We start from the raw sequence: 57671 nt of genomic DNA, 5'->3' as shown, positions 1-57671 counted from the left end.
GGCCAGCGGCGTGGCAAGCTCCCTGGATATCTTCTACAAACGGGATTTCTGACGCTTAAACGTCAATCAAATTGTGGGAGCTGGCTTGCCTGCGATAGCAGTGGTTCAGTCACTATTTCTAGTGGCTGACACACCGCAATCGCAGGCAAGCCAGCTCCCACATTTGTTTTGTCGTGGATTCAGAACCTTCCCATGGCTCCAGTCATCGCCTGATTACCAAGCAACCTAACTATTTATTTGACATTCGCTGCCTAGGCAGTAATATTTGGTCACATATTCACTGCCTAGGCAGTAATAAGGTGACTTTCGATGAAACACTTCACCCCGGAAAACTTCCACAACTGCCATCTCGGCCTGTTGCTGGGGCGCGCCGCGATTCTCAAAGACCGCATCATCGACACCCATATGGAACCCCACGGCATCACCGCCGCGCAGTTCAAGGTGTTGATTATCATGGCCCAGTTTGGCGTCGATACCCCGGCGGAGCTGTGCCGCAACCTGTCCCTGGACAGTGGCTCGATGACCCGCATGCTCGACCGCCTGGAGCAAAAACACCTGCTGGCACGCAAGCGTTCCGAGCAGGACCGGCGCCAGGTGCAGCTTGTGTTGACCGCCGACGGCCAGCGCCTGGCGGACATGTTGCCGCAGATCGGCGCCCAGGCCCTGAACCAACTGGCTGGCGTGCTGGAGCCGGGGGAATTGCAGACCCTGGAATACATCCTCAAGAAAATCCTGATCGCTGCGGGTGACCCCATCACCCTGCAACGGGTCGGGACTCAATGAACACGCCAGTCACGCGCGCTGAATAACGCAAGGTATTTGTCATGGCTACTGCCCAAGCAAACAACACCGCACCCTCCCAACCCGACGACAGCAACCCGCGCAAACGCAAGATCATGTTGCTGGGCCTGGCGCTGATCGTCGTGCTCTGCGTCGTCGGCGTCTGGGGCTGGCACGAGCTGTATGGCCGTTGGAGCGAAAGCACCGACGACGCCTACGTGAACGGCAACGTGGTGGAAATCACCCCGCTGGTCACCGGCACCGTGGTCAGCATTGGCGCCGATGATGGCGACCTGGTCCACGAAGGTCAGGTGCTGATCAACTTCGACCCCAACGACGCGGCCGTCGGCTTGCAAAGTGCCCAGGCCAACCTGGCGCGCACCGTACGCCAAGTGCGCGGCCTGTACAGCAATGTGGATGGCATGAAAGCCCAGGTTCAGGCGCAAAAAGCCCAAGTGCAAACGGCCCAGGACAACTTCAACCGCCGCAGGATCCTCGCCCAGGGTGGCGCGATTTCCCTGGAAGAACTGTCCCATGCCCGTGATGCCCTGAGCGCGGCGAGCAACTCACTGGCCAACCTGCAACAGCAACTCAATACCTCCACCGCGCTGGTGGATGACACGGTGATATCGTCCCACCCGGATGTGCAGGCCGCTGCCGCGCAGTTGCGCCAGGCCTACCTGGCCAATGCGCGCAGCACCTTGATCGCCCCGGTCACCGGCTATGTGGCCAAGCGCACCGTACAGCTGGGCCAGCGGGTCGAGCCGGGCACGGCGTTGATGGCGGTGATTCCCCTGGACCAACTGTGGATCGACGCCAACTTCAAGGAAACCCAACTGCGCCAGATGCGCATTGGCCAGCCGGTGGACATCGAGGCCGATATCTACGGCAGTGATGTGAAATACAGCGGCACCGTCGACAGCCTCGGCGCCGGCACCGGCAGTGCGTTTGCCCTGCTGCCGGCACAGAACGCCACGGGTAACTGGATCAAGATCGTGCAACGGGTACCGGTGCGCATCCATATCAATGCCCAGGAGTTGGCCCAGCACCCGTTGCGAGTGGGGTTGTCGACCCAGGTGGAAGTCAACCTGCACGACCAGAGCGGCCCGGTGCTGGCGCAACAACCGCCGCAAAAGGCCTCGTTCAGTACCAATGTGTACGACCGCCAGTTGGCCGAGGCCGACGCGATGATCACCCAGTTGATCCATGACAACAGCGTAGCCGCGCCCAAGGCAGCACAACGCTGATGAGCAATAACGCCTCCTTCACGCCGCCCAGCTTGCTGATGGCCACCATTGGCCTGTCCCTGGCGACCTTTATGCAGGTGCTCGACACCACCATCGCCAACGTGGCGCTGCCGACCATCTCTGGCAACCTGGGGGTGAGTTCGGAGCAGGGCACCTGGGTCATCACCTCATTTGCCGTGAGCAATGCCATTGCGCTGCCTTTGACCGGCTGGTTGAGCCGGCGCTTTGGCGAAGTGAAGCTGTTTTTGTGGGCCACGCTTCTGTTTGTGCTGGCCTCGTTCCTGTGTGGTATCTCCACCTCGATGCCCGAGCTGATCGGCTTCCGGGTGCTGCAAGGCCTGGTGGCGGGGCCGCTGTACCCGATGACCCAGACCTTGCTGATCGCCGTCTATCCACCCGCCAGGCGCGGCATGGCCCTGGCACTGCTGGCGATGGTCACGGTGGTCGCGCCGATTGCAGGTCCCATTCTTGGCGGCTGGATCACCGACAGCTACAGCTGGCCGTGGATCTTCTTCATCAACGTGCCCATCGGGATTTTTGCGGTGATGGTGGTACGTTCGCAGCTCAAGAAGCGGCCGGTGGTCACCAGCCATCAGCCGATGGATTATGTCGGCCTGTTGAGCCTGATCGTCGGGGTTGGTGCCTTGCAGATCATCCTCGACAAGGGCAACGACCTGGACTGGTTCGAATCCAATTTCATCATCATCGGCGCGGCCATCTCGGTGATCGCCCTGGCGGTGTTCGTGATCTGGGAAATGACCGACAAACATCCGGTGGTCAACCTACGCCTGTTTGCCCACCGCAATTTCCGCATCGGCACCATTGTGCTGGTGCTGGGCTATGCCGGGTTCTTCGGGATCAACCTGATCCTGCCGCAATGGCTGCAGACGCAGATGGGCTACACCGCCACCTGGGCCGGTTTGGCCGTGGCGCCGATCGGCATCCTGCCGGTGCTCATGTCGCCCTTTGTCGGCAAGTACGCACACAAGTTCGATTTGCGGCTGCTGGCCGGCCTGGCGTTCCTGGCGATTGGCCTGAGCTGCTTTATGCGCGCCGGTTTCACCAATGAAGTGGACTTCCAGCACATCGCCCTGGTGCAACTGTTCATGGGCATCGGTGTGGCGCTGTTCTTTATGCCGACCTTGAGCATCCTGATGTCCGACCTGCCGCCGCACCAGATCGCCGACGGTGCGGGCCTGGCGACCTTCCTGCGAACCCTGGGCGGCAGCTTTGCGGCATCGTTGACTACCTGGATCTGGATTCGCCGGGCTGACCAGCATCATGCCTACATGAGCGAGAGCATGAGTGTGTACGACTCGGCCACCCGCGAGGCGCTGAACACCCTGGGCGGTGCGGGCCACAAGGCCTATGCGCAACTGGACCAGGTGCTCACCAGCCAGGCATACATGATGTCCACCGTGGACTATTTCACGTTGCTGGGGTGGATGTTCATGGGCTTGATCCTGCTGGTGTGGCTGGCCAAGCCGCCGTTTACCGCGAAGGCAGGGCCGGCGGCGTCGGGTCACTGATCTTGCAGCGCACGCGGTCAAAAATGTGTGGGCTTGCTCGCGAATGCGCTGTGTCAGTCACCTAAGGTGTCGACTGACACAGCGCATTCGCGAGCAAGCCCGCTCCCACATTTGATTCGTGTTGTTTGTAAGTCAGGCGCCAGGCAACGCCAACTGCGGGTTGACGAAGTCAAACGCCGCCAATTGAAACCCTTGCTCATCCACCTGCAACGCCCAGCCTTGCTTGTCCCAATCCCCCAGCACAATGCGCTTGGCCGCCTGCTCGCCAATCTGCAATTTGTGAATGGCCGGGCGGTGGGTGTGGCCGTGGACCAGGGTGCGCACGCCGAACTGCTGCATCACCCGTGGCACTTCCTCGGGCGTCACATCGACAATATCGTTGGCCTTCATGCGCGTCTGCGCACGGCTTTCACTGCGCAGCTTGCGCGCCAGTTTATGGCGAGTGCGCAAGGGCAGGTGGCGCAGGATAAACAACACAATGGGGTTACGCAGGATGCGCCGCAGCTTCATATAGCCGAGGTCGCGGGTACACAGGCTGTCGCCGTGCATCAACAGCACGGGCTCGCCATACATCTGCACGACGCTGGGGTCCTTGAGCAAGGTCGCGCCTGCTGCTTTGCAGAACGCCTTGCCGATCAGGAAATCCCGGTTGCCATGCATCAGGAATACTTGGGTGCCACTGTCGCTCAACTCACGTAGAGCGGTGCAAATCGAACGCTGGAACGGGGTCATGCCATCGTCGCCAATCCAGGCTTCGAAAAAGTCCCCCAGGATGTACAACGCTTGCGCGCCACGGGCGCGGCCGTGGAGTAAATCCAGAAACGCCCGGGTAATATCCGGGCGCTCCTCTTCCAGATGCAAATCTGAAATCAGCAATATCACGCAATGATCTCGGCTTTCTCGATGATCACGTCTTCTGCTGGTACGTCCTGGTGGCCGGACTTCATGGTGGTGGAGACACCCTTGATCTTGTCCACGACGTCGGTGCCTTCGGTGACTTTACCGAATACCGCGTAGCCCCAACCCTGTACGGTCTTGGCGCTGTGGTTCAGGAAGCCGTTGTCGGCCACGTTGATAAAGAACTGCGCGGAGGCCGAATGCGGCTCCATGGTACGGGCCATGGCGACGGTGTACTTGTCGTTGGAAAGACCGTTGTCCGCTTCGTTCTGAATGCTTGGGCGCTTGTCTTTCTTTTCTTTCATGCCAGGCTCGAAACCGCCGCCCTGGACCATGAAGTTGCCGATGACACGGTGGAAAACGGTGTTTTCGTAGTGGCCGGCGTTCACGTACTCGATGAAGTTGGCGACGGTGATCGGTGCTTTCTCGGCGTTCAGCTCGATGACGATGTCACCGTGGTTGGTGCTCAGTTTGACTTGAGTCATGTTCACTACTCTTTCAAGGAATTCGTGGGTTCTGGCGCGTCACACGCCAGCACCTGTCTGGCAAGACATTGCCAAGGCGCGCAGTTTAGCGTGCCCTGCAGGAATTTCGAGGTGGTTTTTTACCGCCCATGCAATAAATGCAGCAGTTTTTGAGCATGCCCTGTCAGGTGCTTGACAGCATCGGCTATGATAAGCCCTTTGTTTGTCTGGCCTGACCCGGCCACGTACCTGTCTGTTCAAGGATCCTATGAGCAAGCCCACTGTCGACCCTACCTCGAATTCCAAGGCCGGACCTGCCGTCCCGGTCAATTTCCTGCGCCCGATCATCCAGGCGGACCTGGATTCGGGCAAGCACACGCAGATCGTCACCCGTTTCCCGCCTGAGCCCAACGGTTACCTGCACATCGGCCACGCCAAGTCGATCTGTGTGAACTTCGGCCTGGCTCAGGAGTTCGGTGGCGTCACGCACCTGCGTTTCGACGACACCAACCCGGCCAAGGAAGACCAGGAATACATCGACGCCATCGAAAGCGACATCAAGTGGCTGGGCTTCGAATGGTCCGGTGAAGTGCGCTATGCCTCCAAGTATTTCGACCAGTTGTTCGACTGGGCCGTGGAACTGATCAAGGCCGGCAAGGCCTACGTTGACGATCTGAGCCCGGAACAGGCCAAGCAATACCGTGGCACCCTGACCGAGCCGGGCAAGAACAGCCCGTTCCGCGACCGTTCGGTAGAAGAGAACCTGGACTGGTTCACCCGCATGCGCGACGGCGAGTTCCCGGACGGCGCCCGCGTACTGCGCGCCAAGATCGACATGGCCTCGCCGAACATGAACCTGCGCGACCCGATCATGTACCGCATCCGCCACGCCCATCACCACCAGACCGGTGACAAGTGGTGCATCTACCCCAACTACGACTTCACCCACGGTCAGTCGGACGCCATCGAAGGCATCACCCACTCCATTTGCACCCTGGAGTTCGAAAGCCACCGTCCACTGTACGAATGGTTCCTCGACAGCCTGCCAGTACCGGCGCATCCGCGTCAGTACGAATTCAGCCGCCTGAACCTCAACTACACCATCACCAGCAAGCGCAAGCTCAAGCAACTGGTCGATGAAAAGCACGTGTTTGGTTGGGATGACCCACGCATGTCGACCCTGTCGGGCTTCCGCCGTCGCGGCTACACCCCGGCGTCGATCCGCAACTTCTGCGAGATGGTCGGCACCAACCGCTCCGACGGCGTGGTCGACTTCGGCATGCTGGAATTCAGCATTCGCCAGGACCTGGACCACAATGCCCCGCGCGCCATGTGCGTGTTGCGTCCGTTGAAAGTCGTGATCACCAACTACCCGGAAGGCCAGGTCGAGAACCTCGAACTGCCGCGTCATCCGCAAAAAGAAGAACTGGGCGTGCGCAAGCTGCCGTTTGCCCGTGAAATCTACATCGACCGCGATGACTTCATGGAAGAGCCGCCAAAAGGCTACAAGCGCCTGGAGCCCAACGGCGAAGTGCGCCTGCGTGGCAGCTACGTGATCCGTGCCCTTGAGGCGATCAAGGACGCCGATGGCAACATCGTCGAACTGCGTTGCTCGTACGATCCCGACACCCTGGGCAAGAACCCTGAAGGCCGTAAGGTCAAGGGCGTGGTCCACTGGGTGCCGGCAGCCGCCAGCGTCGAGTGCGAAGTGCGCCTGTACGATCGTCTGTTCCGTTCGGCCAACCCTGAGAAGGCCGAAGACAGCGCCAGCTTCCTGGACAACATCAACCCTGACTCCCTGCAAGTACTTACGGGTTGTCGTGCCGAGCCATCGCTTGGCGACGCACAGCCGGAAGACCGTTTCCAGTTCGAGCGCGAAGGTTACTTCTGCGCAGATATCAAGGACTCGAAACCAGGCGCTCCGGTATTCAACCGTACCGTGACCTTGCGTGATTCGTGGGGCCAGTGATCAAGTCTTAAGGGAAACATCGTGCTAACGATCTACAACACGCTCAGCAAGACCAAAGAAGTCTTCAAGCCGCTGGATGGCAACAAGGTGCGCATGTACGTGTGCGGCATGACCGTGTACGACTACTGCCACATCGGCCATGGCCGCAGCATGGTCGCCTTCGACCTGGTGACCCGCTGGTTGCGTTTTAGCGGCTACGACTTGACGTACGTGCGCAACATCACCGACATCGACGACAAGATCATCAATCGCGCCAATGAAAACGGCGAGTCGTTCGACGCGCTGACCGAGCGCATGATTGCTGCCATGCACGAGGACGAGGCGCGCCTCAACATCCTCAAGCCGGACATGGAGCCGCGTGCCACGGACCACATCCCTGGCATGCACGCGATGATCCAGACCTTGATCGACAAGGGCTACGCCTACGCCCCGGGCAATGGCGACGTGTACTACCGCGTCGCCAAGTTCATGGGCTACGGCAAGCTGTCGCGCAAGAAAATCGAAGACCTGCGCATCGGTGCACGCATCGAAGTCGACGAAGCCAAGCAGGATCCGCTGGACTTCGTGCTGTGGAAAGGCACCAAGCCGGGCGAGCCGAGCTGGGAGTCGCCGTGGGGCGCCGGGCGTCCGGGCTGGCACATCGAATGCTCGGTGATGTCCACCTGCTGCCTGGGCGAGACCTTCGACATTCATGGCGGCGGCAGCGACCTTGAGTTCCCGCACCACGAAAACGAAATCGCCCAAAGCGAAGCGGCCACCGGCAAGACCTACGCCAACGCGTGGATGCATTGCGGCATGATTCGCATCAATGGCGAGAAGATGTCCAAGTCCTTGAACAACTTCTTCACCATCCGCGACGTGCTGGAAAAGTACCACCCGGAAGTTGTGCGTTACCTGCTGGTGTCCAGCCACTACCGCAGCGCCATCAACTACTCGGAAGACAACCTCAAGGACGCCAAGGGCGCCCTGGAACGTTTCTACCATGCGTTAAAAGGCTTGCCAGTTGTTGCGTCGGCCGGTGGCGAAGCATTTGTTGAACGCTTCACCACCGTGATGAACGACGACTTCGGCACCCCCGAAGCCTGCGCCGTGCTGTTCGAAATGGTCCGCGAGATCAACCGCCTGCGCGAGAGCGATCTGGATGCAGCGGCTGGTTTAGCGGCCCGTTTGAAAGAGCTGGCCAGTGTGCTGGGCGTGCTGCAAATGGAAGCCGACGACTTCCTGCAAGCCGGCGCCGAAGGGCGTGTGGACGCAGCCGAAGTCGACGCACTGATCCAGGCCCGCTTGAATGCCCGTGCCAACAAGGACTGGGCAGAATCCGACCGCATCCGCGACCAACTCACCACCATGGGCGTGGTGTTGGAAGACGGGAAGGGCGGGACGACCTGGCGCTTGGCTGACTGACGGCTGATTGCTTCAAGCTGAATAAAAACGCCCCGACTGGTTCGGGGCGTTTTTGTGTGTGGCGATTTTGCGAGTCAACGCTGCTCGATCGCATACCGGCTTTGGACAAACCCATTGTCCGAGGCCCAGGTATCGATGTGGCGAAGCTCACATTCGTGCCCGATTTGACCGAACAACGGAATCCCCTGACCTAGCAGAATCGGAATACGGGTGATGATCAACTCATTGAGCAGGCCGGCTTCAAGAAATGCCTGGATGGTCTGGCCGCCGTCGATATAAAGATGTTTCATGCCGCGCTCGGCCAGTTGCTCGACAAGTGTGCTCACGTCGGCTGCCAAGACCTCCACCTTGCCCTGTAGATGCGCAGGAATCTGCAAGGTCTGGTGAGACAGCGCTATGACCGGTGTGCCCTCATAGGGCCACTCTGGAAAGGACAGTACTTTTTCCAGGGTCTTACGCCCCATGACCAACCCGTCAACCGTTGCGATGAAACTTTCATACGTGATGCCGTTCAAGCCCGAACTCTCATATTCCGGTCGATGCAGCCACTCGATATCCCCATCTGGCCGGGCAATAAAACCGTCAATGCTGGCTGCGATAAAGACGGAACATTTGATCCTCATCGGCGGTAAAACTCCTTTTTTATCAAGTGGGATCGAGAAGGTATCACTTTAGCGCCTGCACGTTGGCGGCGAATGGGAACGACGTGGCGGTTGAGCCGACGCAAGATCCTCCGAAGCGTTGATCAACAACGTCTTTGCATCTGTTCCTTTGCGCACGATGAAGATGCCATGGTCTTCAGCAGACCACTTTGTTTCAGTAGGAGGGTTCAGCGGTGAGCAGTTGCGTGAAGCGAGGTTGAGTCTAATGGCGGGTTTGGACTGTGTTTGATCATGGCAAAGCTCCTAGAGTTATGGAGCTACTACCCATCGCTGCGAAACGATACCGGGTGGCAGCTGTACGCAGGTTCGCAGACCGGGACTCTAGGAACCCGGCATACCCGAAGGTATCCCGCGCACAGCCGCCATAACATCAGGCATAAAAAAGCGCCCGCTATCTTGTGGGGGACGCTGTGCGTCTAGAGTTTAACCGGGCTGCGAAACCCGGTCGCTGAATTTGCAGCGACTGCCGAAGATTATTGGGGCGTCTTCCGAGTGGTAACCCTAAAACGCTGTCGGAAATATCTGAGAGGGGATTGATGTATAAACCTTCCAGTAGTTGGTTAAAGGAACGGATCTATTTAGCACCCTGCGCGAGCAATGGCCGCAAGTGTTTGCCGCCGCTCAACGCGTTTTTGGTGTTGATTCATAGTGGGCAATAGTGGGCCTATTACTAAATTTACTTGCGATTAAATAGGTTCGTTCCTTTTGTTCCGATTTTTTTATCAAGGTTTCTGGAAAAATAAGTTGGAAATTGAACCCTGAATTTTCTTTGCTTTTCCTTTTTCTACGTACTCGCTGAACTCTCGCTCGATCGTCGTCTTGTTAGTGTATTTTTTGTATTTTTTTTGAACTTCGCATGCGTAAATGTAAAGTCTCCACGAGTCGAAGCCATCAATTCGACCGTCGGGGCCGTAATCGAAGTCAATACATTTCTCGGATATATAAACCCTGCAGCCGATTCCATGTAGTTCGTACGTTGCGTCATCGCTGAGCTTTCCGCGCTGCGGGATTTGTTTTGAACGCCACAGTCCTAAGATATTTTTTGTACCAAACGATAATTCAAGTAAGTTGGTTGCCTTTTCAACTTCCTCTAAGTATTCGCTGATTAGATCTTCTAGCGTCTGAGTTTTCATTTTCTTGACCTTTCTAGCCTATCTGGTCCAGCGGTTTTTGAAGAGCTCACTACGTCTTTGATGCTGCTAAATGAGGTATGGTGGTTTTCTATATTGTCAATCAGTCTTATGGTGACAAGTGTATGTGTTCGCCTTGCTGCAGACGCCCGATGGTGCCCATCAATAATATAACGCTGCTCGTTATATTCGATTACGTCAATAGGGGTGTTTTTGTTGTACCCATTGCTTCGCATGTTACTAGAAATCTCCTCAACTCGTTTGGTTGACCGTTTTCCCTCAATACTGTGCGTACGATTCAGAGTTCGGGCATCAACTTCGTGAATTAGAGGCAGTGAGGGTAAACCCTCATCTATTGCTGCATTGTGGGGGGAGTCGGCGCTACTTCCCTTCGGCTTGCACCCATCCCCACCCGGACACGCATTCAACCCCAACGGATCCACCCATCCCGTAGGGTTGGGCACATACAAATACCCGTTCACCCCACCCGCCAACTTCACCGGGTCGGGGGTCAGGTAGCGTCCGTTGTCCGGATTGTAGTAGCGATGCCGGTTGTAATGCAGCGCGCTTTCCCGGTCGTAATACTGCCCCTGAAAACGCAGTGGATTAGCGACCTCGCCTACATCCAGCCGAGTGATTTTCCCGTAGGCCTGGTAATGGGCAGACCAGACGATTTTGCCGTCTGCGCTGGTCAGTTCCTGCGGCGTGCCCAGGTGGTCAAGTTGGTAGTGGAATGCTTGTGTATTGGCTGGACCAAATCCCTCCAGCAAGGCCAGTGGCCTGAAGCTGTCAGGCTCGTAGAGGTAGCTGCGGTGCTGGCCATGGGTGTGTTCGGCGATGACCTTGTCGCCTTGCCAGAAAAACTCGGTGGTCTTGCCCGCCACGGTTTTGCTGATGCGCCGGCCAAACGGGTCGTAGCGATAGCTGGCCTGGCTGCCGTCCGGTTGGGTCACGCCGATCAGGCGGTGCTGGCAGTCGTAGCGGTATTCGGTGACCAGTTGCTGCGCGCGGCCGCGGCGTTCGCGTATGAGGTTTCCGAAGGCGTCGTAGTCGTAATGCCGGTCGCCTTGTAGCAAGAGGCGGTTGCCGACGACGATGCCGGGGCCTGGGCGGTCTTGCATCAGCAGGTTGCCCGCCGGGTCGTGGGCGAAGCGTTCTTGCACGTCTTGCGAGTGGTCGGCGCGGGTCAGGCGGTCGAGGGGGTCGTAGTGGTAGTCGTGCTGGCCCTTGCGGGTGTCGAGCAGGCGGGTGAGGTTGCCGCCTGGGTCGTAGGTGTAGCGGCGAAGGCCGTGGCGGTGTTCGTGTTGGGCCAGGCGGCCCTGGTCGTCGTAGTGGTAGTGGCTCAGCAGGTGGCCCTGCTGGCGCTGCTGTTCGCGGCCGACCTTGAACAGGTGCGAGGTGAGTGTGCGGCCATTGAGCTCAACGGTGGCGAGGTGGCCGCCCTTGTCGTGGTTGAAGGTCAGGTGGTTGTTGTCGGGCAGGCGCAGGTGGTCGAGCTGGCCGCAGTTGTCGTAGCCGTAACGCAAGGTGCCCCAGCCCTGGTGTTCGGCGGTCAGGCGATTCTGGCTGTCGTATTCGTAGTGCAGCGGCCAGTGGCCGTCGTCGACGCTTAGGAGATTGCCGAGGCGGTCGTAGGTGTAATCCACCGTGCTGCCATCGGGCAGGGTTTTTCGGATGAGGCGGCTGGCGTTATCGCGCTGGTAGGCGGTAATCAGCTGACGGTCATCGTCGCCGAACTCGGTTTTTTCCTGCAGGTGGCCGTTGAGGTCGTAGACGTAGGCGGTGCGTTTGCCGTCGAAACCGGTTTCCTGCCGGATCAGGCCGTTGGGGTGGTACGCCAGTTGATAGTGTTCGCCTGACTCGTTTTCGATTTCGGTCAGCAGCAGGCGGGTGTTGTCGTAGCGGTACTTGAGTTGAGAACCGTCGGGGTTGATCCGGCGACTGATCAGGTGCAGTCCGTCGGCATATTCATACCGGGTCACACGCCCCAGTTCATCGCGCTCGGCGGTGACTTTTCCGTAGGGGTTGTAGCTCAATTCGCGGGTGGCGCCGCCCGGCAATACCACCTTGAGCAGTCGGCCTACCGCGTCCCAGTGATAGTGGGTCAGCGCGCCGTGTTCATCTTCACGGGCAATTTGCCGGCCCAAAGCGTCGTAGCGATAACGCCGCACGCCGCCATTGGGTAACTGTTCCTGAGTCAACTGCCCAAGATCGTTCCACTTCAGGCGCTGACAGCTGTGATCCGGATACCAAACCGCTAAAAGCTGCCCGCGCTTGTCATAGCTGTACTCAGTAACGTTGCCATCAGGATCAGTCTGGCGGGTGATATCGCCCTGATCATTACGCTGGTACTTCCAGACCGCCGCACCCCGGCGCATGACCCGTACGAAGCCATGCTCATACTCGTAGGCGGTAGGCTCGTCATCCCCCGGAAACAGCGCCACCAAGCGCCCAGCCTCGTCGTACTGATAGGCCGTAATCGCCCCGAGGGGATCCTGCTCAACCGTCAGCCGACCCTGGGCGTCGTAGGACTTGAAGTGCTCGCCGCCGTCCGGATCAACCCGCTGCACCAGCCGTGCGCGCGGGTCATGCACATACACTTCCTGGCTGCCATCGGCGTTGAGCAGGGTGACGCGGCCGTCGTCATCCCAGACATAGCGCGTATCCATCTGCGCAAAACTGGCCCAATGCCGCACACAGCGCGCCGCCTTACCAGACCGTTCCCACGCCCAGAAGAAACTCGCCCCACCGGCCAACTGCCGCTCAGTGATCACCGCAAGGCTGTCGTACTGATAGCGCTCGCTTTCGCCTACAGCGTTGGTCGCCTCAACCAGTCGCCACTGTTCGTCGTAGCGGTAGGAAACGACGTTCTGCTCAGTCACCCAAGCGTCATCCGCTTCGCTTTCCACGCGAAACACCTGGTAGTCCACCGCCACGATGTGCCCGCGCTCGTAGCGCAACAGCAGCGCCCGCCCGGCATCGTTATCCAGGCGCAGAATCCGCCCCAACCCATCGCGGGAAATGCGCAGGCGGTTGTCATACCGATCGCTGATCGCCGTCAGCACACCGCCCTGGAAGTGGTAGAACGTTGCCCCTTGAGCCAGCACCAACTCATCCGACGCTGCCCCCAGATAAATCGCCGCTTCAGCCAGGCTATTGCTGATGGCTGGTCGGGCAGCCGTGGGCAGGGGAAAGGTGGTGCTGCGGTTCTCGTGATCGGTCCACACCACTGACTCGCCGGCCACTTCCAACCGCTGCGCCAGGGAATGGCTCCAGCCAAAGCCCAACCCGCTATCCACCTCCACGGCGCTGGTGCGATACAGCCGCGTCCAGGCAAATGGCAGTACGCCCTGCAACTCGCCATCGGTCAGGGTCAGCAGTTCTTCGCCAGTGACCATGGACACCGGGCAGCCATGGGTCGCGGTTTTATCGGCGCTGGCGCTGGCTGCGCCGTTGGGGTTTTTCGCGGAGGAGGGTGCGTCGTCCACCGCCTCAAGTTGCTTGAGCGTGGTATTGCGCCGCGCCCCCCAGTGCATCTGCAGGCCACCTTTTTGTAAGCCGCCGACGACGCCGCGCACGGCCACCGCCTTGTAGCGATCCACCGCCGCCGTAAAACGCTTGAGGATGTCGAACACGCCTTTGACGAAACCCACCGCAAGCTCAACCACCTGCGCTCCATACTTCGCCAGCCGCAGCCCCAGATATGCGATCCCGGCGCCTTGCAGGGCAATGGTCAGCACCAGCGCAATCAGCAAATCAATGAGCAGCGACACGGCAAACCCGGCAATCACCTCGGCGGTTTTCCCCGCCACCTGGCTGGGCGGCAACGCCGACAGCCAGATCATCGCTGTGCGCAGCATCAGGTACAGCGCCGCCTCGTCGCTGGCCAGCAACATCGCCTGTTCCATCACCTGGGGCGCCTCACGCGCCAGGGCCGCCAACTCGGCGGCCTGGGTGCCGAGGCGTTCGATGTGCTTGGCCGGGTCCTTGAGGATGTCCTGCACCAACGACACGCTGTCCCACACCCCGGAAATGGCTGACCAGGTCCCGGCCAATATCCCACTGCCAATGGCGCTCGCGCTGGAGGCCTGCCAGTGCGGTTTGAACCCACTCCACTCCTTGCGCAGCCAGGCTTCCAGCTCAGCGGTCAAACCGTCGTAGGACGCAAACAGCGCCTCGACCTGCGCCGCCGACACCCCGCCCTGCACACGCACCTGATAGCGCCCGCCGGCCACGCAGTGATGGGAGGTCTGACCCTGTTCATCCAGTTGGATAAACGTGGAACTGCCGTCATCCAGGCCAATCACCTGCACCTGGAGATTGCCCAGCGGCACGTCATACACCGACTCGAACTTGCTCTCGATCTTCAGCTCACCGCCTGCCGGGCACACGGCAACACTGGAAGCAAAATCGCTGTCGGTCATGCTCACCGACATTTGGGAATCCCCCACCCGCAGCACCCGCTCCATGCCCAGTAACGCCGGTAAGTCCGCGGCATGGCTGGCTTTGTCCAGGGCCTGCGCGTACCAGCTGGTGACTTGCTGGCGATATACCGCCAGGCTCTGGTGAAAGCCATTCAGCTCGTATTCGATCAGGTCGATGGGCGATGAATCAGGGGCAGGAGCTGGCATCCATGACGTCTCTGCAAAAGAAGGCGTCGGAGAATGCCGCAGGAAAAGGGCGGTTGGAGGTGTGGTCTGTTAAATCAGAATGGGCTTACGTGCAGGGAGAATTTACTGGGTGGAATCGCCGCTTGAGCTCACATCAACTAACGATCAGTCTTAAAGAAAGACGCAGGATTTACGGCTATGGCGCGTCGCGTAATCGCTTGTACAAGGTATTGCGGCTGACCCCCAACTCGCGCGCCAAGTGGGAGATATTGCCGCCGACCGCTGCCAGTCGCTGCTGAAGGTTTTGGCTATCGTCCAGATCGCCCATAACCGGCGGTGTGCTGGGCGAGGCTTGGCCCAGGTCGACAAAAAAATCATCGGGCAGATGCTCCGGGCGGATCGGTTGGTCTTCGGCCATGGCCAGCGCCACCTGCATCACGCTGCTGACCTGGCGCAAGTTGCCTGGCCAAGGGTGTCGCTCGAATAACGCCAGCACTTCAGTACTGAGTCCGGCCCACTGTGTGGGTTCGCGGTGCTGTTGCCACAGTTGCTTGAACAGCGCCTGCTTGTCACTGCGTTCGCGCAGGGGCGGCAGTTCCAGGGTCAGGCCGCCGATGCGGTAGTACAAATCCTCACGAAACCTGCCGATTTGCACCTGCTCGCGCAGTGAACGGTTGGTGGCCGAGATGATGCGCAGGTCCACTGGGAACAATTCGCTGCTGCCCACCGGTTGCACGCAGCGTTCCTGCAATACCCGCAGCAGCCGGGCCTGGGTCGGGAGGGGCATGTCACCGATCTCATCGAGAAACAGCGTGCCTTTGTCAGCCTTGCGGATCAGGCCGATGCTGCCCTTTTGATTGGCGCCGGTGAACGCGCCTTTTTCGTAGCCAAACAGCTCCGATTCCACTAACTCGGCCGGAATTGCCGCACAGTTGACCGCGATAAAAGCCTGCTGGCTGCGGGAGCTGGCCTGGTGCAGGGCTTTGACGAAGACTTCCTTGCCCACGCCGGTTTCGCCATGGATCAGCAACGGGATGTCTTTTTCCAGCAGGCGTTCGGCCTGGCGCACGGCTTTTTCCACGCGGCTGTCGCCAAAGTGCAGGGTCTTGAGACCGATGGGCACGGCGGCCGGCTCGCTGAAGACCCTGGCCTGCACCGGCGCCTGCTTGGGGCGTTTGAGCAGGCACTGGAAACGGTTGCTTCCTGCCGCTTGCAGGGCGAAGGGCAGGCCTTCAGGTTGGTTGAGCAGCTCCAGCAGCGAGACCTTGAACAGGCTGTCGATCATCACCCGCGACAGGCTGATGCCCAGCAGGTTGTCGGCGCGGCGATTGGCTGACAGCACCTGGCCACTTTCATCAAAGATCAGCAGGCCGGCCCATTGGCTGTCGAGGTTGTTCAGGCCGGTGTTGAAGGTCAGTTGGAAGTGCTCGCCGCCAAACAGGTTGAGGATCAGCCGGTTTTCCACGGTCTGGCTCATCATCTTGACCATGCCCAGGGTGTGGGAGGGCGGCAGGTAACTGTCGCTGGACACATCCAGCACCGCGATGATTTCGCGGTTGGCGTCAAAGATCGGCGCAGCCGAACCGGTCATGAAACGGTTGGCCTTGAGGAAGTGTTCGTCATGCTCGATGTGCACCGCCTGGGCGCAGGCCAGTGCGGTACCGATGGCGTTGGTGCCGGTAGAGCGCTCCCGCCAACTGGCCCCTGCGCTGAAACCACGGGCCAGCTTGGGTTCGATAAAGCGCTGGGTGCCCCAGGAGGTCAGCACCTGGCCCTGGTTGTCGGCAAGCATGATCAGGCAGTTGGAATTGCTGAGGATGTTCTCGTAGTAGGGCAGCACTTCCTGATGGGTGGTCTGGACCAGTGCGTGCTGGCTCTCCAACAGCTGGCTGATGCCCTCGGCGGGCAGTTGGTCGAAGCTGGGTGCGCTTTGGTGATCCAGGCCAAAGGCACGGCAGCGGCGCCAGGAGTCCTGGATGATGGTGTCGTGGGGCAAAAGCGGGGCAGGTGCGGCCATGGCGGTGACCTTCTTTTTATTGTTGTTATGAACCGTGCACCGCTCACCTTGTGGGAGCTGGCTTGCTTGCTATGGCGATTTCACAGACGCCATCGCAGCATAGGTATCTACACAACTTTGCCGCAACGCCTAGATCCAGGCAGATAGCGCAGTTGTGGCGAGCGGGCTTGCCCCGCGCTGGGCTGCGAAGCAGCCCCAATAAGCCGAATGCGTTGTACCAGATACACCGCAGCGGCTGGTTTTGGGGCTGCTTCGCAGCCCAGCGCGGGGCAAGCCCGCTCGCCACAGGGGAGTTCGTCAGTTTCTGAAAGTTGTGTAAATACTTATGGCCATCGCAGGCAAGCCAGCTCCCCCAGGTTGAACGGTTTTGCTGAGCTTATTCAGTGTTGTTCAGAACTGTTCATTGTCAACCCGGCGGTTGTTCAATTGTTCAGTTGTGAATGTTCATTTCTGTTCAGTACTGAGCAACAGTTCTGCCTAAGTCCCTATTAAATAAATACTTTTTGTTATTGGCACGAAACTCGCTCTGACCTTGGAAGAACAATTCCAATAAGAAAAAGGGCGTGTCATGTCATTGACCCTGGAACATGTGACCCGCGTTGTCGAAGGCCAGACCTGGATCGACGACGCCAACCTGCGCTTTGAAGCCGGCTCCTTCAATGTGTTGCTGGGCCGTACGCTGTCTGGCAAAACCAGCCTGATGCGCCTGATGGCCGGCCTGGACAAGCCTGACAACGGGCGCATCCTGATGAACGGCGTCGATGTCACCCACAAGCCGGTGCGCTTGCGCAATGTTTCAATGGTGTACCAGCAGTTCATCAACTACCCGACCATGACCGTGTTCGAGAACATCGCCTCGCCCTTGCGCCAGGCCGGGGTGTCCAACGAACTGATCCGCAGCAAGGTGCTGGAAACCGCGAAGATGCTGCGCATCGACAAGTTCCTGCAACGTCATCCCCTGGAGCTGTCCGGTGGCCAGCAGCAACGCACGGCCATGGCCCGGGCGCTGGTGAAGGACGCCGAATTGATTCTGTTCGACGAGCCGCTGGTGAACCTGGACTACAAACTGCGCGAAGAGCTGCGTCAGGAAATGCGCGAGCTGTTCAAGGCCCGCAACACCATTGCCATTTATGCCACCACTGAACCGAACGAAGCCTTGGCGCTGGGCGGCACCACGACCATCCTCCACGAAGGTCGGGTGATCCAGAGCGGCAAGGCCGCCGAGGTCTATCACCAACCGCAGACGGTATTGGCGGCCGAGCTGTTTTCCGAACCGCCCATCAACCTGATGCCGGGGCGTATCAGCGGTAATGAAGTGAGTTTCGCCAACGATGTGCACTTTCCGTTGAACGTGGACCTGCGCCCGATTGGTGAGGGCGAGTTCCGGTTCGGCGTGCGCCCCAGCCATATCAGCCTGGTGCCCAGCAACGACGATGACCTGGAACTGGCGGTAACCGTGGAAGTGGCGGAGATCAGCGGCTCGGAAACCTTCCTGCATGTGCGCAGCGAGCATTTCTTGCTGGTGCTGCATTTGCCGGGAGTCCACGAGTACGACGTGGATGCGCCGATCCGGATCTATATTCCGACCCATAAACTGTTTGTGTTCGATGGCCAGGGCCGGTTGGTCCAAGCCCCCGGGCGTCGTGTCGCGAGGGTTGCCTGATGGCCGAGATCCATTTGCAGAACCTGGCGCATAGCTACAGCCCCACACCCGCAGGGCCTGAAGACTACGCCATTCGCGAAATGAACCACATCTGGGAGCAGGGCGGTGCCTACGCCCTGCTCGGTCCTTCGGGCTGTGGCAAGTCAACCTTGCTCAACATCATCTCCGGCTTGCTCAGTCCTTCGGAAGGCCAGGTGCTGTTCGACAGCAAGGTGGTGAATGACCTTACCCCGGAAAAGCGCAATATCGCCCAGGTGTTCCAGTTCCCGGTGGTGTACGACACCATGACGGTGTTCGATAACCTGGCATTCCCCCTGCGTAACCAGGGGATGGCCGAGGCGAAAGTGCACAGCAAGGTGCAAGAAATTGCCGAAGTGCTCGACCTGCAGAACCTGCTGGGCAAAAAAGCCCGCAACCTCAGTGCCGATGAAAAGCAAAAGGTCTCAATGGGCCGTGGCCTGGTGCGCGATGACGTCTCCGCGATTCTGTTCGACGAGCCGCTGACGGTGATCGATCCGCACCTGAAGTGGAAGCTGCGGCGCAAGCTCAAGCAGATCCACGAGCAGTTCAACATCACCATGGTCTACGTCACCCACGACCAGTTGGAGGCCTCGACCTTTGCCGACAAGATTGCGGTGATGTACGGCGGGCAGATTGTGCAGTTCGGCACACCGCGGGAGTTGTTCGAGCGTCCCAGTCATACCTTTGTCGGCTATTTCATCGGTAGCCCGGGGATGAATCTGATTGAGGTGCAGGCCGATGCAGGTGGGGTACGGTTTGGCGGAACACATCTGGCGTTGTCCGAGGTGCAGCAGCGGCAACTCGCGGAAAAGGACTACAAAAAACTCCAGGTCGGTATTCGTCCCGAGTTTATCCATGTCTGGGATGAGCCCAATACCGACGCGTTGCAAGCCGACGTCATACATGTCGAAGACCTGGGCACCTACAAGATCCTGACCCTCAACCTCGACGGCGCGCCGTTGAAAGTGCGTCTGGCCGAAGACAAACCGGTGCCCGAGGGCCGGGCCTCGATCAGTTTTCCGGCGCAATGGCTGATGGTGTATGCCGACGATTACCTGCTGGAGGCGCGGCCATGAACAAGGTGCAGAACAACAAGGCCTGGTGGCTGGTGTTGCCGGTGTTCCTGCTGGTGGCGTTCAGTGCGGTGATCCCGATGATGACCGTGGTCAACTACTCGGTGCAGGACATTTTCGATCAGTCCAGCCGCTATTTCGTCGGGGCCGACTGGTACAAACAAGTGCTGCTGGACCCACGTCTGCATGACTCGCTGCTGCGCCAGTTCATCTATTCGGCATGTGTGTTGCTGATCGAGATCCCCCTGGGCATTGCCATTGCCCTGACCATGCCCACCAAAGGCCGCTGGTCGTCCCTGGTGCTGATTGTGATGGCCATCCCGCTACTGATCCCGTGGAACGTCGTCGGCACCATCTGGCAGATCTTCGGCCGTGCCGATATCGGCCTGCTGGGCTCGAGCCTGAATGCCATGGGCATCAACTACAACTACGCCGCCAACACCATGGATGCCTGGGTCACAGTACTGGTGATGGATGTATGGCACTGGACATCCCTGGTGGCGCTGCTCTGTTACTCGGGGCTGCGGGCTATACCGGATGTGTACTACCAGGCGGCGCGGATTGATCGGGCATCGGCCTGGGCCGTATTCCGACATATCCAACTGCCGAAGATGAAGAGCGTGCTGCTGATCGCGGTGATGCTGCGTTTTATGGACAGTTTCATGATCTATACCGAGCCTTTTGTACTGACCGGCGGTGGGCCGGGAAATGCGACGACCTTTCTCAGTCAGACCCTGACCCAGATGGCTGTCGGTCAATTCGACCTGGGCCCGGCTGCCGCGTTTTCCCTGGTGTATTTCCTGATCATCCTGTTGGTGTCCTGGCTGTTCTACACCGCCATGACCCACTCCGACGCCAACCGCTGAGGCCGCCAACATGAGCAAGCGCAAGGTCATTCCGCTGCTGATCTACATCCTGTTCCTGCTGGTGCCGATCTACTGGCTGCTGAACATGTCCTTCAAGAGCAACACCGAAATCCTCGGCGGCCTGACGCTGTTTCCGCAGGATTTCACCTTGGCCAACTACAAGGTGATCTTCACCGACCCCAGTTGGTACACCGGGTATCTGAACTCGCTGTACTACGTGAGCCTGAACACGGTTATTTCCCTGACCGTGGCGCTACCGGCGGCCTACGCGTTTTCGCGCTATCGCTTCCTTGGCGACAAGCACCTGTTCTTCTGGCTGCTGACCAATCGCATGGCGCCGCCGGCGGTGTTCCTGTTGCCGTTTTTCCAGCTGTATTCGTCCATTGGCCTGTTCGATACCCATATCGCCGTGGCCCTGGCCCACTGCCTGTTCAACGTACCGCTGGCGGTGTGGATCCTGGAAGGCTTTATGTCAGGGGTGCCCAAGGAGATCGACGAAACGGCCTACATTGATGGTTATAGCTTTCCGAAGTTTTTCGTGAAGATCTTTATCCCGCTGATTGGCTCGGGAATCGGTGTCACGGCGTTTTTCTGCTTTATGTTTTCCTGGGTCGAACTGCTGCTGGCGCGCACCCTGACGTCCGTCAATGCCAAGCCGATTGCCGCCGTGATGACCCGCACCGTGTCCGCGTCGGGCATTGACTGGGGCGTGCTGGCGGCTGCCGGAGTGCTGACCATCCTGCCGGGCATGCTGGTGATCTGGTTTGTTCGCAACCATGTGGCCAAGGGCTTTGCCCTGGGCCGGGTCTGAGGAAACGATGATGGAATGGATGGCCTGGACCACCCCGACTGCGCTGTTTTTTGCGGCAATTGCCTTGTTGCTGGCAGGCATGACCACGTGGGAACTGCGCTCGCCGAGCATTCCCCGGCGCGGTTTGTTACCGATCAGCACGACACGTGGTGATCGCTTGTTTATCGGTCTTCTCGGGAGCGCCTACCTGCATCTGCTGGTGATCGGCGTTACCGGCTGGAGCATCTGGGTGGCGTCCGCGCTGTCTGTGGTGTGGCTGTTGTCTGTGATGCGTTGGGGCTGAGGTGGTCCCCATACCCCTGTAGGAGCGAGCTTGCTCGCGAAAGTCGTCAACGATAACGCAGGTTGTCTGGATTAACGCGGTGTCTTGGGGTTTTTCGCGAGCAAGCTCGCTCCTACACGGGGCGGGGCTTCTGTCGGACCCGTCTGAAATCAACCAGGAGGTCTCTATGTTCGATAAAAACAATAAGCTGCGACATAGCATTTCATTGGCCGCCGTCTTGGCCCTCAGCGGTTTGAGTGCTGCGGCCTGGGCCGATACGTACGAAGATGCCGCTAAGAAGTGGATCGGCAGCGAGTTCAAACCGTCCACCCTGACGGAGGCCCAGCAGCTTGAAGAACTGAAGTGGTTTATCAAGGCCGCCGAGCCGTTTCGTGGGATGAAGATCAATGTGGTGTCGGAAACCCTCACCACCCACGAGTACGAATCCAAGGTGCTGGCCAAGGCCTTCAGTGAAATCACCGGGATCAAGCTGACCCACGACCTGCTGCAGGAAGGCGACGTGGTGGAGAAACTGCAAACCCAGATGCAGTCGGACAAGAATATCTATGACGGTTGGGTCAACGATTCCGACCTGATTGGCACGCACTTTCGCTATGGCAAGACCGAGTCCATCACCGACCTGATGGCCAACGAAGGCAAGGACTTCACCTCGCCGACCCTGGACCTCAAGGACTTTATCGGCATCTCGTTTACCACCGCGCCGGACGGCAAGATCTATCAGTTGCCCGACCAGCAGTTCGCTAACCTCTACTGGTTCCGTGCCGACTGGTTCGAGCGCGCCGACCTCAAGGCCAAGTTCAAGGAAAAGTACGGCTATGAACTAGGCGTGCCAGTGAACTGGTCGGCCTATGAGGACATCGCCAAGTTCTTCAGTGAAGACGTCAAGGAAATCGACGGCAAGCGCGTGTATGGCCATATGGACTACGGCAAGAAAGATCCTTCCCTGGGTTGGCGCTTTACCGATGCCTGGTTCTCCATGGCCGGTGGTGGCGACAAGGGCCTGCCCAACGGCTTGCCGGTGGACGAGTGGGGGATCCGGGTCGAGGATTGCCACCCGGTGGGGTCTAGCGTGACCCGTGGCGGCGACACCAACGGCCCGGCTGCGGTATTTGCCACGCAGAAGTATGTCGACTGGATGCGCGCCTATGCGCCACCGGAAGCGGCAGGCATGACCTTCTCCGAGTCCGGGCCGGTACCGTCCCAGGGCAACATCGCGCAGCAGATCTTCTGGTATACCGCCTTTACCGCTGACATGACCAAGCCCGGCTTGCCGGTGATGAACGCCGACGGCACGCCGAAGTGGCGCATGGCACCGTCGCCACGCGGGCCGTATTGGGAGGAGGGGATGAAGCTGGGGTATCAGGACGTGGGTTCCTGGACGTTCCTCAAGTCCACGCCTGAGAAACAAAAACTCGCGGCTTGGCTCTACGCGCAGTTCGTGACATCGAAAACCGTTTCCCTGAAAAAAACCATCGTCGGCCTGACGCCCATCCGCGAATCCGACATCAACTCCCAGGCCATGACTGACCTGGCCCCCAAACTCGGCGGCCTGGTGGAGTTCTACCGCAGCCCGGCGCGGGTGCAGTGGACACCGACGGGCACCAACGTGCCGGATTATCCGCGCCTGGCCCAACTGTGGTGGAGCCACATTTCGGAAGCCGCCAGCGGCGAGAAAACCCCGCAACAGGCGCTGGATGGCCTGGCCAAGGACCAGGACGCGATCATGACACGCCTGGAGCGCTCCAAGGTGCAGCCGATCTGCGGACCGAAAATGAACCCCGAGCGCGATGCCCAGTACTGGTTCGACCAGCCGGGCGCTCCGAAGCCGAAACTGGCGAACGAGAAACCCAAGGGTGAAACCGTGAACTATGCCGATTTGCTCAAGTCGTGGGAGGCGGCGCGCAAGTGAGGTAGGGCGGATAGCAAAACGGCACCGTGAGGTGCCGTTTTTGCTGATGTGGGAAAGATCGCTTCACCTACGATCAGCTAAGCAACGCCAGGCGCTCCACCGTATCCGGGAATTTTGATACCAGACGAATCAACGTGGCTGCCTGGGCATTGGGGCGTGCGCGACCTTGCTCCCAGTTTTCCAGGGTGCGTGTATTGGTGCGTAGGTACATGGCAAATACAGCACGGGAAAGATTGAGTTGTTGTCGCACTGCAATCACGTCTTCAGCGGTAAGAGGGGCCAGTTTGTTTTGCTGCACGGTATGAGTACGTAGGGTGACCTTGCCTTGGCGCTCGTTGGCCAAGGCATCGAAGCCTTCGACCAGTTCGGAATAAATGTCACGTTTCATGTGAATCCTCTCGCGTTGATTTCCCTGTCCAGCAGTTGCTTGAGGGCTTTTTTGTGTTGTGGGCTCAAGTCGCTTTGCTCGTGCTTGCCGTACAGCGTGAACAACCAAAATTGAGTGCCGCCTGACCACCAGTAGTAGATGACGCGTAATCCACCCCGTTTGCCTTTGTTTCGTCGTTCATCGACGAAGCGCAGCTTGCGTAACCCTCCGGTGCCTTCCATCACGGCTCCCGCTTCGGGGTTCTTCATTAGCTCTTGTTGAAAGCCGTGAAACAGTTCGTCAGTCAGGTAGTCCTTGCGGTACCGCTCAAAGGGCGGCAGTTCGATAAATAGAGCATCCATGTTCTGTACGTAGCCTGCGTATAGTTTGGTGGCCCATCTGCCAGGGGTCAAGTGAGCCTGGCGTGGGATTCTTCCTAAAGCGCATACACCATACGAGCGGCTCTGGCAGGTATATGCCAGACACGGAGGCGTTTCAGTAAGGAATATTCCTTGAGCTGGGCAGGGAGCTTGAATCTTTCCCAGAAACGCAAAACGGCACCCTAAGGTGCCGTTCTGTTTACTGCTTGAGCTTAAGCGATCAACCCGCCATCACCGCATGCTGCACCAGGGTGAGCAACGGTTGTGGGTACACGCCCAGGAAGAATGCCAGCAGGGCGATAGCCAGCAGCATCACGCCGCCTGCTTTCTGTTCCCAGTGCAACTCGGCATCCACACGGCGCAGGTTTGGCTCGATCAGGTACAGGGTGACCATCACGCGCAGGTAGTAGAACACGCCGATGGCACTGCCCAGCACCAAGGAGGCAACCAGCCACCATTCGTGGGCTTCGACACCGGTCGCGACGATGTAGAACTTGCCGATGAAGCCTGCGGTCAGCGGGATGCCGGCCAGGGACAGCATCATCACGGTCAGCACGGCGGTCAGGTACGGACGACGCCAGAACAGGCCGCGGTATTCGTACAGGGCGTCGGCGTCACGGCCTTTGTAAGGCGAGGACATCAGGGTAATCACGCCAAACGCGCCGAGGCTGGTGATCACGTAGGTGACCAGGTACACGCCGATGGCTTCCACGGCCAGGCCTTTGCTCGCCACCAGGGCGATCAGCAGGTAGCCGAAGTGGGCGATGGACGAGTAACCCAGCAGACGCTTGAGGTTGTTCTGGGTCAGGGCCAGCAGGTTACCGAACAGGATCGACGCAATGGCGATCACGGTCAGCACGTCGCTCAGCACGCCGGTGTTGGCGGCAGGGGAGATCTGGAACAGACGCACCATCACCGCAAACACTGCAACCTTAGAGGCGGTTGCCAGGAACGCGGCTACCGGCGCCGGGGCGCCTTCGTACACGTCTGGGGTCCACAGGTGGAACGGTACCAGCGACAGCTTGAACGCCAGGCCGATCAGCATCATGGCCAGGCCCAGTTGGGCGATGGGCGCAGGCATGCTGGTGGTGGCCAGGGCGTGGCCGATACCGCTGAAGCTCAGGCTGCCGGCTTCGGCGTAGAGCAGGGCCATACCGAACAACAGGAACGCGGAACCGGCGGCCGACAGCACCATGTACTTGATGCCGGCTTCCAGGGAGCGCTTGTTGAAGAAGGCGTACGCCACCAGGCCGTAGGTCGGGATCGACAGCAGTTCCAGGCCGATGAACAAACCGGCCAGGTGCTGCGCGCTGACCAGCACGATACCGCCGGCCGCAGCCAGCAGGATCAGCAGGTACAGCTCTTCGCGGTTGCCCGGATAGCCGGTGCCGCCTTCGCCGAGGTAAGCGTGGGCGAGGGTGACGCAGGCCAGTGTCGCAACGAGGATCAACGCGGTGTACAGCAGCGCGAAGTCATCGATCATGACCAGCGGGGTGACCGCCAGCGGGGCGACCTTGAGTGCCGGGATAATCGACAGCAAGGCCAGGTTCAGACCTGCGGTGGACAGCAGGAACGTCTGCGAGTGATTGCGGCGCCAGGCGATTGCCAGCATCACCACCACAATGGTGAGGCTGGTAATCAGCAGCGGCGCAAGCGCGATAAAGTGTTGGATCGTGAATTCCATAGCGCTCTTACCGGGCCGAAGCGAGTTGAGTGAAGGCGGTGCTCAACCACTGCTGCACGCCATGCATCGTGGCGGCAGAGGTGTCGAGGAACGGTTGCGGATACACGCCGATGTACACCAGCAGTACCGCAAGGCCGAGCACCATGATCAGTTCGCGAGCATCCATCCCTTTGAGGACGGCGTCCGACTTGGTCGGGCCGAAGTAGGCGCGGTGGATCATGATCAGCGAGTAGACCGAACCGAACACCAGGCCGGAAGTAGCAATCGCGGTGATCCATGGCGCACTGACGAAGCTGCCCATCAGGATCAGGAACTCACCGACAAAGTTACCCGTACCCGGCAAGCCCAGGGACGCGGCGGCAAAGAACAGGCTGATCGCCGGCAGGTACGCGATACGCGACCAGATGCCGCCCATCTCACGCATGTCACGGGTGTGCAGGCGCTCGTACAACTGGCCACTGAGGATAAACAGTGCGGCGGCTGAAACACCGTGGGCCAACATCTGGATCACTGCGCCTTGCAACGCCAGCTGGCTGCCGGAGTAGATGCCGATCAGTACGAAACCCATGTGGGAAACGGACGAGAAGGCAATCAGACGCTTGATGTCGGTTTGCGCGAAGGCCAGGAATGCACCGTAGAAGATCCCTATCAGACCCAGGGTCATGGCGATCGGCGCAAACTCGGCCGAAGCATTCGGGAACAGCGGCAGGGCGAAACGCAGCAGGCCGTAGGCCGCCGTCTTCAACAGGATACCGGCCAGGTCCACGGAACCTGCGGTTGGCGCCTGGGCGTGAGCGTCAGGCAGCCAGGAGTGGAACGGCACCACCGGCAGCTTCACCGCGAAGGCGATGAAGAACCCGAGCATGAGGATGTACTCGGTGGTCATCGACATCTTGGTTTTCAACAGGTCGGCGTAGTTGAAGGTAATCACGCCGGTGTTGTTGAAGTTGACCAGTACCAGGCCCAGGATCGCCACCAACATGATCAGGCCGGAAGCCTGGGTGAAGATGAAGAACTTGGTCGCCGCGTAGATCCGGGTTTTCTTGCCGTCCGAAGAACTGTGACCCCAGAGCGCGATGAGGAAGTACATCGGCACCAGCATCATTTCCCAGAAGAAGAAGAACATGAACAGGTCGAGGGCGAGGAATACGCCGACCACGCCGCCCAGGATCCACATCAGGTTCAGGTGGAAGAAGCCCACGTGACGCTCGATTTCTTTCCAGGAGCAGAGTACCGAGAGGATACCCAGCAGGCCGGTCAGCAGGATCATCAACAGCGACAGGCCGTCGAGGGCCAGGTGCACGTTGATGCCGAAGCGTTCGATCCAGACGTGCTTGAACTCAAGCGCGAAGGTTGGATCGACACCCGGTGCCGGAGCAAATGAATAGTCGCCATGGGCCCACAGCCAGAGGCCGAGTGCGAGTTCCAGGGACATGGTCAGCAACGCAATCCAGCGGGGCAGGGTGGCGCCGAAGCGTTCACCCATCCAGCAGAGCAGGCCGCCGATAAAGGGGATCAGGATTAGCCAGGGCAGAATCATGACGGGCTCGTTTCCTTTCGCAAGTTCGCAAAGTTCATATCAGACCGCTACCACTACGATGGCGCCGATCACCAGCACGGCACCAGCCGCCATGGAAGCCGCATACCAACGCAATTGGCCGGTCTCGGTGCGGCTCAGGGCGGTGTGACCGGCCTTGGCAGCACGCGGGATCAAACCAATGGTCTGGTCGAGCGGGTCTTTGCGCAGTACATGGCTGATCGCAAGGTAAGGCTTGACGAACAGTTTGTCGTAGATCCAGTCGAAGCCCCAGGCGGCGAACCACCAGGCCGAAAGGAAGCGGCCAATGCCACTGTTGGCCACGGCAGTGACGAAGCGACGCTTGCCGAGGAACAGCATGGCCGCCAGCAGGATACCGGCGATGGCGATGGCGCCCGAGGCGATTTCCAGGCTGTGCTTGGCGTCACCGCCAGCATGTCCAACGCTTTGTGGCAGTACGCCAGCCAGTGGCGGGGTGATCATGGCGCCGACGAAGGTCGACAGGATGATCAGCACCGACAGCGGCAGCCAGTGGGAGATGCCGTGGCCTGCGTGGGCTTCAGTCTTGGCTTCACCGTGGAAGGTGATGAAGATCAGGCGGAAGGTGTACAGCGAGGTCATGAACGCACCCACCAGACCGGCGTACAGCAGGCCTTGGTTACCGCTGGCAAAGGCTTCCCAGAGGATTTCGTCTTTGGAGTAGAAACCTGCGGTCACCAGTGGCAGGGCTGCGAGTGCGGCACCACCGACGATGAAGCTGGCGTAGGCCAACGGCAGTTTCTTCCACAGGCCACCCATCTTGAAGATGTTCTGCTCGTGGTGGCAGGCAACGATCACCGCACCGGAAGCCAGGAACAGCAGGGCCTTGAAGAAGGCGTGGGTCATCAGGTGGAAGATCGCGCCGTCCCAGGCGCCGACGCCCAGGGCCAGGAACATGTAGCCGATCTGGCTCATGGTCGAGTAGGCGAGGATGCGCTTGATGTCGGTCTGCACCAGCGCGGCGAAGCCGGCCAGTACCAGGGTCACGCCACCTACCAGGCCCACCAGGTGCAGAATCTCTGGCGCCAGGGTGAACAGGCCGTGGGTACGGGCGATCAGGTAGACACCGGCGGTCACCATGGTGGCGGCGTGGATCAGTGCCGACACCGGGGTAGGACCGGCCATGGCGTCTGCCAGCCAGGTTTGCAGTGGCAGTTGTGCCGATTTACCCACAGCGCCACCTAGCAGCATCAGGGTCGCCAGGGTGATCCAGAAGTCGCCGACCTGGAATTTCTGTGGTGCCAGCACCAGCAGTTCCTGGATATTCAGCGTGCCCACCTGTTGGAACAGGATGAACAGGCCGATGGCCATGAACACGTCGCCGATCCGGGTCACGACAAAGGCTTTGAGTGCCGCATTACCGTTGTTGCGGTTGCTGTAGTAGAAACCGATCAACAGGTACGAGCACAGGCCCACGCCTTCCCAGCCGAAGTACAGGAACAACAGGTTATCGCCCAGCACCAGGAACAGCATGCTGGCGATAAACAGGTTGGTGTAGGCGAAGAAGCGCGAGTAACCGGCCTCACCGCGCATGTACCAGGACGCGAACAGGTGGATCAGGAAACCCACGCCTACCACCACGCCGAGCATGGTGATCGACAGGCCGTCGACGTACAGGGCGAAGTCAGGCTTGAAGCCCTCGACCGCCATCCATTGCCACAGCACCAGGGTGTAGTGACCGGCTTCGGGTGGTGCAACGTTGAATTGCCAGATGACGTAGGCGGCGACAATCGCCGACAAGCCAATGGAACCCACGCCGACCAGGGCCGAGAGGTTTTCCGACCAGCGTCCACGGGAGAACGACAGCAGCAGGAAACCGATCAGGGGGAATACGAAAGTCAGAAAGATCATGTTCATCCGCGCATCTCACTGGCAGCGTCGATATCAAGCGTGTGGAAGCGACGATACAGTTGCAGCAGGATCGCCAGGCCAATACTGGCCTCGGCGGCTGCCAGGCTGATCACCAGGATGAACATGACTTGTCCATCCGGCTGGCCCCAACGCGCACCTGCCACGATGAAGGCCAGTGCTGCAGCGTTCATCATGATTTCCAGGCTCATCAACACGAACAGGATGTTACGGCGAACCATCAGGCCGACCAGGCCAAGGCAGAACAGGATGCCGGCGACCGCCAGACCATGCTCCAAAGGGATAGCAGGCATCGTCATTGCTCCTTGGCTTCGTTGCGGCCCAAGTGGAAGGCAGTGATGGCTGCAGCGAGCAGCAGCATCGAAGCCAGTTCGACCACCAGCAGGTACGGGCCGAACAGGCTGATGCCCACGGCCTTGGCGTCTACGGTGGTGTGGCCGATGGCCTGGCCGCTCTGGTGAGCGAACAGCACATACAGCAGTTCAGCCAGCAGCAGGGCTGCCAGGATCACCGGGCCAAGCCAGATGCCGGGCTTGAGCCAGACGCGCTCCTGGGCGACCGAAGCCGGCCCCAGGTTGAGCATCATCACCACAAACACGAACAGCACCATGATGGCGCCAGCGTAGGCGATCACTTCCAGGACACCGGCAAACGGTGCGCCGAGGCTGAAAAAGGTCATGGCCACGGCGATCAGCGAAATGATCAGGTAGAGCAGGGCGTGCACGGGGTTGGTGTTGGTGATCACGCGAAGCGTGGACACCACTGCAATACCCGATGCGAAATAGAAAGCGAATTCCATCTTTCTTCCTTAAGGCAGCAAGCTCTTCACGTTGATCGGCTCGGCTTCGTTTTGTGCGGCGCCCTTGGGCTTACCGGCAACGGCCATACCTGCAACACGATAGAAGTTGTAATCAGGGTTTTTACCGGGACCGGAGATCAGCAGATCTTCTTTCTCGTACACCAGGTCCTGACGTTTGAACTCGGCCATCTCGAAATCCGGTGTCAACTGGATCGCGGTGGTCGGGCAAGCTTCCTCGCACAGGCCGCAGAAAATGCAGCGCGAGAAGTTGATGCGGAAGAAGTCCGGGTACCAGCGACCGTCTTCGGTTTCAGCTTTCTGCAGGGAGATACAGCCCACCGGGCACGCCACGGCGCACAGGTTGCAGGCCACGCAACGCTCTTCGCCGTCGGGGTCGCGGGTCAGCACGATACGGCCGCGATAGCGCGGCGGCAGGTACACCGCTTCTTCCGGGTATTGCAGGGTGTCGCGTTTGCGAAAGCCATGGCCGAAAACCATCACCAGGCTTAGCAACTGGGTACCGGTACCCTTAACGATGTCGCCAATATATTTGAACATGGGTCAAATCCTCACTGAACCGCGCCCGCTGGCGTGTTCAACAACACAACGGCAGCAGTCACCAGCAAATTGATCAGGGTCAGCGGCAGGCAGAAGCGCCAGCTGAAATCCATCACCTGGTCGTATCGTGGACGCGGAATGGAAGCGCGCAGCAGGATAAACAACATGATGAAGAACGCGGTCTTGAGGAAGAACCAGAAGAACGCCAACTGCGGCAGGATGCCGAACGGACCGTGCCAGCCGCCGAAGAACAGCGTGACCAGCAGGGCCGAGATCAAGATGATGCCGATGTACTCACCGACGAAGAACATGCCCCATTTCATGCCGGCGTATTCAATGTGGTAACCGTCGGCCAGTTCCTGTTCTGCTTCCGGCTGGTCGAAGGGGTGACGGTGAGTCACGGCCACGCCAGCGATGAAGAAGGTACAGAAGCCAAAGAACTGCGGAATGATGAACCACAGGTTCTGCGCCTGGTACTCAACGATGTCGCGCATGTTGAACGAGCCAACCTGCACCACGATGCCCATCAGCGCCAGGCCCATGAACACTTCGTAGGACACAGTCTGGGCCGAGGCCCGCAAGCTGCCCAACAGGGCAAACTTGTTGTTACTGGCCCAACCGGCGAACAGCACCGCGTAGACCGACAGGCCGGCCATGGCGAAGAAGAACAGCAAGCCGATGTTCAGGTCCGCCACGCCCCAGGTCGGGGTGATCGGGATGATCGCGAAGGCGATCAGCAAGGCGCTCATGGCCACGACCGGTGCCAGGGTGAAGATCACCTTGTCGGCAAACGGCGGGGTCCAGTCTTCCTTGAAGAACATTTTCAGCATGTCGGCAGCGATCTGGAACATGCCGAACGGGCCAACGCGGTTCGGACCGTAACGGTCCTGCCACCAGCCCAGCAAGCGACGTTCGACGAAGCTGAGCAGGGCGCCCGCGACGACCACTGCCAGCAGGATCACGATGGCCTTGACCACCGAGATGATCACGTCGATCACTTCAGGAGTGAACCAAGTCATTGCGCTGCCTCCTGCAGACCGTCAACGGTGTGGCCGAAGATCGCAGGCGGAATGCCAGCGATACCTTTTGGCAGGCCAACCAGGCCAGCACCCAACTCATCGTTGATGCGCAGCGGCAGGCGCAGGGTCTGGCCGCCTACGTTCAAGCTGAGCAGGGCACCGTCGTTGACGCCCAGGCGGTCGGCTTCGGACTTGGCCAGCGCCACGTAGGCAGCCGGGATGCGCTCTTGCACCGGCGCGGCCTTGGAAGAGTTCTCTTCGCTGCCGAACAGGTGGAAAAACGGCACAACCTGCCAGGTGCCCTGGGCCGGGTTGAACGGACGCGGTACGGCCGCGAACCAGTTCAGCGAGTCGCCTGTGCTTTCGATCAGGCGGGTGCCCGGGTCGCCAGCGCGGATATGACCACCGACTTCGTCCTGGAACTTGTTCCAGGCCTGCGGCGAGTTCCAGCCCGGCGACCAGGCGAAAGGCACCTGCTGACGTGGCTCGACCGAACCCGAGTAACCTTCCATGGAGAAGGCAAACGCGGTGTCGTTGTCTTGCGGGGTACGCGGTTCGTGCACGCTGATGTCAGCGCGCATGGCGGTACGCCCGGAGTAACGCAGCGGCTCACGGGCCAGTTTCATGCCCTTGATGCGGAACGCGGCGGACGGTGCGGCATCGACGATACGCGCCAGTTGCGGTGCGCTGGAGGCGACGGCAGCGGTGACGTGGTCGAGCTGGGTCCAGTCGATCGGCTGGTTCAGCAGGGTTGCGCGCAGGGCATGCAGCCAGCGCCAGCCTTCGTGAACCAGGATGCTGGCGTCCATGTACTTCGGATCGAACACCTGGAAGAAGCGCTGGGCGCGGCCTTCCTGGCTGACCAGGGTACCGTCGCCTTCAGCGAAGGTAGCGGCTGGCAGCACCAGGTGGGCACGGTCGCTGGTAGCGGTCTTCTGGTGATCGGCGACGATCAGGACTTTGGCAGCGTCCAGTGCAGCGTCAACCTTGGCGGCATCGGTGCGGGTGTACAGGTCGTTTTCCAGCACCACGATGGCGTCGGCATTGCCGTCGATCACCGCTTGCAGGGCTGCATCCACGGACTCGCCGCCGAGCATGGCCAGGCCAAGGCTGTTGGCTTCCGGTACAACCAGGCTGATGGAGCCGTTCTTGTCCCGCAGCTTCAGGGCATTGGCGATGTTGGCGGCGGCTTCGATCAGTGCCTTGGAACCCAGGGAGGTACCGGCAATGATCAATGGGCGCTTGGCCGCCAGCAGGGCGTCGGCGATGCGCTGGGCCAGGGCCACGGCTTCTGCGTCCAGGCCTTCGACGGCAGGGGCGCTGGCGTCGAGGGCGTGGGCCACGGCGAAACCGATGCGTGCCAGGTCGTCTGGTGCCGCGTGCACGCACTCTTCGGCGATATCGTCGAGCTTGGTTTCAGCGATGCTGGCGATAAACAGCGGATTCAGCGCGTGCTGGCCGATGTTTTTCACCGCAGCGTCGAGCCAAGGCTGCACGCGCATGGCGTCGGCCATTTCTTCGGCCTTGCCTTTGACCGACTGGCGCAGGGACAGCGCGATACGCGCAGCGGTCTGGGTCAGGTCTTCACCGAGTACGAAGATTGCGTCGTGGTCTTCGATGTCGCGCATGTTTGGCACTGGCAGCGGGCTATCGTTCAGCACCTGGAGGACCAGGCGGATGCGCTCCAGCTCAGCGGCTTCGATACCACTGTAGAAGTGCTCGGCACCGACCAGCTCGCGCAACGCGTAGTTGCTTTCGAGGCTGGCGCGTGGCGAACCGATACCGACGATGTTACGGCCGCGCAGCAGGTCGGCGGCTTTATCCAGTGCGTCGTCCAGGCTCAGCTTGGCGCCATCGGCCAGCAACGGTTGGCGCGGACGGTCTTCGCGGTTGACGTAGCCATAGCCGAAACGGCCACGGTCGCACAGGAAGTACTGGTTGACCGAACCGTTGAAGCGGTTTTCGATGCGACGCAGTTCACCGTAGCGCTCGCCCGGGGAAATGTTGCAACCGCTGGAGCAGCCATGGCAGATGCTCGGGGCGAACTGCATGTCCCACTTGCGGTTGTAGCGCTCGGAGTGAGTCTTGTCGGTGAACACACCGGTCGGGCAGACCTCGGTGAGGTTGCCGGAGAACTCGCTTTCGAGCACGCCGTCTTCAACGCGACCGAAGTACACGTTGTCGTGGGCACCAAAGACGCCCAGGTCGGTGCCGCCGGCGTAGTCTTTATAGAAGCGTACGCAGCGGTAGCAGGCGATGCAGCGGTTCATTTCATGGGAAATGAACGGGCCCAGTTCCTGGTTCTGGTGGGTACGCTTGGTGAAGCGGTAACGGCGCTCGTTGTGGCCGGTCATCACCGTCATGTCTTGCAGGTGGCAGTGACCGCCTTCCTCACAGACCGGGCAGTCGTGGGGGTGGTTGGTCATCAGCCATTCGACAACGCTGGCGCGGAACGCCTTGGATTCTTCATCTTCGATGGAGATCCAGGTGTTGTCGGTGGCTGGGGTCATGCAGGACATGACGATACGACCACGGGTGTCGTTTTCGTCGGTGTACTGCTTGACCGCACACTGGCGACAGGCACCGACGCTACCGAGCGCGGGGTGCCAGCAGAAATAAGGGATGTCGAGGCCTAGTGACAGACACGCCTGTAACAGGTTGTCTGCCCCATCGACTTCGAGCGCTTTGCCGTCTACGTGGATAGTGGCCATGGTTCAAAGTTCTTCGTTGGCCCGTTGTCAGCGGGCGTGGCTAATGGAATCTTGTTATTCATGTGCATCAACACAGCCATCAAGGCGTCAGCACATGACAAAGCAAAGGGCACGGACCCTTCGCTTATTGAAGCGTTACGCGCCGACTACGATCGGCTTTGCCAGAGGCGGGACGGCGGCGCTTTTGGGCGCGATGCCGGCTTCGAACTCCGAGCGGAAGTACTTGATTGCGCTGCCCAGTGGCTCCACGGCGCCCGGTGCGTGAGCACAGAAGGTCTTGCCAGGGCCGAGGAAACCGACCAGGCCCAGCAGGGTTTCGATATCCCCCGGCTGGCCTTCGCCTTTCTCGATGGCCATCAGGAGCTTGACGCTCCATGGCAGGCCATCGCGGCACGGAGTGCAGAAACCACAGGATTCACGGGCGAAGAACTGCTCCATGTTGCGCAGCAGCGAGACCATGTTCACGGTGTTGTCCACCGCCATCGCCAGGCCGGTACCCATCCGGGTGCCCACCTTGCCGATGCCGCCGGCATACATTTGTGCGTCGAGGTGCTCAGGGAGCAGGAAGCCGGTACCGGCGCCGCCTGGCTGCCAGGCTTTCAGGGTGTAGCCGTCGCGCATGCCGCCGGCGTAGTCCTCGAACAGCTCGCGGGCGGTCACGCCGAATGGCAGTTCCCACAGGCCCGGGTTCTTGACCTTGCCGGAGAAGCCCATGAGCTTGGTGCCCATGTCTTCGCTGCCTTCGCGGGCCAGGGATTTATACCAGTCCACGCCGTCGGCGATGATCGCCGGCACGTTGCACAGGGTCTCGACGTTGTTAACGCACGTCGGCTTGCCCCACACGCCAACAGCCGCGGGGAAGGGCGGCTTGGAGCGCGGGTTGGCGCGGCGGCCTTCGAGGGAGTTGATCAGGGCGGTTTCTTCACCGCAGATATAACGCCCGGCGCCGGTGTGCACGAACAGTTCGAAGTCGAACCCCGAACCGAGGATGTTCTTACCCAACAGGCCTGCGGCCTTGGCTTCTTCCACGGCACGGTTCAGGTGCTTGGCGGCAGTGGTGTATTCGCCACGCAGGAAGATGTAGCCACGGTAGGTTTTCAGCGCACGGGCGCTGATCAGCATGCCTTCGATCAGCAGATGGGGCAGTTGCTCCATCAGCATGCGGTCCTTCCAGGTGTTGGGCTCCATTTCATCCGCGTTGCACAGCAAGTAGCGGATGTTGATGGATTCGTCTTTGGGCATCAGGCCCCACTTCACACCCGTGGGGAAGCCAGCACCGCCGCGACCTTTAAGGCCGGCGTCCTTCACGGTCTGGACGATATCGTCCTGGGCCATGTCGGCAAAAGCCTTGCGCGCTGCGGCATAGCCGTTCTTGGCCTGATACTCGTCAAGCCATACAGGCTCGCCGTCGTCACGCAGGCGCCAGGTCAGCGGGTGGGTTTCGGCCGAACGCTTGATCAGGTTGGCCGGGCCAAAGGAAGTCAGGGTCATGGGTAGCCCTCGAGCAATTGGGTGACGCCAGAGGCCTGGACGTCGCCGAATGTGTCGTCGTCGATCATCAACGCCGGCGCCTTGTCGCAGTTACCCAGGCAGCACACCGGCAGCAGGGTGAAACGCCCGTCTGCAGTGGTTTGGCCGAGGCCGATGCCCAGCTTGCTCTGGATCGCGTCAACCACCGACTCGTGGCCGCCGATGTAGCAGACCATGCTGTCGCACACGCGGATGATGTGGCGGCCAACCGGCTGGCGGAAGATCTGGCTGTAGAACGTGGCCACGCCTTCAACGTCGCTGGCCGGGATGCCGAGGATCTCGCCGATGGCGTAGAGGGCGCCGTCGGGCACCCAGCCACGTTCCTTCTGGACGATCTTCAAGGCTTCGATCGACGCTGCGCGCGGATCTTCGTAGTGATGCAGCTCGTGCTCGATGGCCGAGCGCTCGGTTTCACTCAAGGTGAAACGGTCTGTCTGGATAAGCGTGCTGTTCATGCTTAGCGGTCCACGTCGGCCATAACGAAATCGATACTACCCAGGTACGCAATCAAGTCCGCGACCATCTCGCCTTTGATCACCGAAGGGATCTGCTGCAAGTGCGCGAAGCTTGGGGTACGAATCCGGGTGCGGTAGCTCATGGTGCCGCCATCGCTCGTCAGGTAATAACTGTTGATACCCTTGGTCGCTTCGATCATCTGGAAGGACTCGTTGGCCGGCATCACCGGGCCCCACGAGACTTGCAGGAAGTGCGTGATCAGGGTTTCGATGTGTTGCAGGGTGCGCTCTTTAGGCGGCGGCGTGGTCAGCGGGTGATCCGCCTTGTACGGGCCTGCCGGCATGTTGCGCATGCACTGCTCGATGATCTTCAGGCTCTGGCGCATTTCTTCGACGCGCACGATGCAGCGGTCGTAGGCATCGCCGTTGGCCGCCAGCGGGACTTCGAACTCGAAGTTCTCGTAGCCGGAGTACGGGCGCGCCTTGCGCAGGTCGAAATCGCAACCGGTCGAACGCAAGCCCGCACCGGTGACGCCCCATTCCAGGGCTTCCTTGGTGTTGTACTGCGCGACGCCGATGGTCCGACCCTTGAGGATGCTGTTGTCCAGGGCGGCTTTCTGGTACTCGTCCAGACGCTTGGGCATCCAGTCGATGAATTCCTTGACCAGGCGCTCCCAGCCATTCGGCAGGTCGTGGGCCACACCGCCGATGCGGTACCAGGCCGGGTGCAGGCGGAAGCCCGTGATGGCTTCGATGACCTTGTAGGCGCGCTGACGGTCGGTGAAGGTGAAGAACACCGGGGTCATGGCGCCGACGTCCTGGATATAGGTACCCAGGAACAGCAGGTGGCTGGTGATCCGGAAGAACTCGGCCATCATGATGCGGATGGTGTCGACCCGGTCCGGGACCTTGATGCCGGCCAGCTTCTCGACCGAGAGCACGTACGGCAGGTTGTTCATCACGCCGCCGAGGTAGTCGATACGGTCGGTGTACGGGATGAAGCTGTGCCACGACTGGCGCTCGGCCATCTTCTCGGCACCACGGTGGTGGTAGCCGATGTCGGGCACGCAGTCGACGATTTCTTCGCCGTCCAGCTGCAGGATGATACGGAATGCGCCGTGGGCCGAAGGGTGGTTCGGGCCCAGGTTGAGGAACATGTAGTCCTCGTTGGTGCCGGAGCGCTTCATGCCCCAGTCTTCCGGGCGGAAACGTGCGGCTTCCTCTTCAAGCTGCTGCTTGGCGAGGTTGAGACTGAACGGATCGAATTCAGTGGCGCGGGCCGGGAAGTCCTTGCGCAGCGGGTGACCTTCCCAGGTCGGCGGCATCATGATGCGGGTCAGGTGCGGGTGGCCCGGGAAGTCGATACCGAACATGTCCCAGACTTCACGCTCGTACCAGCTGGCGTTCGGCCAGATACCGGTCACGGTCGGGATGCTCAAGTCGCTTTCGTTTAGTGCGACCTTGATCATCACGTCGCTGTTACGTTCCAGCGACATCAGGTGATAGAACACGGTGAAGTCCGCGCCGCTCGGCAGCCCCTGGCGCTTGGTGCGCAGGCGCTCGTCCACGCCATGCAGGTCATAGAGCATGACGTACGGCTTGGGCAGGTTGCGCAGGAAGGTCAGGACTTCGACGAGTTTGGCGCGCGCCACCCACAGCACTGGCATACCGGTGCGTGTGGCCTGGGCGGTGAAGGCGTCAGGGCCAAAACGGTTGTTGAGTTCGACGACCACATCCTGGTCGTCTGCCTTATAAGGCGGGATGTACAGAGCACTGCCTGTAGTCATGGTTTTTTATCGCTTTCGGTCAACGTAAAGAATGAAGCCAGGTTTTCGTTCTATAAAAGAAGCGGTGCTGGATCAGACTTCGTCGGGGCTGCGCAGGTTGGTGACTGCGATTCGCTGTTCGCGGCGCTGTTCCTTTTGTGACGGCATCTCGGCGCGGTACACGCCTTGATCTCCGACGACCCAGGAAAGTGGGCGACGCTCCTTGCCAATCGATTCCTGCAGCAACATCAAGCCTTGCAGGAATGCTTCAGGGCGGGGCGGGCAGCCAGGCACGTAGACGTCCACGGGCAGGAACTTGTCCACCCCCTGAACCACGGAGTAGATGTCGTACATGCCACCGGAGTTGGCGCACGAACCCATGGAGATAACCCACTTTGGCTCGAGCATTTGCTCGTAGAGACGCTGGATGATCGGCGCCATCTTGATAAAGCAGGTACCGGCGATAACCATGAAATCCGCCTGGCGCGGCGATGCCCGGATAACTTCGGCGCCAAAGCGCGCGATGTCATGGGGCGCCGTGAAGGCGGTGGTCATTTCCACGTAGCAGCACGAAAGGCCGAAGTTGTACGGCCACAGGGAATTCTTGCGCCCCCAGTTGACCGCGCCACTCAGCACGTCTTCCAGCTTGCCCATGTAGATGTTTTTGTGGACTTGATCTTCTAACGGATCGGAGACGGTTTCCCGTTCGCCGATGGGGTACTGATCGTTAGGAGCATCCGGGTCGATCCTGGTGAGATTGTATTGCATCGCCAAAGCCTCATTGTTTCAGCTTCGCTTGCCGCTTGCGACGAGCTTCCGGAGCCCAGTCAAGGGCGCCCACTCGGAACAGGTAGACAAGACCTGCCAACAGAATTGCTATGAAAACGAGAGCTTCGACGAATCCGGTCCAGCCGCTTTCGCGGACGGACACAGACCAGGCAAAGAGAAAGAGGGCTTCGATATCGAAGATCACGAACAGCATCGCGACCAGATAGAATTTGGCTGAGAGCCGCAAGCGGGCGCCACCTGTAGGTAGCATGCCGGACTCGAACGGTTCGTTTTTGCTGCGGCCCCAGGCTTTTGACCCGAGGAGGCTGGAAACACCGAGCATGAAGGCGCAAAGGCCGACAACACCGAGGAGGAAAATGGCAAAGCCCCAGTTGTGGGCCATGAGTCCTGTCGCTTCGGTCATGCTGGAAATCCTTAACAGAGAGCAAAGGTCTCTGAGCTCGAAAAAGTAACGACGCAGTGACGATATGTCGCAGCGCAATCAATCGCGGTGATTTTATGGCTAAACACCTAGCAAGTAAAATTCCTGTAGCTAATTTATTCGCTGAATTAAGGACATAGTGCACCTTTATGGGGCTGTAGCCCAGACGCTGCGGGCATTAGCTTGATTTTAATCAATTGTGTTTTGTTTAGGGTGTAACGAAGTTTTAATGCTCTAAATGATAATGAATATTGTTTGCGGGAGTTTTAAGCGGGTGTTGAGTGCGTCGCGGGAAAAGTTGTTGTTACTTGCCCGTTAGGCGCAAGTTGTCAGCGCACAACTTTTAACTGAATTTTCCTGGGCGAATACCGCTCTGGATCAAGGTTTTGCGCAAAAACGTCAGGCTGGCCGCATTTTTATTGTGGGAGCGGGCTTGCTCGCGAAAGCGGTGCATCAGCCAGCAGTTTTTTGACTGACACGCCGCTTTCGCGAGCAAGCCCGCTCCCACATTTTGATCTTCGCAGGGGTGGGAGGGTTTTTTCGGGACAAAAAAAACGCCCCGAACCAGTCGGGGCGTCAGATCGTGCGGCACTGCGGTTAGCTTTCTATCGGGCCCGCAATGGCCGTGTACTCAGCTACTTAGTGAAACTGTTCTTCTTCGGTCGAACCGGTCAGCGCGGTTACGGACGAGGTGCCGCCCTGGATCACGGTGGTCATGTCGTCGAAGTAGCCAGTGCCCACTTCCTGCTGGTGCGCCACGAAGGTGTAGCCTTTGGCGGCGTCAGCGAATTCCTGCTCCTGCAGCTTCACGTAGGCAGTCATGTCGTTGCGGGCGTAGTCGTGCGCCAGGTTGAACATGCTGTGCCACATGTTGTGAATGCCGGCCAGGGTGATGAACTGGTGCTTGTAGCCCATGGCGGACAGTTCGCGCTGGAACTTGGCGATGGTCGCGTCGTCCAGGTTTTTCTTCCAGTTGAAGGAAGGCGAGCAGTTGTAGGACAGCAGTTGGTCCGGGTATTCCTTCTTGATCGCCTCGGCGAAGCGACGGGCTTCGTCCAGGTCTGGCTTGGCGGTTTCGCACCAGATCAGGTCGGCATACGGCGCGTAGGCCAGGCCGCGGGCAATTGCTTGATCCAGGCCTGCACGAACCTTGTAGAAGCCTTCCTGGGTGCGCTCGCCAGTCACGAACGGCTGGTCGTACGGGTCGCAGTCCGACGTCAGCAGGTCTGCCGCGTTAGCGTCGGTACGTGCCAGGATGATGGTCGGGGTGCCGGCAACGTCAGCAGCCAGGCGAGCAGCGGTCAGCTTCTGTACGGCTTCCTGGGTCGGAACCAGTACCTTGCCGCCCATGTGGCCGCATTTTTTCACGGAAGCCAGTTGGTCTTCGAAGTGCACGCCGGCGGCGCCTGCCTCGATCATGCTCTTCATCAGCTCGTAGGCGTTCAGTACGCCACCGAAACCGGCTTCGGCGTCAGCCACGATTGGCGCGAAGTAGTCGATGTAGCCTTCGTCGCCCGGACCTTTACCGGCTTTCCATTGGATCTGGTCGGCGCGGCGGAACGAGTTGTTGATGCGCTTGACCACGGTTGGCACGGAATCCACCGGGTATAGCGATTGGTCAGGGTACATGGACTCGGCGGAGTTGTTGTCCGCGGCCACTTGCCAGCCGGACAGGTAGATCGCCTGGATGCCGGCCTTGACTTGTTGCACAGCCTGGCCGCCGGTCAGGGCGCCCATGCAGTTGACGAAATCTTTCTCGGGACGGAAGGACGGCTTGGCGCCCTGGGTAACCAGCTTCCACAGCTTCTCGGCGCCCAGTTTTGCGAAGGTGTGCTCAGGTTGAACCGAGCCGCGCAGGCGGACGACGTCAGCAGCGGAGTAAGCGCGAGTCACGCCTTTCCAGCGTGGGTTTTCAGCCCAGTCTTTTTCAAGGGCTGCAATTTGCTGTTCGCGTGTCAGTGCCATGGGGAAAAACCTCGTCGCGTCTTTTGTGGAAAAACTACTGGGTTGAAAATTCCGTTTGCCAGCCACGTATTCAGTGCGTGGGATTGGCTGCTCGCTGACCAGAAGCTTAGGCGGTCAAAGTGGGCTTGGCGGGGAGGGCGACGGGATGAACGATAGGCTCAAGGGAGAAAGTGAGCAGGTAGAGGCGAACCGAGAACAGTCTTCGGGCGTCGTGGGCCTTGGTACGATCCATCAGTGTGTTGCCGGGTTACCTGGTTAGCTTCCGTCCCTCGGGACAACTTCGTTCCAGTCGCAACCTCGTCAAACACACCTTGTGGGCGGTACAGACACGAATCGGCTCAGGTGGGTAGCTTAGAGCGACGATCCGAAGGCCCTTGCCAGGGCCCCTGATTAGCGGGAGCGAGGCCATCATGCCCATGCTTTTTTGGATCGTCAAATGTTTTGTAGTGCTTTTTTTATAGCACTACATCTTTGGTCTAATACGACTAATCAGTCAGTTTTTGGTGCTTCAGTTCAAAGTGTCCACTTTGACCCGCAGTGTCAGGTCATCCCGGCCCTGGGTCGAGTAGGTGCGGGTCGCGCCCTGTTTGTCGGCCTGGGTCTGGCGATTGATACCGGCCAGGGTGATCCATTCGCCCAGGCGCCCGCTGACAGTTGTGTCGGTACTTTGCACATTCACTACATCGGGACGCTCCTGGCTCATGCGGTCACGATTGGTGCTGATGCTCAGGTGTACGGTCTCGCCGGTGACGCTGGCGGTGACGTAGAAACCTTGGGTGACGTTGCGGTACTGAGTCTGGTTTTGCGGGCGGCCATAGGTATCGGGCTGGGTGGTGGTCAGTGGCACGCTCTGACCGACCTGGATCAGCGCGGGCACGCCTTCGCTGGCCTGGATCTGCTGGATTCCACCCTCTCGGCTTTCGGTGCTGTAGGTGATGACCTGGCCGTTGCTCTGCTGATTGTTTTCGTTGGTGTCGACGGTGATCAGCAAGCGCTTGGACGGCGTGTCCAGTTGTGCGAGCAGGGCGCGCAGGCCCTGGATCTTGTCCGGCTCGGCATTGACGATCAGTTGATTGCCATAGGCGCTGACCGTGCCATCCTTGCCAATGAAATTCTGTGCGACCGGCAGCAGGTCGGCGCTGGTGCGGTTGCTCAAGGGTAGGACTTCAGTGGCTGCCATCGCCGTGAAGCTGGCAGATAGCAGTAGGGCGGTGAGCAGGGTGCGTAGGGACATGTCCGTTATCTCTGCGAGTCATTTGGGCTTGATGGTGCCAGTTTATCGTCCTGGCTGGCAGCAGATTGTTGTGGTGAGCGAGTATGGAGTGGGCCAGCATGTAGTAGGGAGCTGGCTTGTTGTGGCGAGCGGGCTTGCAATACCAGGCTCGCTCGCCAGCACCCACAGGGGCCTACATTCCAAGTGTGGGAGCTGGCTTGCCTGCGATGGGAACGACTCGGGCTCGGATCAGTCCTCGCGCTCCATATCAACATGAGGAATCCCGACTTCCAGGAATTCCCCGCTGACAATCTTGAACCCTAGCCGCTCATAGAACGGTGCGGCATACACCTGCGCGCTGAGGAACTGCCGGGTCTGGCCGCGTTTCTCGGCCTCGCCAATCACCGCTTCCATCAGCTTGTCGCCAACCTTCAGCCCGCGCCAGTCCTTGAGGACCGACACGCGACCGATCTCGCCGCTGGGCAGCAGGCGTGCAGTACCAATGGGAAAGTCGCCTTCGAACGCGAGGAAGTGCATGGCTCCAGCGTCGTCTGCGTCCCACTCCAGCTCAGGTGGAACCGATTGCTCAGCGATAAATACCGCTTCACGAATGCGCCGGATCTCGGCGATATCCTTTTGCCAGTCTGCGACACTTACGTGAATTTTATTCATCGGCAAACCCCAGGCTTCCTTGCTTGACCAGTTCGCACAGCAGGTCGCGGCCGTCTTCATCAGCCAGCCATGGACCCAGGTTGTCGACATGCAGGGCGTCGGCCGCGCAGATCAACTTCAGCAGTTCGCGCAGTTTGCCTGGCAGGTAACGGCTCTGGCCGCTGGCGAACAGCAATACGTCGTCGTCCACTTCCGACCAGGCCAGGCGCGCGCTTGGGTTGCGGATCAGTACTGCGCCGTCTTCCAGGCTGCTGATCACTTCATCCTGCGCCAGCTCTTCGGGGCCTGCGACCAGTTCCGGGTAGCGTGGCTCGGTCATGAATTGGCCGAACCAGGTCAGCAGCATGCGCTCGTCGCTCATGTGCTCGGCCAGCAGACTTTTCAGGCGGTCGAGGGCGTCGCTCTGGATCTGGTGCGGATCGCTGACGGGCTGGGCGTCAGCGTCGGTGTAGCGCTCTTCATCGGTCAGGTACTGGCTGAGGAAGTCGGTGAAGTGGGTCAGCACTTCGGCGGCGCTTGGCGCGCGGAAACCTACCGAGTAGGTCATGCAGTCATCTTCAGCGATGCCGAAGTGCGCCAGGCGCGGCGGCAGGTAAAGCATGTCGCCCGGTTCCAGCACCCATTCGGCGCTCTCTTCGAATTCGGCGAGGATGCGCAGGTCGGCGTGCTGCAGCAGCGGGCTTTCCGAGCTGCACATCTGGCCAATTTTCCAGTTGCGCTTGCCCTGGGCTTGCAGCAGGAACACGTCGTAGTTATCGAAATGTGGACCGACGCTGCCACCGGGGGCGGCAAAGCTGATCATCACGTCGTCGATGCGCCAGCTTGGCAGGAAGCGGAACTGCTCCAGCAACTCGGCCACTTCCGGTACAAACTGGTCGACCGCCTGCACCAGCAGGGTCCACTCGCGCTCGGGCAGGGTGCTGAAGGCGTCTTCGGCAAACGGGCCGCGACGCAGCTCCCAAGGGCGCTCGCCGTGCTCGATCACCAGGCGCGACTCGACTTCTTCTTCCAGCGCCAGGCCGGCCAGTTCGTCGGCATCGATCGGGCTTTCGAAATCAGGAATGGCCTGGCGGATCAGCAGCGGTTTTTTCTGCCAGTAGTCGCGCAGGAATTCCCGTGCAGTGATGCCGCCTAGAAGTTGAAGAGGAATATCAGGATTCATGTGTAACCTATTGAAAAAAAGCACTTTTCAGACGGGAATAAAAACGCCCGGCGCTGCCGGGCGTCTCAAGGGGTCAAGCTGCAATCAGATGCGTTTGGCTTGGTCTACAGCGTTGCCGATGTAGTTGGCCGGGGTCAGCAGTTTCAGCTCGGCCTTGGCCGCGGCTGGCATGTCCAGGCCGTCGATGAAAGTTTGCAGCGCCTCGGGGCTGATGCCCTTGCCGCGTGTCAACTCTTTCAGCTTTTCGTACGGGTTTTCGATGTTGTAGCGGCGCATTACGGTCTGGATCGGCTCGGCCAGGACTTCCCAGCAAGCGTCCAGGTCAGCGGCGATTTTCTGCGCGTTGAGTTCCAGTTTGCTGATGCCTTTGAGGCTGGCTTCGTACGCGATCACGCTATGGGCAAAGCCCACGCCGAGGTTGCGCAATACGGTGGAGTCGGTCAGGTCGCGCTGCCAGCGGGAGATCGGCAACTTGCTGGCCAGGTGCTGGAACAAGGCGTTGGCGATGCCCAGGTTGCCTTCGGAGTTTTCGAAGTCGATCGGGTTGACCTTGTGCGGCATGGTCGAGGAGCCGATTTCGCCAGCGATGGTGCGCTGCTTGAAGTAGCCCAGGGAGATGTAGCCCCAGATATCGCGATCGAAGTCGATCAGGATGGTGTTGAAGCGCGCAATGGCGTCGAACAGCTCGGCGATGTAGTCGTGGGGTTCGATCTGCGTGGTGTACGGGTTGAAGCCCAGGCCCAGCTCGTCTTCGATGAAGGCGCGGGCATTGGCTTCCCAGTCGATCTCAGGGTAGGCCGACAGGTGGGCGTTGTAGTTGCCCACGGCACCGTTGATCTTGCCCAGCAATGGCACGGCGGCCACTTGAGCGATCTGACGCTCCAGGCGGTACACCACGTTGGCCAGTTCTTTGCCCAGGGTGGTCGGCGAAGCCGGTTGGCCGTGGGTGCGCGACAGCATCGGCACGTCGGCGAAGCGGATGGCCAGTTCGCGGATGGCATTGGCGGTCTGGCGCATCAACGGCAGCATCACGTCATCACGGCCTTCGCGCAGCATCAGGGCGTGGGACAGGTTGTTGATGTCCTCGCTGGTGCAGGCAAAGTGGATGAATTCGCTGACCTGGGCCAGTTCCGGCAGTTTGGCCGCTTGCTCTTTGAGCAGGTATTCGATGGCTTTGACGTCGTGGTTGGTGGTGCGCTCGATCTCTTTCACACGCTCGGCGTGCTCCAGGGAGAAGTTTTCCGCCAGGGTGTTCAGTACAGCGTTAGCCTCGGCGGAGAACGCCGGCACTTCGCTGATGGCAGGGTGAGCGGCCAGGCGCTGGAGCCAGCGCACTTCAACCAGTACACGAGCACGGATCAAGCCGTATTCGCTGAAAATAGGGCGCAGGGCCTGGGTTTTGCCGGCGTAGCGGCCGTCAACAGGGGAAACCGCAGTGAGCGAAGAGAGCTGCATGGGGTGTTCTCGGACAGTCGGGCAACGAAATGGGGCGCGTATCATACATGAAAAAATCCGCCGGTCCGTCGCCAACTGACCGGCGTATTACGCGTAACGGCTTGAAAATAGCCCGTGGCTGCGACTTATTCGTTGCGCATCAACGGGTAAAGCTCTTTGAGCAATTTGCGACGGCTGATGACCAACTGCCAACGATGACCGCCCAACTGGCGCCACAAGCGCGCCGAACGAATGCCGGCCAGAAGCAGAGCGCGGATTTTCGAGGCGTTGTTGGGTTGTTGCAGGTTGCGCATGTCGCCATGGACCTGGATCCGCTGGCGCAAGGTGCTCAAGGTGTCCTGGTACAAGGCGCCACAGGCGGCGATCACGTTTTCGTGGGCCGGGCCGAAGTGCTCGACCTGGGACTGGATCTGCGGCAGGCGCTTGCCAATGGTTTCCAGCAAGTCGTCGCGTTTGGCCAGCTGCCGCTCCAGGCCGAGCATCGACAGGGCGTAGCGCAATGGCTCGCGCTGCAAGGTGCTGGGGTCGCGTTCGAGGGCGCCGATCAGGGCACGATAACCTTCGCGTAGGCTCAAGTCGTCGCCGCCGTACACGTCCAGGGTGTCCTTTGGATCCACCACCAACAGGCTGCCGAGCATGCACGTCAGGCCTGCTTCGGTCACCTGGCCGGTCTTGGCGATCTTGTCCACCAGCACGGCCGCGAGGAAGACCCCGCCCAGTGCCGTCAATTGCTCCTGGGTCGGGCTCATGCCGGGTTGCTCCAGGGTTCGGCGACTTCAATCACGCCGCCCCCCAGGCAGATTTCACCGTCGTAGAACACCACGGATTGGCCAGGCGTGACCGCGCGCTGCGGGTCGTCGAACGTGGCGCGGTAGCCGCTGGCGGTCTTTTCCAGGGTGCAGGGCTGGTCGCTCTGGCGATAGCGCACCTTGGCGGTCAGGCGGCGCGGGGTGCTCAGGTCGATCGGGTTGACCCAATAGATCTCCGAGGCCAGCAGCGCACCTGAAAACAACAACGGATGCTCGTTGCCCTGGCCGACAATCAGCACGTTGTTTTCCAGGTCCTTGACCAGCACGTACCACGGCTCTTCACCGGCGTCCTTCAGGCCGCCGATGCCCAGGCCCTGGCGCTGGCCGATGGTGTGGTACATCAGGCCGTGGTGACGGCCGATGACTTCGCCTTCGGTGGTCTTGATCTCGCCCGGCTGGGCCGGCAGGTACTGCTTGAGGAAGTCGCTGAAGCGGCGTTCGCCGATAAAGCAGATCCCCGTAGAGTCCTTCTTCTTCGCGGTAGCCAGGCCGTGTTTCTCGGCGATCTTGCGCACTTCGGGCTTTTCCAGTTCGCCCACCGGGAACAGGGTCTTGGCGATCTGTTCACCACCGACGGCGTGCAGGAAGTAGCTCTGGTCCTTGTTCGGGTCCAGGCCCTTGAGCAGCTCGGTACGGCCATCGATATCGCGACGGCGCACGTAGTGGCCTGTGGCAATCAGGTCGGCGCCGAGGATCATGGCGTAGTCGAGGAACGCCTTGAACTTGATTTCACGGTTACACAGGATGTCCGGGTTCGGCGTGCGGCCGGCCTTGTATTCGGCCAGGAAGTGCTCGAACACATTGTCCCAGTACTCGGCGGCGAAGTTGGCGGTGTGCAGCTTGATGCCAATCTTGTCGCACACGGCCTGGGCATCGGCCAGGTCGTCCATGGCAGTGCAGTATTCCGTTCCATCGTCTTCTTCCCAGTTCTTCATGAACAGGCCTTCCACCTCATAACCCTGCTCCATGAGCAGAACGGCGGAAACGGAAGAATCCACGCCGCCGGACATGCCGACGATGACGCGCTTCTTTTGTGTGTCAGAAGGGGCTGGATCACGCATAGGATTTCAACGGGTGTCTTGAAAAAGGACGCGATTCTAGCAGGCTCGCGCCCTCAAGGCTAAAGAGAAGGCCGGATCAGGTCGAGACTGTGGCACTGGCCGGCCAAATAGTCATCGATACAGCGGATGATCAGCTCGCTGCGCCAGTCGTCGCGTACCGCCATCAGCTCGTCACGGGTCAGCCAGCGGGCGCGCACGATGCCTTCGTCGAGCTGATAGTCCGGGTGGTGTTGCAGGGCTTTGGCAATGAAGCAGACCCGTTGGTAAGTCACGCCATTGCTGGGGGCGGTGTATAGGTAGATACCGACGATGCCGGTGGCTTCGACGTCCCAGCCGGTTTCTTCAAGGGTTTCGCGCACGGCGGCTTCGGTCAGGGTTTCGTGCGGGTCGAGGTGCCCGGCGGGCTGGTTGAGCACGGCGCGGCCGCCCTTGAGCTCTTCGACCATCAGAAAGCGACCGTTGTCTTCGACGATGGTGGCGACGGTGATGTGGGGTTGCCAGGTCATGGAAAGCCTCGATTCAAAGGATGGCGCTGTTTTTGGACAGGATTGCTATCAATGCGGGAGCTGGCTGCGATAGCAGTCTGTCAGTAAGCGAATTAGTGGCTGACACACCGCTATCGCAGGCAAGCCAGCTCCCACATTCTGATTCGGTTTCTGCAGTGGGCATGTGGTGCATAAGCAAAATGCATGCTGCGCCGCACATTATATGATTTTACCGCTTGCAAGCCGGGGCGCAGTTTACCTCTCCAGAACAGTCGTTATTGGAGAGTGTCATGAAGCCGATTGCCGACAAATGCTACGAAGTACGCCTTACATCGCCATTGCCTATTGCCTTCATCCTGTTGTGGAGCTCCGGTTATATCGGCGGTGCGTTCGGTGTGCGTTATGGCGAGCCCTTTACCATGACGTTCTATCGGTTTGCCTTGGCTGCCCTGGTGTTCCTGGGAGTGGCGCTCGCCATCAAGGCCGAGTGGCCTAGGCGGCTCACACCTTACCTTCACGCGGCAGCGGTGGGTTTGCTCTTGCAGGCCCTGCAATTTGGCGGCCTCTACACAGGGATAAGCCAGGGTGTGCCGGCTGGACAAGCTGCGCTGATTGTCGGGTTGATGCCAGTGTTCGTGGTGATCGGTGCCTACTTCTGTTTAGGCGAGCAATTGAGCTGGCGCGACCTGCCAGGCTCGATCCTGGGCGTGGGCGGCGTGGCCATTGTGGTCGGCAGCAGTTTTTTTGGTTCAGAAGCGTCAATCGGCGGTTATGGCGCGGTGGGGCTGGCGCTGATAGGCATCACCCTTGGCACGCTGTATCAGAAACGTTTCCTCGGCGGCGTCAACCTGTGGGTGGGCTGTTTCATTCAGATGCTCACCGCATCGTTGGTCATGTTGCTGCTGGCCTATACCACCGAGACCATGCAGGTGACGCAATGGGTGCCCTTCGCCGCTTCGGTGGCGTGGATCACTGTAATGAACTCAGTCGGTGCGCTGACCCTGCTGTACCTAATGATTCGGCGAGGGGAGGCGAGTAAGGCGACCAATCTGTTCCATGTCATTCCGGCGGTGACGCAGATCATGGCCTCCGTGACCCTGGGTGAGGCTCCAGGTGCGCTGGCAATTGCAGGTTTTGTAGTGTCGGGGGTTGGCGTTTACCTGATGAATCATGCGCGTACCTCTTAGGGGGCCTGGCGTTCTTGACAGATAGGGGCGCAGCCTTGCACTAATGCTCGGGCGTATTTACTCACTCGCTTCGGTGTGCCATGAGAGTCAATCTTGATATTCAGTCTTTGCGCAGCTTCCTCAAGGTTGCGCAACTGGGCAGTTTTACCCGGGCCGCCGAGGCGCTAGCCCTGACGCAGCCTGCGATCAGCCAACAGGTCCGGCGGTTGGAGGAGTTGTTGGGTGTCGGGCTTTTTGTTCGCGATAACCGTCAGGTACTGCTGACCCTGGAGGGGGAGCGGCTGATTGGTTATGCCCAGCAGATCCTGGAGGTCAACGACAAGGTCGGCGGGCTGTTTGATGTCAGTCGCACCCAGGAATCTGTGATGCTCGGCATCCCCGAGTACTTCTCCGAGGAGATCTTGCAGCGCGTGATTGCGGCGCTGGCCGTTGAATTGCCGTCGGTGCGGATCGGGGTCAAAGTGGCGCGCTCTCTGGTGCTCGCGCAAGCATTCAATGAGGGTGGGATTGATATTGGCCTGATGATTGATGAACTGCCAAAAGTTGCCGGGGAACCTTTGCATACGCTTTCGCTGAAATGGCTGGGTGGTGAGCATGGGGTTATGCCTGCGCAGGGCCAGGAGGTTTTGCTGGCCTTGTTCAAGGCACCTTGCCTATTCCGCAGTCTGGCGATCCGGCGCCTGGAGGAGAGCGGTATCAGATGGCGTTGTGTGTATGAGTCCGAGGACTTGGTGTCGTTGCGTTCTGCGGTCCAGGCAGGGGTTGGCGTAACGCTGTTGCCCTGGTTTGCCCAGGGGCAGGGCCTAAAAAAACTCGAGCCGATCGGTTTTTTGCCGGAACTGCCCAGGTTTGGCGTCGAACTCAGGCAGAGGGTGGGTTGGCAGCCGTGGTACCGATCGCAGTTGCTGACGATTATCGAGAACGCATGGCGTGCGGAGTACGGTGTGCCATTAAAAGGCTGAAAAACACAAACCCCGGCGCATGGCCGGGGTTTGTGGTGTTGCCTCTACAGCCTTACTTCAATGCAGCAATCGCGGCATTGAGGGTAGCGCTCGGACGCATAGCCTTGCTGGTCAGCTCTGGGTTCGGCGCGTAGTAGCCGCCGATGTCCACTGGCTTGCCCTGTACGGCGTTGAGTTCGGCAACGATGGTTGCTTCGTTCTCGGCCAGGGTTTTTGCCAGTTGAGCGAACTGCGCCTGCAGCGCGGTATCTTCAGTCTGGGCGGCCAGGGCTTGTGCCCAGTACAGCGCCAGGTAGAAGTGGCTGCCGCGGTTGTCGATGTTGCCGACTTTGCGCGATGGCGACTTGTTGTTGTCGAGGAACTGACCGGTGGCCTGGTCCAGGGTCTTGGACAGTACCAGGGCTTTCGGGTTGTTGTAGTTCACACCCAAATGCTCAAGGGAGGCGGCCAGGGCCAGGAACTCGCCCAGGGAGTCCCAACGCAGGAAGTTTTCTTCCAGCAGTTGCTGCACGTGCTTTGGCGCCGAGCCGCCGGCGCCGGTTTCGAACAGGCCGCCGCCGTTCATCAGCGGTACGATCGACAGCATCTTGGCGCTGGTGCCCAGTTCCATGATCGGGAACAGGTCAGTCAGGTAGTCGCGCAGTACGTTGCCGGTCACCGAGATGGTGTCCAGGCCCTTGCGGGTGCGTTCCAGGGTGAACTTCATCGCGTCGACTGGCGACATGATGCGGATGTCCAGGCCTTCAGTGTTGTGGTCTTTCAGGTAAGCCTGAACTTTCTCGACCACGACGCCGTCGTGGGCGCGCAGCGGGTCCAGCCAGAAAATGGCCGGGGTGTTGCTGGCGCGGGCGCGGTTGACGGCCAGTTTGACCCAATCCTGGATCGGTGCGTCTTTGGTCTGGCACATGCGGAAGATATCGCCGGCTTCGACCGACTGTTCCATCAGCAGGTTGCCCTTGCTGTCGGTGACGCGAACTACGCCGTCAGCCTTGATCTGGAAAGTCTTGTCGTGGGAGCCGTACTCTTCGGCTTTCTTCGCCATCAGGCCAACGTTTGGCACGCTGCCCATGGTGGTTGGGTCGAAGGCACCATTGGCCTTGCAGTCTTCAATGACCGCCTGGTAGATGGTGGCGTAGCAGCGATCCGGAATCACGGCCTTGGTGTCGTGCAATTGACCGTCGGTGCCCCACATCTTGCCGGAGTCACGGATCATGGCTGGCATCGAGGCGTCGACGATCACGTCGCTCGGCACGTGCAGGTTGGTGATGCCTTTGTCGGAGTTGACCATCGCAAGCGATGGGCGAGCGGCGTAAACCGCCTGGATGTCAGCTTCGATCTGCGCTTGCTGGTCGCCAGGCAGGGCCTTGATGCGAGCGTACAGGTCGCCGATGCCGTTGTTCAGGTTGAAGCCGATCTGTTCGAGCACGGTGGCGTGCTTGGCCAGGGCATCTTTATAGAACTCGGCAACGATCTGGCCGAACATGATCGGGTCGGAGACCTTCATCATGGTGGCTTTGAGGTGGACCGACAGCAGCACGCCTTGTTTCTTGGCGTCTTCGATTTCGGCGGCAATGAACGCACGCAGGGCGTTCTTGCTCAGCACGGCGCTGTCGAGGATCTCGCCGGCCAGTGCGGAGGTTTTTTCTTTCAGGACGGTGGTGCTGCCATCCTTGCCGACCAGCTCGATTTTGACAGCATCGGCGGCTTCGATCTGCACGGCTTTTTCGCTGCCGTAGAAGTCACCGTTGCTCATGTGAGCCACGTGGGACTTGGAGTCAGCGGCCCAGGCGCCCATTTTGTGTGGGTGCTTGCGGGCGTAGTTCTTGACCGACAGTGGGGCGCGGCGGTCAGAGTTGCCTTCGCGCAGGACCGGGTTCACGGCGCTGCCCTTGACCTTGTCGTAACGTGCACGGGTTTCTTTTTCCGCGTCGGTGGTTACGGTTTCCGGATAGTCCGGCAGGGCGTAGCCCTGGGCCTGCAGTTCCTTGATCGCGGCTTGCAGCTGCGGGGTCGAGGCGCTGATGTTCGGCAGCTTGATGATATTGGCTTCGGGGGTTACGGCCAGGGCGCCCAGTTCGGCGAGGTGGTCCGCAACAGCCTTGGTGCCCAGTTGCTCGGGGAAGCTTGCGAGGATGCGCCCTGCGAGGGAGATATCGCGGGTTTCCACTTCAATATCAGCGGAAGCGGTGAAGGCCTCTACGATAGGCAGCAGTGAATAGGTGGCGAGGGCTGGAGCTTCGTCGGTGAAGGTATAGATGATCTTCGAGCGGGTGGGCATATTCGGATTAACTCTCTTCTTTGCTAAAAGCGTGCGCGGAAACTCGAGATGCGCCGGGTAAAGCGCGTTCGTTCAAAGTCATCCATGAGCCGAATGTCGATGTTTCTTCGCGGTGATGTTGGGTTGCATCAGTCGAGCGTCAAGCGGGTGGGCTGCTGTGGCAACCCGGCTTTTTCGGGCGCAGGTGCTCGATATAGAGCGGTCGGCCGTCGTGACTCTTTGGTCAGCGGCGGCATTATACATAGGTCGCTATGCTTACGCCGAGCCTTCATACAAAAGGTGGGTCGTCCATTGGTCTAAAGGTCGCAGGTACCGGATTGCGCCTAAAGTCGCACGTAATGCTCAAGTTTGGCGTTTTTCCCTTTTGTTTCAAGGTTGTAGGCGACCGAATCTACGGTTTTCGCAGCAAATGTACCGGGCGCAAGGTTCCAGTCCACATTCAACTGGAGTAGGCTCGGGCACAGCCAGATGTTCAATCCACAAACGGAGTTCAGCATGGGATACAAGAAGATTCAGGTTCCGGCAGTCGGCGACAAAATCACCGTCAACGCAGACCATTCTCTCAATGTTCCTGACAACCCGATCATTCCCTTCATCGAAGGTGACGGTATTGGCGTCGACATCAGCCCGGTGATGATCAAGGTGGTCGATGCAGCTGTTAACAAGGCTTACGGCGGCAAGCGCAAAATCTCCTGGATGGAGGTGTATGCCGGCGAGAAGGCCACTCAAGTTTACGACCAGGACACCTGGCTGCCCCAGGAAACCCTGGACGCGGTCAAGGACTACGTGGTTTCCATCAAGGGCCCGCTGACCACGCCGGTCGGTGGTGGCATCCGTTCGCTGAACGTGGCCCTGCGCCAGCAACTGGACCTGTATGTCTGCCTGCGCCCGGTGCGTTGGTTCGAAGGTGTGCCAAGCCCGGTCAAGAAGCCTGGCGATGTGGACATGACCATCTTCCGTGAGAACTCCGAGGATATTTACGCCGGCATCGAATGGAAGGCCGGCTCGCCGGAAGCCATCAAGGTCATCAAGTTCCTCAAGGAAGAAATGGGCGTCACCAAGATCCGTTTTGACCAGGATTGCGGGATTGGCGTCAAGCCGGTTTCCAAGGAGGGCACCAAGCGCCTGGCGCGCAAGGCCCTGCAATATGTAGTGGATAACGACCGTGAGTCGCTGACCATCGTGCATAAAGGCAACATCATGAAGTTCACCGAGGGTGCCTTCAAGGAATGGGCCTATGAAGTGGCCGCCGAAGAATTCGGCGCGACCCTGCTCGACGGTGGGCCGTGGATGCAATTGAAGAACCCGCGCACCGGCCGCAATGTGGTGGTCAAGGATGCGATTGCCGACGCCATGCTCCAGCAGATCCTGCTGCGTCCGGCCGAATATGATGTGATCGCCACCCTGAACCTCAACGGTGACTATCTCTCTGACGCCCTGGCGGCAGAAGTGGGCGGTATCGGTATTGCGCCGGGCGCCAACCTGTCTGATACCGTGGCGATGTTCGAAGCCACTCACGGTACTGCACCCAAATACGCCGGCAAAGACCAGGTCAACCCGGGTTCATTGATTCTGTCGGCGGAAATGATGTTGCGCCATATGGGCTGGACCGAGGCTGCCGACTTGATCATCAAGGGCACGAATGGGGCAATCTCGGCCAAGACCGTGACGTATGACTTCGAGCGCTTGATGGATGGCGCCAAGCTGGTGTCGTCGTCGGGTTTTGGCGATGCGTTGATTTCGCATATGTAATAAGTCGAAGGCGATAAAAAAACGGCCATCCTGACTGATCAGGATGGCCGTTTTTTATGCAGGGTATCTACTCAGTGGCTGATTAGGCCGTTTGTTTCTTTTTCGACTGAGCGGATCTATCTGCGTTGTCGTGGTCTTCGTGGGGGGTGCCAGTTGCAGCTGCGCAGATTTCGACAGCGTGCAGGCCTTTAGGTCCCTGGATAATCTTAAAGGACACCAATTGACCGGCTTTCAACGTTTTGTAACCCTCCATGGTAATCGCCGAGTAATGCGCAAAGAGGTCTTCATCCTTACCGTCTTCATTAATGAAGCCGTACCCCTTGGCATTGTTGAACCATTTGACCTTGCCACTGATCTTGCTGCCAGACATACCCATATCCCTCTGCACCAGACTCCATCACTGGAGTATCATCCAGTTTATCCGTCCTAACCCGAATAAATAAGGTTGACTGCGCGGACCTTTTTTACCCACTGTGGGTTCTATTGGTTGTAACACCGTTTTGCCGATAGTCAAGGTGACCAGTCGGTCGGAGTTGAATTTCTGACAGGTCGCCCCCATCACTGTAAATGCACAACAGACGAACCTTTCTTTCCATGCATGCATTCAGCCAGATTCGACTAACATTCAATCAGGATCGCCCGGATCATCTAGAAGACGATGACGGTTCTGCAGGCATCGCTGTTCAGGAGGCCAAGCCTGCTTTACAGGCGCCGCCGATGTACAAGGTGGTTTTGTTCAATGATGACTACACGCCGATGGATTTCGTCGTCGAAGTACTCGAGGTGTTTTTTAATCTGAACCGCGAGTTGGCGACCAAGGTAATGCTGGCCGTTCACACAGAAGGACGGGCAGTATGTGGAGTGTTTACCCGCGACATCGCCGAGACCAAGGCCATGCAGGTCAACCAGTACGCCAGGGAAAGCCAGCATCCGCTACTCTGTGAAATCGAGAAGGACGGTTAACTCCGACCACTTGGGTATGAGGTGAAGCTATGTTAAACCGCGAGCTCGAAGTCACCCTCAATCTTGCCTTCAAGGAGGCCCGTTCGAAGCGTCATGAATTCATGACCGTCGAACACCTGCTGCTGGCACTTTTGGATAACGAAGCTGCCGCCACCGTTCTGCGTGCGTGCGGCGCCAACCTCGACAAACTCAAGCATGACCTGCAAGAGTTTATTGACTCCACCACGCCACTGATCCCCGTGCATGACGAGGACCGTGAGACCCAGCCAACCCTGGGCTTCCAGCGGGTGTTGCAGCGTGCTGTCTTCCACGTGCAGAGCTCCGGCAAGCGTGAAGTGACGGGCGCCAATGTATTGGTTGCCATCTTCAGCGAGCAGGAAAGCCAGGCGGTGTTCCTGCTCAAGCAGCAGAGCGTTGCCCGTATTGATGTCGTCAACTACATCGCCCATGGCATCTCGAAAGTGCCAGGGCATGGCGATCACTCCGAGGGTGAGCAGGATATGCAGGACGACGAGGGCGGCGAGTCTTCTTCTTCAAGCAACCCGCTGGATGCCTATGCCAGCAATCTCAACGAGTTGGCGCGCCAGGGGCGGATCGATCCGCTGGTTGGGCGCGAGATGGAAGTCGAGCGTGTTGCGCAGATCCTGGCTCGTCGTCGCAAGAACAACCCGCTGCTGGTGGGCGAGGCGGGCGTGGGCAAGACCGCGATTGCCGAAGGCCTGGCCAAGCGTATTGTGGACAATCAGGTGCCTGACCTGCTGGCCAACAGTGTTGTCTACTCCCTTGACCTGGGGGCGTTGCTCGCCGGGACCAAGTACCGTGGCGACTTTGAAAAGCGTTTCAAGGCGTTGCTTGGCGAGCTGAAAAAGCGTCCGCAGGCGATCCTGTTTATCGATGAAATCCACACCATCATTGGCGCCGGTGCGGCGTCCGGTGGGGTGATGGACGCTTCCAACCTGCTCAAGCCGCTGCTGTCTTCGGGTGATATCCGCTGCATCGGCTCGACCACGTTCCAGGAGTTTCGCGGGATCTTCGAAAAAGATCGTGCCCTGGCGCGTCGCTTCCAGAAAGTCGACGTGTCCGAGCCTTCGGTCGAGGACACCATTGGTATCCTGCGTGGGCTCAAAGGCCGTTTCGAAGCGCACCACGGCATCGAATACAGTGATGAGGCACTGCGTGCGGCCGCTGAGCTGGCATCGCGCTACATCAATGACCGGCACATGCCGGACAAGGCCATCGATGTGATCGACGAAGCGGGGGCCTACCAGCGCCTGCAGCCGGTAGAGAAGCGTGTGAAGCGCATCGAAGTGGCCCAGGTCGAGGATATCGTGGCGAAAATCGCGCGTATTCCGCCAAAACACGTCACCAGTTCCGACAAGGAGCTGCTGCGTAACCTGGAGCGCGACCTCAAGCTGACGGTGTTTGGCCAGGATGCGGCGATTGATTCGCTGTCGACGGCGATCAAGCTGTCCCGTGCCGGTCTCAAGTCGCCGGACAAACCGGTGGGTTCGTTCCTGTTCGCCGGGCCTACCGGCGTCGGCAAGACCGAAGCAGCACGCCAGTTGGCCAAGGCCATGGGCATTGAGCTGGTGCGGTTCGACATGTCCGAATACATGGAGCGGCACACCGTGTCGCGCCTGATCGGTGCGCCTCCGGGCTATGTCGGCTTCGACCAGGGCGGCCTGTTGACGGAGGCGATCACCAAGCAGCCTCACTGCGTACTGTTGCTCGATGAAATCGAAAAGGCCCACCCGGAAGTCTTCAACCTGCTGCTGCAGGTCATGGACCACGGGACCCTGACCGACAACAACGGGCGCAAGGCGGACTTTCGCAACGTGATCGTGATCATGACCACCAACGCCGGTGCCGAGACGGCCGCGCGGGCTTCCATTGGCTTTACTCATCAGGATCACTCTTCCGACGCCATGGAAGTGATCAAGAAGAGCTTCACGCCGGAATTCCGTAACCGCCTGGACACCATTATCCAGTTTGGTCGCCTCAGTCATGAGGTTATCAAGAGCGTGGTGGACAAGTTCCTTACCGAGCTTCAGGCGCAGTTGGAAGACAAGCGCGTGCAGTTGGAAGTGACGGAAGCGGCACGCAGCTGGATCGCCGAGGGTGGCTACGACGCGGCAATGGGTGCCCGCCCAATGGCGCGTCTGATCCAGGACAAGATCAAGCGGCCACTGGCCGAAGAGATCCTGTTTGGCGAGCTCTCCGACCATGGTGGCGTGGTGCATATCGACCTGAAGGATGGCGAGCTGACCTTCGAGTTCGAGACCACGGCCGAAATGGCCTGACCGCTGTAAACCTGTAGGAGCGAGCTTGCTCGCGAAGATCGCCAACGATAACGCATGCTTCCTGATTCGGTGCGTTGTCCTGGGGTTCTTCGCGAGCAAGCTCGCTCCTACAGTTGTTTTGCGACCTCTATAAATCCCACACACACAA

General features: G+C 59.6%; 48 protein-coding genes (1 of these 48 only partly in view). 17 read left to right on the top strand and 31 right to left on the bottom strand.

Annotated features, from left to right (window positions below; translation table 11 throughout):
• The 4 genes from C5F71_RS01060 to C5F71_RS01045 form a co-directional block, all read left to right on the top strand.
• A protein-coding gene (locus C5F71_RS01060; protein WP_104910395.1) for a translocation/assembly module TamB domain-containing protein crosses the window boundary here: on the top strand, positions 1-52 show its final stretch. The gene continues 3623 nt to the left of window position 1, outside the view; the window shows 52 of its 3675 coding nt (coding positions 3624-3675); its start codon lies off the left edge, out of view; it ends in the stop codon at positions 50-52.
• A 257-nt stretch (positions 53-309) separates the two neighbouring features.
• Positions 310-783 (top strand): MarR family winged helix-turn-helix transcriptional regulator, encoded by a 474-nt coding sequence (locus tag C5F71_RS01055; protein ID WP_029298330.1) that lies wholly within the window; start codon positions 310-312, stop codon positions 781-783.
• A 41-nt stretch (positions 784-824) separates the two neighbouring features.
• On the top strand, positions 825-2027 hold the full coding sequence (locus C5F71_RS01050) for an efflux RND transporter periplasmic adaptor subunit (RefSeq protein ID WP_092239067.1): 1203 nt from the start codon (positions 825-827) through the stop codon (positions 2025-2027).
• A complete protein-coding gene (locus tag C5F71_RS01045; RefSeq protein ID WP_029298326.1) occupies positions 2027-3556 on the top strand; it encodes a DHA2 family efflux MFS transporter permease subunit in 1530 nt (509 codons plus the stop codon). Before C5F71_RS01050 ends, C5F71_RS01045 begins: the two co-directional genes overlap by 1 nt.
• Before the next feature lie 132 nt (positions 3557-3688).
• Here the strand turns inward: C5F71_RS01045 and lpxH are convergent, their stop codons facing one another.
• Entirely contained in the window at positions 3689-4438 is a 750-nt protein-coding gene (gene lpxH / locus C5F71_RS01040; protein ID WP_029299464.1) for a UDP-2,3-diacylglucosamine diphosphatase, read from the bottom strand.
• Positions 4435-4938 (bottom strand): peptidylprolyl isomerase, encoded by a 504-nt coding sequence (locus C5F71_RS01035; RefSeq protein WP_029299465.1) that lies wholly within the window; start codon positions 4936-4938, stop codon positions 4435-4437. The genes lpxH and C5F71_RS01035 overlap by 4 nt, the downstream gene beginning before the upstream one ends.
• A 247-nt stretch (positions 4939-5185) precedes the next feature.
• Between C5F71_RS01035 and C5F71_RS01030 the strand changes: the two genes are divergently transcribed.
• Together C5F71_RS01030 and cysS are read left to right on the top strand one after the other, a co-directional pair.
• Positions 5186-6886 carry a glutamine--tRNA ligase/YqeY domain fusion protein gene (locus C5F71_RS01030; RefSeq protein ID WP_029299467.1) on the top strand — a complete coding sequence of 567 codons (1701 nt, stop codon included), beginning with the start codon at positions 5186-5188 and terminating at the stop codon, positions 6884-6886.
• A gap of 21 nt (positions 6887-6907) precedes the next feature.
• On the top strand, positions 6908-8290 hold the full coding sequence (cysS, locus tag C5F71_RS01025) for a cysteine--tRNA ligase (RefSeq protein ID WP_104910394.1): 1383 nt from the start codon (positions 6908-6910) through the stop codon (positions 8288-8290).
• Positions 8291-8364: 74 nt separating this feature from the next.
• Here the strand turns inward: cysS and C5F71_RS01020 are convergent, their stop codons facing one another.
• From C5F71_RS01020 to C5F71_RS01005, 4 genes are all read right to left on the bottom strand, one after another.
• Positions 8365-8913, bottom strand: a complete 549-nt coding sequence (locus C5F71_RS01020) for a dihydrofolate reductase family protein (RefSeq protein WP_092239075.1) — start codon at positions 8911-8913, stop codon at positions 8365-8367.
• 761 nt (positions 8914-9674) lie between these two features.
• Entirely contained in the window at positions 9675-10085 is a 411-nt protein-coding gene (locus C5F71_RS01015) for a hypothetical protein (RefSeq protein ID WP_104910393.1), read from the bottom strand.
• Entirely contained in the window at positions 10082-14713 is a 4632-nt protein-coding gene (locus C5F71_RS01010) for an RHS repeat-associated core domain-containing protein (protein ID WP_104910392.1), read from the bottom strand. Before C5F71_RS01010 ends, C5F71_RS01015 begins: the two co-directional genes overlap by 4 nt.
• A 175-nt stretch (positions 14714-14888) precedes the next feature.
• A complete protein-coding gene (locus C5F71_RS01005; RefSeq protein ID WP_104910391.1) occupies positions 14889-16709 on the bottom strand; it encodes a sigma-54-dependent Fis family transcriptional regulator in 1821 nt (606 codons plus the stop codon).
• A 568-nt stretch (positions 16710-17277) separates the two neighbouring features.
• On the opposite strand from C5F71_RS01005, the gene C5F71_RS01000 reads away from it, so the two are divergent.
• The 6 genes from C5F71_RS01000 (at position 17278) to C5F71_RS00975 (ending at position 23335) form a co-directional block, all read left to right on the top strand.
• Entirely contained in the window at positions 17278-18372 is a 1095-nt protein-coding gene (locus C5F71_RS01000; RefSeq protein ID WP_029293318.1) for an ABC transporter ATP-binding protein, read from the top strand.
• A complete protein-coding gene (locus C5F71_RS00995; RefSeq protein ID WP_104910390.1) occupies positions 18372-19469 on the top strand; it encodes an ABC transporter ATP-binding protein in 1098 nt (365 codons plus the stop codon). Before C5F71_RS01000 ends, C5F71_RS00995 begins: the two co-directional genes overlap by 1 nt.
• Entirely contained in the window at positions 19466-20332 is an 867-nt protein-coding gene (locus tag C5F71_RS00990) for a carbohydrate ABC transporter permease (RefSeq protein WP_029293322.1), read from the top strand. Before C5F71_RS00995 ends, C5F71_RS00990 begins: the two co-directional genes overlap by 4 nt.
• Positions 20333-20342: 10 nt before the next feature.
• Positions 20343-21143 carry a carbohydrate ABC transporter permease gene (locus C5F71_RS00985; RefSeq protein WP_017735079.1) on the top strand — a complete coding sequence of 267 codons (801 nt, stop codon included), beginning with the start codon at positions 20343-20345 and terminating at the stop codon, positions 21141-21143.
• Between the two features lie 10 nt (positions 21144-21153).
• Positions 21154-21426: a DUF2160 domain-containing protein gene (locus C5F71_RS00980; protein WP_029293327.1), complete on the top strand. Its 273-nt coding sequence runs from the start codon at positions 21154-21156 to the stop codon at positions 21424-21426.
• 166 nt (positions 21427-21592) lie between these two features.
• Complete coding sequence (locus C5F71_RS00975; RefSeq protein ID WP_104910389.1) at positions 21593-23335, top strand: ABC transporter substrate-binding protein; 1743 nt, start codon at positions 21593-21595, stop codon at positions 23333-23335.
• Positions 23336-23408: 73 nt separating this feature from the next.
• On the opposite strand, the gene C5F71_RS00970 is transcribed toward C5F71_RS00975, so the two are convergent.
• From C5F71_RS00970 to C5F71_RS00855, 23 genes are all read right to left on the bottom strand, one after another.
• Positions 23409-23723 carry a DNA-binding transcriptional regulator gene (locus C5F71_RS00970; RefSeq protein WP_070995473.1) on the bottom strand — a complete coding sequence of 105 codons (315 nt, stop codon included), beginning with the start codon at positions 23721-23723 and terminating at the stop codon, positions 23409-23411.
• On the bottom strand, positions 23720-24064 hold the full coding sequence (locus C5F71_RS00965) for a toxin (protein ID WP_070995472.1): 345 nt from the start codon (positions 24062-24064) through the stop codon (positions 23720-23722). Before C5F71_RS00965 ends, C5F71_RS00970 begins: the two co-directional genes overlap by 4 nt.
• Before the next feature lie 238 nt (positions 24065-24302).
• Complete coding sequence (gene nuoN, locus C5F71_RS00960; RefSeq protein ID WP_029293335.1) at positions 24303-25766, bottom strand: NADH-quinone oxidoreductase subunit NuoN; 1464 nt, start codon at positions 25764-25766, stop codon at positions 24303-24305.
• A 7-nt stretch (positions 25767-25773) separates the two neighbouring features.
• On the bottom strand, positions 25774-27306 hold the full coding sequence (gene nuoM / locus C5F71_RS00955; RefSeq protein WP_029293337.1) for an NADH-quinone oxidoreductase subunit M: 1533 nt from the start codon (positions 27304-27306) through the stop codon (positions 25774-25776).
• Between the two features lie 39 nt (positions 27307-27345).
• Positions 27346-29199 carry an NADH-quinone oxidoreductase subunit L gene (gene nuoL, locus C5F71_RS00950; RefSeq protein ID WP_029293339.1) on the bottom strand — a complete coding sequence of 618 codons (1854 nt, stop codon included), beginning with the start codon at positions 29197-29199 and terminating at the stop codon, positions 27346-27348.
• Complete coding sequence (gene nuoK / locus C5F71_RS00945; RefSeq protein WP_003174727.1) at positions 29196-29504, bottom strand: NADH-quinone oxidoreductase subunit NuoK; 309 nt, start codon at positions 29502-29504, stop codon at positions 29196-29198. The genes nuoL and nuoK overlap by 4 nt, the downstream gene beginning before the upstream one ends.
• 2 nt (positions 29505-29506) lie before the next feature.
• A complete protein-coding gene (gene nuoJ, locus C5F71_RS00940) occupies positions 29507-30010 on the bottom strand; it encodes an NADH-quinone oxidoreductase subunit J (protein ID WP_017476146.1) in 504 nt (167 codons plus the stop codon).
• A gap of 9 nt (positions 30011-30019) precedes the next feature.
• Positions 30020-30568 (bottom strand): NADH-quinone oxidoreductase subunit NuoI, encoded by a 549-nt coding sequence (gene nuoI, locus C5F71_RS00935; protein WP_104910388.1) that lies wholly within the window; start codon positions 30566-30568, stop codon positions 30020-30022.
• Positions 30569-30579: 11 nt separating this feature from the next.
• Positions 30580-31587: an NADH-quinone oxidoreductase subunit NuoH gene (gene nuoH / locus C5F71_RS00930; RefSeq protein WP_017737147.1), complete on the bottom strand. Its 1008-nt coding sequence runs from the start codon at positions 31585-31587 to the stop codon at positions 30580-30582.
• Positions 31584-34298, bottom strand: coding sequence for an NADH-quinone oxidoreductase subunit NuoG (gene nuoG, locus C5F71_RS00925; RefSeq protein WP_104910387.1), 2715 nt, complete (start codon positions 34296-34298; stop codon positions 31584-31586). Before nuoG ends, nuoH begins: the two co-directional genes overlap by 4 nt.
• 135 nt (positions 34299-34433) lie before the next feature.
• The gene (nuoF, locus tag C5F71_RS00920) at positions 34434-35789 is read right to left on the bottom strand and encodes an NADH-quinone oxidoreductase subunit NuoF (protein WP_029293356.1); all 1356 of its coding nucleotides are present in this window, start codon (positions 35787-35789) and stop codon (positions 34434-34436) included.
• Entirely contained in the window at positions 35786-36283 is a 498-nt protein-coding gene (gene nuoE / locus C5F71_RS00915; protein WP_029293358.1) for an NADH-quinone oxidoreductase subunit NuoE, read from the bottom strand. Before nuoE ends, nuoF begins: the two co-directional genes overlap by 4 nt.
• Positions 36284-36285: 2 nt before the next feature.
• On the bottom strand, positions 36286-38070 hold the full coding sequence (nuoC, locus tag C5F71_RS00910) for an NADH-quinone oxidoreductase subunit C/D (RefSeq protein WP_029293360.1): 1785 nt from the start codon (positions 38068-38070) through the stop codon (positions 36286-36288).
• A gap of 72 nt (positions 38071-38142) precedes the next feature.
• Complete coding sequence (locus C5F71_RS00905) at positions 38143-38817, bottom strand: NADH-quinone oxidoreductase subunit B family protein (protein ID WP_012724951.1); 675 nt, start codon at positions 38815-38817, stop codon at positions 38143-38145.
• 10 nt (positions 38818-38827) lie between these two features.
• The gene (locus C5F71_RS00900) at positions 38828-39241 is read right to left on the bottom strand and encodes an NADH-quinone oxidoreductase subunit A (protein WP_003219575.1); all 414 of its coding nucleotides are present in this window, start codon (positions 39239-39241) and stop codon (positions 38828-38830) included.
• A 657-nt stretch (positions 39242-39898) separates the two neighbouring features.
• Positions 39899-41224 (bottom strand): isocitrate lyase, encoded by a 1326-nt coding sequence (gene aceA, locus C5F71_RS00895; protein ID WP_003219577.1) that lies wholly within the window; start codon positions 41222-41224, stop codon positions 39899-39901.
• Between the two features lie 508 nt (positions 41225-41732).
• A complete protein-coding gene (locus tag C5F71_RS00885; protein ID WP_029293366.1) occupies positions 41733-42458 on the bottom strand; it encodes a secretin N-terminal domain-containing protein in 726 nt (241 codons plus the stop codon).
• Positions 42459-42686: 228 nt separating this feature from the next.
• On the bottom strand, positions 42687-43109 hold the full coding sequence (locus tag C5F71_RS00880) for a GNAT family N-acetyltransferase (protein WP_104910386.1): 423 nt from the start codon (positions 43107-43109) through the stop codon (positions 42687-42689).
• Positions 43102-44271, bottom strand: coding sequence for a cupin domain-containing protein (locus C5F71_RS00875; RefSeq protein ID WP_029293370.1), 1170 nt, complete (start codon positions 44269-44271; stop codon positions 43102-43104). Before C5F71_RS00875 ends, C5F71_RS00880 begins: the two co-directional genes overlap by 8 nt.
• Positions 44272-44355: 84 nt before the next feature.
• Positions 44356-45726, bottom strand: coding sequence for an adenylosuccinate lyase (purB, locus tag C5F71_RS00870; protein WP_029293372.1), 1371 nt, complete (start codon positions 45724-45726; stop codon positions 44356-44358).
• 125 nt (positions 45727-45851) lie between these two features.
• Complete coding sequence (hflD, locus tag C5F71_RS00865) at positions 45852-46475, bottom strand: high frequency lysogenization protein HflD (RefSeq protein WP_005789104.1); 624 nt, start codon at positions 46473-46475, stop codon at positions 45852-45854.
• Positions 46472-47596: a tRNA 2-thiouridine(34) synthase MnmA gene (gene mnmA, locus C5F71_RS00860; protein WP_090291412.1), complete on the bottom strand. Its 1125-nt coding sequence runs from the start codon at positions 47594-47596 to the stop codon at positions 46472-46474. Before mnmA ends, hflD begins: the two co-directional genes overlap by 4 nt.
• A 59-nt stretch (positions 47597-47655) precedes the next feature.
• Positions 47656-48102 carry an NUDIX hydrolase gene (locus C5F71_RS00855; RefSeq protein ID WP_029293378.1) on the bottom strand — a complete coding sequence of 149 codons (447 nt, stop codon included), beginning with the start codon at positions 48100-48102 and terminating at the stop codon, positions 47656-47658.
• A 215-nt stretch (positions 48103-48317) separates the two neighbouring features.
• Here C5F71_RS00855 and C5F71_RS00850 point away from each other — a divergent pair, with 215 nt between their 5' ends.
• The gene (locus C5F71_RS00850) at positions 48318-49268 is read left to right on the top strand and encodes a DMT family transporter (RefSeq protein ID WP_218274772.1); all 951 of its coding nucleotides are present in this window, start codon (positions 48318-48320) and stop codon (positions 49266-49268) included.
• A gap of 107 nt (positions 49269-49375) precedes the next feature.
• Positions 49376-50230 carry a LysR family transcriptional regulator gene (locus tag C5F71_RS00845; RefSeq protein ID WP_158682844.1) on the top strand — a complete coding sequence of 285 codons (855 nt, stop codon included), beginning with the start codon at positions 49376-49378 and terminating at the stop codon, positions 50228-50230.
• A gap of 52 nt (positions 50231-50282) precedes the next feature.
• Here C5F71_RS00845 and C5F71_RS00840 read toward each other — a convergent pair whose 3' ends face one another.
• Positions 50283-52508 (bottom strand): NADP-dependent isocitrate dehydrogenase, encoded by a 2226-nt coding sequence (locus tag C5F71_RS00840; protein ID WP_092239097.1) that lies wholly within the window; start codon positions 52506-52508, stop codon positions 50283-50285.
• A gap of 495 nt (positions 52509-53003) precedes the next feature.
• Here C5F71_RS00840 and icd point away from each other — a divergent pair, with 495 nt between their 5' ends.
• Positions 53004-54260, top strand: a complete 1257-nt coding sequence (icd, locus tag C5F71_RS00835; protein WP_029293387.1) for an NADP-dependent isocitrate dehydrogenase — start codon at positions 53004-53006, stop codon at positions 54258-54260.
• An 82-nt stretch (positions 54261-54342) separates the two neighbouring features.
• Here the strand turns inward: icd and cspD are convergent, their stop codons facing one another.
• Entirely contained in the window at positions 54343-54630 is a 288-nt protein-coding gene (gene cspD / locus C5F71_RS00830; RefSeq protein WP_032866679.1) for a cold shock domain-containing protein CspD, read from the bottom strand.
• Between the two features lie 224 nt (positions 54631-54854).
• Between cspD and clpS the strand changes: the two genes are divergently transcribed.
• Entirely contained in the window at positions 54855-55223 is a 369-nt protein-coding gene (clpS, locus tag C5F71_RS00825; RefSeq protein WP_029293391.1) for an ATP-dependent Clp protease adapter ClpS, read from the top strand.
• A 29-nt stretch (positions 55224-55252) separates the two neighbouring features.
• Complete coding sequence (gene clpA / locus C5F71_RS00820) at positions 55253-57523, top strand: ATP-dependent Clp protease ATP-binding subunit ClpA (RefSeq protein ID WP_070995983.1); 2271 nt, start codon at positions 55253-55255, stop codon at positions 57521-57523.
• Positions 57524-57671 lie beyond the last annotated feature (148 nt).

Origin of the sequence: Pseudomonas sp. LG1D9 (assembly GCF_002949995.1) — a bacterium.
Taxonomy (GTDB): Bacteria; Pseudomonadota; Gammaproteobacteria; order Pseudomonadales; family Pseudomonadaceae; genus Aquipseudomonas; species Aquipseudomonas proteolytica.
The sequence above is the reverse complement of the archived record's forward strand: the minus strand, read 5'-3'. Positions and strand labels throughout refer to the sequence as shown.

What these genes read in the sequence shown, in the direction of transcription:
- clpA (WP_070995983.1), top strand. Translation starts at nt 55,253, where the DNA reads ATGTTAAACCGCGAGCTCGAAGTCACCCTCAATCTTGCCTTCAAGGAG.
- clpS (WP_029293391.1), top strand. Translation starts at nt 54,855, where the DNA reads ATGCATGCATTCAGCCAGATTCGACTAACATTCAATCAGGATCGCCCG.
- C5F71_RS01020 (WP_092239075.1), bottom strand. Translation starts at nt 8,913, where the DNA reads ATGAGGATCAAATGTTCCGTCTTTATCGCAGCCAGCATTGACGGTTTT.
- icd (WP_029293387.1), top strand. Translation starts at nt 53,004, where the DNA reads ATGGGATACAAGAAGATTCAGGTTCCGGCAGTCGGCGACAAAATCACC.
- nuoL (WP_029293339.1), bottom strand. Translation starts at nt 29,199, where the DNA reads ATGAACATGATCTTTCTGACTTTCGTATTCCCCCTGATCGGTTTCCTG.
- C5F71_RS00970 (WP_070995473.1), bottom strand. Translation starts at nt 23,723, where the DNA reads ATGAAACGTGACATTTATTCCGAACTGGTCGAAGGCTTCGATGCCTTG.
- C5F71_RS00900 (WP_003219575.1), bottom strand. Translation starts at nt 39,241, where the DNA reads ATGACCGAAGCGACAGGACTCATGGCCCACAACTGGGGCTTTGCCATT.
- C5F71_RS00880 (WP_104910386.1), bottom strand. Translation starts at nt 43,109, where the DNA reads ATGAATAAAATTCACGTAAGTGTCGCAGACTGGCAAAAGGATATCGCC.
- nuoN (WP_029293335.1), bottom strand. Translation starts at nt 25,766, where the DNA reads ATGGAATTCACGATCCAACACTTTATCGCGCTTGCGCCGCTGCTGATT.
- nuoG (WP_104910387.1), bottom strand. Translation starts at nt 34,298, where the DNA reads ATGGCCACTATCCACGTAGACGGCAAAGCGCTCGAAGTCGATGGGGCA.
- C5F71_RS00965 (WP_070995472.1), bottom strand. Translation starts at nt 24,064, where the DNA reads ATGGATGCTCTATTTATCGAACTGCCGCCCTTTGAGCGGTACCGCAAG.
- aceA (WP_003219577.1), bottom strand. Translation starts at nt 41,224, where the DNA reads ATGGCACTGACACGCGAACAGCAAATTGCAGCCCTTGAAAAAGACTGG.
- nuoE (WP_029293358.1), bottom strand. Translation starts at nt 36,283, where the DNA reads ATGAACAGCACGCTTATCCAGACAGACCGTTTCACCTTGAGTGAAACC.
- C5F71_RS01010 (WP_104910392.1), bottom strand. Translation starts at nt 14,713, where the DNA reads ATGCCAGCTCCTGCCCCTGATTCATCGCCCATCGACCTGATCGAATAC.
- C5F71_RS00885 (WP_029293366.1), bottom strand. Translation starts at nt 42,458, where the DNA reads ATGTCCCTACGCACCCTGCTCACCGCCCTACTGCTATCTGCCAGCTTC.
- mnmA (WP_090291412.1), bottom strand. Translation starts at nt 47,596, where the DNA reads ATGCGTGATCCAGCCCCTTCTGACACACAAAAGAAGCGCGTCATCGTC.
- C5F71_RS00975 (WP_104910389.1), top strand. Translation starts at nt 21,593, where the DNA reads ATGTTCGATAAAAACAATAAGCTGCGACATAGCATTTCATTGGCCGCC.
- C5F71_RS01045 (WP_029298326.1), top strand. Translation starts at nt 2,027, where the DNA reads ATGAGCAATAACGCCTCCTTCACGCCGCCCAGCTTGCTGATGGCCACC.
- C5F71_RS00980 (WP_029293327.1), top strand. Translation starts at nt 21,154, where the DNA reads ATGGAATGGATGGCCTGGACCACCCCGACTGCGCTGTTTTTTGCGGCA.
- nuoF (WP_029293356.1), bottom strand. Translation starts at nt 35,789, where the DNA reads ATGACCCTGACTTCCTTTGGCCCGGCCAACCTGATCAAGCGTTCGGCC.
- nuoI (WP_104910388.1), bottom strand. Translation starts at nt 30,568, where the DNA reads ATGTTCAAATATATTGGCGACATCGTTAAGGGTACCGGTACCCAGTTG.
- C5F71_RS00855 (WP_029293378.1), bottom strand. Translation starts at nt 48,102, where the DNA reads ATGACCTGGCAACCCCACATCACCGTCGCCACCATCGTCGAAGACAAC.
- nuoH (WP_017737147.1), bottom strand. Translation starts at nt 31,587, where the DNA reads ATGACTTGGTTCACTCCTGAAGTGATCGACGTGATCATCTCGGTGGTC.
- nuoK (WP_003174727.1), bottom strand. Translation starts at nt 29,504, where the DNA reads ATGCCTGCTATCCCTTTGGAGCATGGTCTGGCGGTCGCCGGCATCCTG.
- C5F71_RS01055 (WP_029298330.1), top strand. Translation starts at nt 310, where the DNA reads ATGAAACACTTCACCCCGGAAAACTTCCACAACTGCCATCTCGGCCTG.
- C5F71_RS00985 (WP_017735079.1), top strand. Translation starts at nt 20,343, where the DNA reads ATGAGCAAGCGCAAGGTCATTCCGCTGCTGATCTACATCCTGTTCCTG.
- C5F71_RS00995 (WP_104910390.1), top strand. Translation starts at nt 18,372, where the DNA reads ATGGCCGAGATCCATTTGCAGAACCTGGCGCATAGCTACAGCCCCACA.
- C5F71_RS00990 (WP_029293322.1), top strand. Translation starts at nt 19,466, where the DNA reads ATGAACAAGGTGCAGAACAACAAGGCCTGGTGGCTGGTGTTGCCGGTG.
- C5F71_RS01000 (WP_029293318.1), top strand. Translation starts at nt 17,278, where the DNA reads ATGTCATTGACCCTGGAACATGTGACCCGCGTTGTCGAAGGCCAGACC.
- C5F71_RS01050 (WP_092239067.1), top strand. Translation starts at nt 825, where the DNA reads ATGGCTACTGCCCAAGCAAACAACACCGCACCCTCCCAACCCGACGAC.
- C5F71_RS00875 (WP_029293370.1), bottom strand. Translation starts at nt 44,271, where the DNA reads ATGAATCCTGATATTCCTCTTCAACTTCTAGGCGGCATCACTGCACGG.
- C5F71_RS01030 (WP_029299467.1), top strand. Translation starts at nt 5,186, where the DNA reads ATGAGCAAGCCCACTGTCGACCCTACCTCGAATTCCAAGGCCGGACCT.
- C5F71_RS01035 (WP_029299465.1), bottom strand. Translation starts at nt 4,938, where the DNA reads ATGACTCAAGTCAAACTGAGCACCAACCACGGTGACATCGTCATCGAG.
- purB (WP_029293372.1), bottom strand. Translation starts at nt 45,726, where the DNA reads ATGCAGCTCTCTTCGCTCACTGCGGTTTCCCCTGTTGACGGCCGCTAC.
- nuoC (WP_029293360.1), bottom strand. Translation starts at nt 38,070, where the DNA reads ATGACTACAGGCAGTGCTCTGTACATCCCGCCTTATAAGGCAGACGAC.
- C5F71_RS00840 (WP_092239097.1), bottom strand. Translation starts at nt 52,508, where the DNA reads ATGCCCACCCGCTCGAAGATCATCTATACCTTCACCGACGAAGCTCCA.
- nuoM (WP_029293337.1), bottom strand. Translation starts at nt 27,306, where the DNA reads ATGATTCTGCCCTGGCTAATCCTGATCCCCTTTATCGGCGGCCTGCTC.
- hflD (WP_005789104.1), bottom strand. Translation starts at nt 46,475, where the DNA reads ATGAGCCCGACCCAGGAGCAATTGACGGCACTGGGCGGGGTCTTCCTC.
- C5F71_RS01005 (WP_104910391.1), bottom strand. Translation starts at nt 16,709, where the DNA reads ATGGCCGCACCTGCCCCGCTTTTGCCCCACGACACCATCATCCAGGAC.
- cspD (WP_032866679.1), bottom strand. Translation starts at nt 54,630, where the DNA reads ATGTCTGGCAGCAAGATCAGTGGCAAGGTCAAATGGTTCAACAATGCC.
- nuoJ (WP_017476146.1), bottom strand. Translation starts at nt 30,010, where the DNA reads ATGGAATTCGCTTTCTATTTCGCATCGGGTATTGCAGTGGTGTCCACG.
- C5F71_RS00905 (WP_012724951.1), bottom strand. Translation starts at nt 38,817, where the DNA reads ATGCAATACAATCTCACCAGGATCGACCCGGATGCTCCTAACGATCAG.
- C5F71_RS01015 (WP_104910393.1), bottom strand. Translation starts at nt 10,085, where the DNA reads ATGAAAACTCAGACGCTAGAAGATCTAATCAGCGAATACTTAGAGGAA.